44 protein-coding genes and 1 tRNA gene (2 of these 45 only partly in view) are annotated in these 57,671 nt (G+C 66.2%); 31 read left to right on the top strand and 14 right to left on the bottom strand.

Translation table 11 applies throughout. The annotated features are described in order from the left end of the window. A protein-coding gene (locus HMPREF3114_RS05300; protein ID WP_070489298.1) for a M61 family metallopeptidase crosses the window boundary here: on the top strand, nt 1–619 show its end. 1,265 nt of this gene lie to the left of the window's left edge; only the last 619 of its 1,884 coding nucleotides appear in the window; its start codon lies beyond the left edge, outside the window; it ends in the stop codon at nt 617–619. After that, on the top strand, nt 616–1,281 hold the full coding sequence (locus HMPREF3114_RS05295) for a lysoplasmalogenase (protein ID WP_070489296.1): 666 nt from the start codon (nt 616–618) through the stop codon (nt 1,279–1,281). Before HMPREF3114_RS05300 ends, HMPREF3114_RS05295 begins: the two co-directional genes overlap by 4 nt. A gap of 82 nt (nt 1,282–1,363) precedes the next feature. Here HMPREF3114_RS05295 and HMPREF3114_RS05290 read toward each other — a convergent pair whose 3' ends face one another. The 5 genes from HMPREF3114_RS05290 to HMPREF3114_RS05270 are packed head-to-tail and all read right to left on the bottom strand — an operon-like array spanning nt 1,364 to nt 7,372. After that, nucleotides 1,364–2,071: a hypothetical protein gene (locus HMPREF3114_RS05290; RefSeq protein WP_070489294.1), complete on the bottom strand. Its 708-nt coding sequence runs from the start codon at nt 2,069–2,071 to the stop codon at nt 1,364–1,366. Continuing rightward, a complete protein-coding gene (locus tag HMPREF3114_RS05285) occupies nt 2,068–3,024 on the bottom strand; it encodes a hypothetical protein (RefSeq protein ID WP_070489292.1) in 957 nt (318 codons plus the stop codon). The genes HMPREF3114_RS05290 and HMPREF3114_RS05285 overlap by 4 nt, the downstream gene beginning before the upstream one ends. A 45-nt stretch (nt 3,025–3,069) precedes the next feature. After that, nucleotides 3,070–5,868, bottom strand: a complete 2,799-nt coding sequence (locus HMPREF3114_RS05280) for a TonB-dependent receptor plug domain-containing protein (protein WP_070489290.1) — start codon at nt 5,866–5,868, stop codon at nt 3,070–3,072. An 11-nt stretch (nt 5,869–5,879) separates the two neighbouring features. Continuing rightward, nucleotides 5,880–6,848 (bottom strand): FecR family protein, encoded by a 969-nt coding sequence (locus HMPREF3114_RS05275; protein ID WP_070489288.1) that lies wholly within the window; start codon nt 6,846–6,848, stop codon nt 5,880–5,882. Beyond that, the gene (locus tag HMPREF3114_RS05270) at nt 6,845–7,372 is read right to left on the bottom strand and encodes an RNA polymerase sigma factor (protein ID WP_080352916.1); all 528 of its coding nucleotides are present in this window, start codon (nt 7,370–7,372) and stop codon (nt 6,845–6,847) included. The genes HMPREF3114_RS05275 and HMPREF3114_RS05270 overlap by 4 nt, the downstream gene beginning before the upstream one ends. Nucleotides 7,373–7,608: 236 nt before the next feature. Here HMPREF3114_RS05270 and HMPREF3114_RS05265 point away from each other — a divergent pair, with 236 nt between their 5' ends. The 4 genes from HMPREF3114_RS05265 (at nt 7,609) to HMPREF3114_RS05250 (ending at nt 12,129) form a co-directional block, all read left to right on the top strand. Beyond that, entirely contained in the window at nt 7,609–10,482 is a 2,874-nt protein-coding gene (locus tag HMPREF3114_RS05265; RefSeq protein WP_070489287.1) for an autotransporter outer membrane beta-barrel domain-containing protein, read from the top strand. 97 nt (nt 10,483–10,579) lie between these two features. Continuing rightward, complete coding sequence (locus HMPREF3114_RS05260; RefSeq protein ID WP_070489307.1) at nt 10,580–11,590, top strand: 2-hydroxyacid dehydrogenase; 1,011 nt, start codon at nt 10,580–10,582, stop codon at nt 11,588–11,590. A 51-nt stretch (nt 11,591–11,641) separates the two neighbouring features. Next, entirely contained in the window at nt 11,642–11,968 is a 327-nt protein-coding gene (locus tag HMPREF3114_RS05255; protein ID WP_070489285.1) for a hypothetical protein, read from the top strand. An 85-nt stretch (nt 11,969–12,053) separates the two neighbouring features. Then, nucleotides 12,054–12,129, top strand: a tRNA-Thr gene (locus tag HMPREF3114_RS05250). A 63-nt stretch (nt 12,130–12,192) separates the two neighbouring features. Here HMPREF3114_RS05250 and HMPREF3114_RS05245 read toward each other — a convergent pair. Together HMPREF3114_RS05245 and HMPREF3114_RS05240 are read right to left on the bottom strand one after the other, a co-directional pair. Further along, nucleotides 12,193–12,525, bottom strand: a complete 333-nt coding sequence (locus HMPREF3114_RS05245) for a hypothetical protein (RefSeq protein ID WP_070489283.1) — start codon at nt 12,523–12,525, stop codon at nt 12,193–12,195. Nucleotides 12,526–12,538: 13 nt separating this feature from the next. Next, on the bottom strand, nt 12,539–13,174 hold the full coding sequence (locus HMPREF3114_RS05240; protein WP_053498512.1) for a GyrI-like domain-containing protein: 636 nt from the start codon (nt 13,172–13,174) through the stop codon (nt 12,539–12,541). A 353-nt stretch (nt 13,175–13,527) separates the two neighbouring features. Between HMPREF3114_RS05240 and cyoA the strand changes: the two genes are divergently transcribed. The 4 genes from cyoA to cyoD are packed head-to-tail and all read left to right on the top strand — an operon-like array spanning nt 13,528 to nt 17,544. Beyond that, on the top strand, nt 13,528–14,568 hold the full coding sequence (gene cyoA / locus HMPREF3114_RS05235; protein WP_005415723.1) for a ubiquinol oxidase subunit II: 1,041 nt from the start codon (nt 13,528–13,530) through the stop codon (nt 14,566–14,568). Nucleotides 14,569–14,570: 2 nt separating this feature from the next. Further along, nucleotides 14,571–16,568 carry a cytochrome o ubiquinol oxidase subunit I gene (gene cyoB / locus HMPREF3114_RS05230; RefSeq protein ID WP_032954024.1) on the top strand — a complete coding sequence of 666 codons (1,998 nt, stop codon included), beginning with the start codon at nt 14,571–14,573 and terminating at the stop codon, nt 16,566–16,568. Further along, nucleotides 16,565–17,203 carry a cytochrome o ubiquinol oxidase subunit III gene (cyoC, locus tag HMPREF3114_RS05225; RefSeq protein WP_005408583.1) on the top strand — a complete coding sequence of 213 codons (639 nt, stop codon included), beginning with the start codon at nt 16,565–16,567 and terminating at the stop codon, nt 17,201–17,203. The genes cyoB and cyoC overlap by 4 nt, the downstream gene beginning before the upstream one ends. Then, nucleotides 17,203–17,544 carry a cytochrome o ubiquinol oxidase subunit IV gene (cyoD, locus tag HMPREF3114_RS05220; RefSeq protein WP_005415725.1) on the top strand — a complete coding sequence of 114 codons (342 nt, stop codon included), beginning with the start codon at nt 17,203–17,205 and terminating at the stop codon, nt 17,542–17,544. The genes cyoC and cyoD overlap by 1 nt, the downstream gene beginning before the upstream one ends. A 200-nt stretch (nt 17,545–17,744) precedes the next feature. On the opposite strand, the gene HMPREF3114_RS05215 is transcribed toward cyoD, so the two are convergent. Continuing rightward, a complete protein-coding gene (locus HMPREF3114_RS05215) occupies nt 17,745–19,802 on the bottom strand; it encodes a putative bifunctional diguanylate cyclase/phosphodiesterase (protein WP_053498507.1) in 2,058 nt (685 codons plus the stop codon). A 150-nt stretch (nt 19,803–19,952) separates the two neighbouring features. On the opposite strand from HMPREF3114_RS05215, the gene radA reads away from it, so the two are divergent. The 4 genes from radA (at nt 19,953) to HMPREF3114_RS05195 (ending at nt 26,205) form a co-directional block, all read left to right on the top strand. Further along, the gene (gene radA, locus HMPREF3114_RS05210) at nt 19,953–21,329 is read left to right on the top strand and encodes a DNA repair protein RadA (RefSeq protein ID WP_005408586.1); all 1,377 of its coding nucleotides are present in this window, start codon (nt 19,953–19,955) and stop codon (nt 21,327–21,329) included. Nucleotides 21,330–21,441: 112 nt separating this feature from the next. Next, complete coding sequence (locus HMPREF3114_RS05205) at nt 21,442–23,298, top strand: ATP-binding protein (RefSeq protein ID WP_053498505.1); 1,857 nt, start codon at nt 21,442–21,444, stop codon at nt 23,296–23,298. Nucleotides 23,299–23,347: 49 nt separating this feature from the next. After that, nucleotides 23,348–25,654, top strand: a complete 2,307-nt coding sequence (locus tag HMPREF3114_RS05200) for a tetratricopeptide repeat protein (protein WP_070489281.1) — start codon at nt 23,348–23,350, stop codon at nt 25,652–25,654. A gap of 92 nt (nt 25,655–25,746) precedes the next feature. After that, complete coding sequence (locus HMPREF3114_RS05195) at nt 25,747–26,205, top strand: YqhG/Tai3 family protein (RefSeq protein ID WP_070489279.1); 459 nt, start codon at nt 25,747–25,749, stop codon at nt 26,203–26,205. 41 nt (nt 26,206–26,246) lie between these two features. On the opposite strand, the gene ccsA is transcribed toward HMPREF3114_RS05195, so the two are convergent. Then, nucleotides 26,247–27,041, bottom strand: a complete 795-nt coding sequence (gene ccsA / locus HMPREF3114_RS05190; protein ID WP_005415730.1) for a cytochrome C assembly family protein — start codon at nt 27,039–27,041, stop codon at nt 26,247–26,249. Nucleotides 27,042–27,163: 122 nt separating this feature from the next. Here ccsA and ffh point away from each other — a divergent pair, with 122 nt between their 5' ends. The 10 genes from ffh to HMPREF3114_RS05140 all read left to right on the top strand — a co-directional run bounded on the left by ffh (nt 27,164) and on the right by HMPREF3114_RS05140 (nt 34,234). Beyond that, a complete protein-coding gene (gene ffh / locus HMPREF3114_RS05185; protein WP_005408591.1) occupies nt 27,164–28,540 on the top strand; it encodes a signal recognition particle protein in 1,377 nt (458 codons plus the stop codon). 152 nt (nt 28,541–28,692) lie between these two features. Continuing rightward, the gene (locus tag HMPREF3114_RS05180; protein WP_070489277.1) at nt 28,693–29,763 is read left to right on the top strand and encodes an NAD(P)H-dependent flavin oxidoreductase; all 1,071 of its coding nucleotides are present in this window, start codon (nt 28,693–28,695) and stop codon (nt 29,761–29,763) included. Beyond that, nucleotides 29,760–30,572 (top strand): aminotransferase class IV family protein, encoded by an 813-nt coding sequence (locus HMPREF3114_RS05175; RefSeq protein WP_070489275.1) that lies wholly within the window; start codon nt 29,760–29,762, stop codon nt 30,570–30,572. Before HMPREF3114_RS05180 ends, HMPREF3114_RS05175 begins: the two co-directional genes overlap by 4 nt. 99 nt (nt 30,573–30,671) lie before the next feature. Then, complete coding sequence (rpsP, locus tag HMPREF3114_RS05170) at nt 30,672–30,932, top strand: 30S ribosomal protein S16 (protein WP_005415733.1); 261 nt, start codon at nt 30,672–30,674, stop codon at nt 30,930–30,932. A gap of 44 nt (nt 30,933–30,976) precedes the next feature. Then, nucleotides 30,977–31,489 (top strand): ribosome maturation factor RimM, encoded by a 513-nt coding sequence (rimM, locus tag HMPREF3114_RS05165; RefSeq protein WP_005415734.1) that lies wholly within the window; start codon nt 30,977–30,979, stop codon nt 31,487–31,489. A gap of 8 nt (nt 31,490–31,497) precedes the next feature. Beyond that, on the top strand, nt 31,498–32,256 hold the full coding sequence (trmD, locus tag HMPREF3114_RS05160) for a tRNA (guanosine(37)-N1)-methyltransferase TrmD (RefSeq protein ID WP_005415735.1): 759 nt from the start codon (nt 31,498–31,500) through the stop codon (nt 32,254–32,256). A 154-nt stretch (nt 32,257–32,410) separates the two neighbouring features. Continuing rightward, nucleotides 32,411–32,812: a 50S ribosomal protein L19 gene (gene rplS / locus HMPREF3114_RS05155; protein ID WP_005415736.1), complete on the top strand. Its 402-nt coding sequence runs from the start codon at nt 32,411–32,413 to the stop codon at nt 32,810–32,812. A gap of 82 nt (nt 32,813–32,894) precedes the next feature. Continuing rightward, nucleotides 32,895–33,275, top strand: a complete 381-nt coding sequence (locus HMPREF3114_RS05150; protein ID WP_070489273.1) for a DUF6404 family protein — start codon at nt 32,895–32,897, stop codon at nt 33,273–33,275. Between the two features lie 78 nt (nt 33,276–33,353). After that, a complete protein-coding gene (locus HMPREF3114_RS05145; protein ID WP_070489271.1) occupies nt 33,354–33,788 on the top strand; it encodes a DUF1801 domain-containing protein in 435 nt (144 codons plus the stop codon). 38 nt (nt 33,789–33,826) lie between these two features. Beyond that, nucleotides 33,827–34,234, top strand: a complete 408-nt coding sequence (locus HMPREF3114_RS05140; RefSeq protein WP_070489269.1) for a DUF1801 domain-containing protein — start codon at nt 33,827–33,829, stop codon at nt 34,232–34,234. Nucleotides 34,235–34,316: 82 nt separating this feature from the next. On the opposite strand, the gene HMPREF3114_RS05135 is transcribed toward HMPREF3114_RS05140, so the two are convergent. Further along, nucleotides 34,317–35,777: an MATE family efflux transporter gene (locus tag HMPREF3114_RS05135; RefSeq protein WP_070489267.1), complete on the bottom strand. Its 1,461-nt coding sequence runs from the start codon at nt 35,775–35,777 to the stop codon at nt 34,317–34,319. Nucleotides 35,778–35,839: 62 nt separating this feature from the next. Here HMPREF3114_RS05135 and HMPREF3114_RS05130 point away from each other — a divergent pair, with 62 nt between their 5' ends. Continuing rightward, nucleotides 35,840–36,079, top strand: a complete 240-nt coding sequence (locus HMPREF3114_RS05130; RefSeq protein WP_005415741.1) for a hypothetical protein — start codon at nt 35,840–35,842, stop codon at nt 36,077–36,079. Between the two features lie 9 nt (nt 36,080–36,088). Then, on the top strand, nt 36,089–36,496 hold the full coding sequence (locus HMPREF3114_RS05125; RefSeq protein WP_005415742.1) for an RNA-binding S4 domain-containing protein: 408 nt from the start codon (nt 36,089–36,091) through the stop codon (nt 36,494–36,496). A gap of 38 nt (nt 36,497–36,534) precedes the next feature. Here HMPREF3114_RS05125 and HMPREF3114_RS05120 read toward each other — a convergent pair whose 3' ends face one another. From HMPREF3114_RS05120 to HMPREF3114_RS05105, 4 genes are all read right to left on the bottom strand, one after another. Further along, nucleotides 36,535–37,137, bottom strand: coding sequence for a DUF937 domain-containing protein (locus HMPREF3114_RS05120; protein ID WP_053498137.1), 603 nt, complete (start codon nt 37,135–37,137; stop codon nt 36,535–36,537). Between the two features lie 109 nt (nt 37,138–37,246). Continuing rightward, the gene (locus tag HMPREF3114_RS05115) at nt 37,247–38,758 is read right to left on the bottom strand and encodes a catalase (protein WP_187143565.1); all 1,512 of its coding nucleotides are present in this window, start codon (nt 38,756–38,758) and stop codon (nt 37,247–37,249) included. 321 nt (nt 38,759–39,079) lie between these two features. Further along, entirely contained in the window at nt 39,080–41,671 is a 2,592-nt protein-coding gene (mutS, locus tag HMPREF3114_RS05110) for a DNA mismatch repair protein MutS (RefSeq protein WP_005415745.1), read from the bottom strand. Nucleotides 41,672–41,804: 133 nt separating this feature from the next. After that, on the bottom strand, nt 41,805–42,197 hold the full coding sequence (locus HMPREF3114_RS05105) for a barstar family protein (protein ID WP_053498144.1): 393 nt from the start codon (nt 42,195–42,197) through the stop codon (nt 41,805–41,807). A 356-nt stretch (nt 42,198–42,553) separates the two neighbouring features. Between HMPREF3114_RS05105 and HMPREF3114_RS05100 the strand changes: the two genes are divergently transcribed. The 5 genes from HMPREF3114_RS05100 to HMPREF3114_RS05085 all read left to right on the top strand — a co-directional run. Continuing rightward, nucleotides 42,554–44,308, top strand: a complete 1,755-nt coding sequence (locus tag HMPREF3114_RS05100) for a ShlB/FhaC/HecB family hemolysin secretion/activation protein (protein WP_070489264.1) — start codon at nt 42,554–42,556, stop codon at nt 44,306–44,308. Nucleotides 44,309–44,329: 21 nt separating this feature from the next. Next, nucleotides 44,330–55,606, top strand: a complete 11,277-nt coding sequence (locus HMPREF3114_RS05095) for a hemagglutinin repeat-containing protein (protein ID WP_256337632.1) — start codon at nt 44,330–44,332, stop codon at nt 55,604–55,606. Further along, a complete protein-coding gene (locus HMPREF3114_RS05090) occupies nt 55,599–56,060 on the top strand; it encodes a hypothetical protein (protein WP_053498148.1) in 462 nt (153 codons plus the stop codon). Before HMPREF3114_RS05095 ends, HMPREF3114_RS05090 begins: the two co-directional genes overlap by 8 nt. Before the next feature lie 296 nt (nt 56,061–56,356). Continuing rightward, nucleotides 56,357–56,890: a hypothetical protein gene (locus HMPREF3114_RS20535; RefSeq protein WP_229766011.1), complete on the top strand. Its 534-nt coding sequence runs from the start codon at nt 56,357–56,359 to the stop codon at nt 56,888–56,890. Nucleotides 56,891–57,199: 309 nt separating this feature from the next. Beyond that, a protein-coding gene (locus tag HMPREF3114_RS05085) for a hypothetical protein (RefSeq protein WP_229766012.1) crosses the window boundary here: on the top strand, nt 57,200–57,671 show its 5' portion. It continues 236 nt past the right edge of the window; the window shows 472 of its 708 coding nt (coding positions 1–472); its start codon is at nt 57,200–57,202; its stop codon lies beyond the right edge, outside the window.

Raw genomic sequence — 57,671 nt, 5'->3', positions numbered from 1 at the left:
GCTGGAAGTGGAGGGCAAGCTGCGCGAACTGAGCGGCAACCGCCGCAGCCTGGACGACTTCGCGCGTGCGTTCTTCGGCGTCGGCAACGGCGACTGGGACGTCAACCCGTACACCTTCGACGACGTGGTGGCGACCTTGAACGGCATCGCGCCGTACGACTGGGCGACGTTCCTGCGCGGGCGCCTGGACGGCCATGGTTCGTTGACTGGTGGCCTGGAGCTGGCGGGCTGGAAGCTGGTCTACCGCGATACCCCGAACGACGCCTACAAGGCGCAGGAAAAGCGTGCCAAGGCCGCACTGCTGGCCTATTCGCTGGGCGCGACCGTGCTCGACAGCGGCGTGGTCGGCGACGTGATCTGGGACAGCCCGGCGTTCAACGCCGGTCTTGCACCCGGCATGAAGGTGATTGCGGTTGGCGGGCGCGAGTACAGCAGCCAGCGCTTGAAGGATGCGGTGGCGACGGCGGCCAAGGACAAGGCGCCGATCGTCTTGCTGGTGAAGCAGTTCGACCGCATCGAGACGATGAACATCGACTACCACGGTGGCCTGCAGTATCCGGTGCTGGAGCGTATCGCCGGCAAGCCTGACCGCCTGGCGGACCTGTGGAAGGCGCGATGAAACCGCGCGACCGCGATGGCGTGATCCTGTTGATGGCGATCCTCGCCATCGTCGGCGCGTTCTTTCACGGTGACGGGCGCTGGCTGCATTGGCTGGCCAAGCCGGCGACCACGCTGCTGATCGCTGCCATCGCCTGGCGGGTGCGTGATCCTGCGCAGCCGTCCTACCGGCGCGCGGTGCTGGCCGGCATGCTGCTGTCGTGCCTGGGTGACATCGCGCTGATGTTGCCGATGGACGCGTTCGTACCGGGGCTGGTGGCGTTCCTGCTGGCGCACCTCTGCTACATCGTCGCCTTCCGTGAGGGCCTGCGTGCCGGGCGTGGCCTGCTCGCCGCCAGCATCCTGCTCGGTGCGTTCGCTGTACTCAATGTGCTTGGGCTGTGGCCGTACCTGCCTGCACCGATGCGTATGCCGGTGCTGGCGTACGTGGTGGTGCTGGCCTCGATGGCGGTGTTGGCATTGGCACGCCAGTGGCACCGGCAACGGCCCGGTGCGGTGGAAGCCAGCAGTGCGCGCTGGGCGGCCGCCGGTGCGCTGCTGTTCGTGGCCAGCGATTCGCTGCTGGCCTGGGACCGCTTCGCCGGCGGCCTGCCACTGGCCAGCCTGCTGGTGCTGTCCACCTATTACGGTGCGCAGTACGCCATCGCCCGTTCGGTGAAATAGAAAAAGGGGACGGAGGGGATTAAGTCGCAGACTGCACCAAGGCACATGCGACTTAATCCCCTCCGTCCCCTTTTTGCGTTGACTATCGTCGGTTCGCGTGGCCGGAACGACCCTGTGCGTCGAACGAGAGTCGTGCGGACTGGCGATCGCCGGCGACCTCGTCCGGCAGCCACACCAGCCTGCCGCCCTTGCGCACGATCACATAGACGTGGCCGACGTCACCCGGCGTGCCCATCAACGCGTTGCGCTGTGCCTGCAGCGCCTGGGCCACGCGTGGCACCGCCTCGAAATCGATGTTGGCCAGCGCCGTGCTGCTGCGGCGCAGGGTGATGGTGGGCGCGAAGCGCTGCGGATCGACCGGCCCGCCCTTGCGCCACTGGCCGCGCTCGAAGTGGTAGCTGTCCACGTGCGTGGGTTGCTGCGGATCGACCAGGTCCAGATTGATGCGGCCGTCGTCGTAGAAGTGGATGCTGTGGAACACCATCAACCGGTGCCCGGCCAGGGCTGGCATCTGTTCCAGTGCCTGGCGGGCGGCCAGCAGGTAGTCCGCATCGAACAAGCGGTTGCTGCGTTCGGGCACCGGCATCGACCGCGGTTCGGGAATCGGTGCGGCCGAAGCAGGCCTCTCGCGCGGTGGGGGCGTGGTGATCGGCGTGGTTGCGCGGTCATCCTGCACCACATGGCCCATCGTTTCGCCGAGGGTCTGCAGTGCCCCGCCTGCCACGGCGACGCCGGCCAGCACCAGCAGTACCACGGAGAACACCAGCAGGGTCGAGGGTGGCTGCTTCATATACCCTCCAGGCGCACGCTGCCGCGATCTTCCGGGTCGTACAGCAGCGTGACCTGCTCGCGTGGAAGGTTGGCAAGCTCGATCAACGGGATGAAGCGGCGCACGCTCACCTGCTGTATGCCACCTTCGCGGTCGGTGTACTCCAGCTGGAACTCCACCTGCGGCTGCTCGTTGAGGTAGGTGCCGGTCTGGCGCAGCTTCAGCACCTTCGCATCCACGCCGATGCCGCGGTACTTCAGCGCGTCTCCGCGTGCATCGGCCTGCAGCAGGCGCCCCAGGACGCGCAGGCCCAGGGCGTAGCCGCACAACACCAGCGGGCACACCAGCAGTGGGTGGCCGAAGGACATGAACGTCCAGCCCAGGCCCTCGCTCTGCAGCCGATAGGCGAGCACGTAGGCGCTGGCAACCACGACGATGCCGATGACCGCGCCGGCGCCGCGGCGCCAGAGGCTGGCGACATCCAGTTCGGGCTGGGCGCCCTCCAGCACCACATTGGGGAACGCACCCGGCGTCCGGCTCAGGCGAACCTCGATGCGCTGGCCGGCCACGAAACGCTGCAGCTGCGGTTTGCTGTCCACCACCAGCATCTGTTCGTTGATCGGCGTGCCGGACAGGTTCTGGAAGCCAAGCTTCAGTCTCCACTGCGCGAAGCCGCGCACGTGCACGCCGGTCTGCTCGGCCTGTTCGATCAACGCATCACGCGGCTCACCGTCGGCCAGGATGGTGCGCACCCGATGCAGCGCGCGCGGCGGGCCCAGCAGCAGGTAGTGCAGGAAGGCGAGCAGCAGTGCAAGCCACGCGCCCAGCGACAGCGCGAGCAGCAGCAGGGCCAGCCATGGCGCGCTGCGGTCGGCCAGTGGCACCGGCCACGACGTGCCGAAGTAGAGGATGCAGGGGAAGGGCAACGCGAAGAACAGCAGGAACGCGCCCCAGAACCAGAGATAGGCCTTCATGGGGTGGTGGGGGACCGATGGAACAGGGCGCGTAGGGTACTACGCTCAGCGGATCTGCAGGGTCAGCAGGAAGTAGCGGCCAAGTGGATCGTCCAGCCCCGGCATCTGGCCGCCATTGCCGACCAGGTAGTTCACCGGTTGCGTGTCGAGCACGTTGTGCACGTCCAGCGCGGCGACCACGCGCGGCCCCAGCCGCCTTGCCAGGTGCAGGTTCCAGCGCAGCTGCCGCGGATTCATGCAATGGTTCTGCTCGCGCTGTTCCTCCGGGCATTCCGCACCGGGCAGCCAGGCACGCGTGCGCCCTACCTGGTTGCCGCGCAGGGCGATGTCCCAGTTGCTGTTCTGCCACTGCACATTGAGCACGGCGGCCATCGCTGGCGTGACATGGCCACGCAGGTCCACCGTCGCTTCGTGGCCACGCTCGCGGCGTAGTTCCTGCTGTTTCAAGGCATCGACGGAGAACAGCCACTGGCCGGTGCTGCCGGTGTCGATGTGGTACTCCCCGCGCAGAACAAGGTTGCGCGACGTGGTGCGGCCGATGTTGTCGAAGGACAGGCGCAGGTTGTGCAGGTTGCCGTCCTCGTCCAACTCCCACGTGCTTGAATTCCACACTGCGTCGGCCGGTTGCAGGGCCAGGATCTCGTTGCGCAGTTCGACGATGTTGTGGGTCAGCGACAGTGAAAACGCATCGGTCGGTGTCCAGGTCGCACCCAGGGAATGGCTGCGCGACCGCTCCGCTTTCAGCGCATCGTTCTCCACCACGTCCACGGTTACGCTGCAGCGTCCGTTGCCGTTGCTCTGCGCGCAGTTGGGCAGTGCGCTGGAGGCGGGTAGTTCGATCGCGCCGAAATAGCCCGGCGGCCGCCGTTGCTCGAACAGGCTGGGGGCCCGGTAGCCGCGCCCGGTGGCAAGCAGGAATGACCACCGCGGTGTCGGGCTCCAGCGTACGCCCACGCGGGGCGAGAAAGCCTGGTAATCGCCATCGCGGTCCCAGCGTGCTGCCAGGTCCATGCGCAGCGTGCGCGCCAATGGCAGGCCGAGTTCGGCGTAGGCACCGCCACTGCGGCGTGACAGGTGGCGTTGTTCCTGTGGAAGGCCCAGCGCCAGGTCGCCCTGGCTCAGCAGCGCGTCGGGATGCGAGGTCCAGCGTTCCTGGCGCAGGTCGATGCCGGTGGCCACTTGTGCAGCTCCGCCGGCCAATGGCATCAACTCGCGCTGCATGCCCCACCAGCCCTGCCACTGCTCGGTGCGCCCGCGGTTGCGGATCGACGGGAACAACTGTGCGGCGGTCTCTGCCGGCAACGAGGTGAAGCCGGGCAGGAAATCCAGCGTCTCGGCAGCGCGCAGCAGTGGTTGGGCGCGCACGGTGCCGGACGTCGTCAGGGTGACATCGCTGCGCTGTGCGCTGATGCCGGCATCCCAGCTGCGGCGGCCCTGGTCGCGGCCCATGCCGAAGGTGACGTCGGCATCGGTGGCACGTACATGCGGACGCACGTTGCCGGCTTCGCGCAGCACGCTGTTGAAGGTGAACCCATAAAGCCCGATGGCTACGGCGGTCGGGCCGAGGTCGAAGCGTTGCCGGTTGTGGCTGGCCCGCGCCTCGGCGTAGGCGTAGCGACCTTCGCCGCGCTCATGCCGATAGCGCAGGTAGGCCGAGGCGGTGTCCGAGGCCGGTTGCAGCGAACGCGGGCGTGCGCTGTCAAACCAGCAGGCACCATCGCGCCGTTTCAATGGCCCTTCGCAGCGCTTTGCCGGCCAGTAGCGTCCATCGCGGAACGCGCCGATCAGGTACTGCGAGGTTTCCGCATGCCATTCGCGGCGATCGCCGGCCACGTGGTCGATGCGATGCAGGTCGACGCCAGCGAACCAGCGGTCCCCTCCGTCGCGCACGCCACCGGTGGCCGCCTGCAGGCGATACTGGCCGGCGTCGCCGCGCCCGCTCAGGCCGGTCTGCAGCATGGCTTCAGGGCCATCGGCCTGGTCACGCAGGATGATGTTGACCACGCCGGACATCGCGTCGGCACCATAGATGGCCGACGCACCGCCACGCACCAGTTCGATGCGCTCGACGAAGCTGAGCGGGATGCCCCCCAGGTCGGTGAGCCCGCCCTGTTCCAGCGACACCATCGGATAGCGTGGCAGGCGCCGGCCATTGACCAGGAACAAGGTCGCACGCGGACCCATGCCGTCCAGGCTGGTGGTGGTGGCCGCACCCACCGGCAGGTACTGCGAATCGCCACTGCGCGAGGTGCTCATCGCCGGGTGGCCGTTCATGCCCGGCAAGTGCCGCAGCAGGTCGAACAGGCTGCCGTAACCGCTGCGCAGGATGTCATCGCGGTCGATGATGGTCACCGGCAGCGTGGTCTGCACGGAGGTGCGCGGCAGCCGGCTGCCGGTGACATGGATCGGCGCCAGCTCCACCTGCGGTGGCGTCTCGGGTACCTCGCCCGGCGACGGTACCGCGGGCATCGCACGCGTCGCGACCGGCGGGGGCGATGGCGGTGCTGGCCGGGTGCGGCGGACGACGAATCCACCGGCAGGCGTGCGCAGGATGGTCACTGGCATGCTGGCGACCAGTTCCTGCAGGGCTGCGGCCGCATCGCGTTGGCCATGGGTGCCGGCCGTGCGCAGGCCATCCAGTTCACGCGCATCGAACAGCAGGGCGATGCCACTCTGGCGCGCCCATTGCTGCAGGGCCGGTGCGAGTGGGCCTGAACCCACATGGACCTCCAGGGTGCCGGCCTGTTCGGCTGCATCGGCAGAGGGCAGCGCGGCGATGCTCAGCGCGAAGCAGAACAGGGTGCAGAGCAGCCCCTCCCGCAGCGCGCCCGGTACTGCCTTCACTGCAGGCCTCCTCAGTACGTGCGGCGCAGTTCCAGCGCGCCATCCGGTCGCGCCTGGCCAGCTACCGACCAGCCCAGTTCCAGCGCCGACAGCAGTTCCTGCGCATCGCCGGCACGGAAGGTGCCACTCACGGCCAGGCTGGCGATCTCGGGATCGGCGATCGCCAGCGGCGTGCGACCGTAGCGGTTCATGCGCTCGACCACGATCGACAGCGGCGTGGCATCGAACACCAGCTGTCCCTGCAGCCAGCCTTCGGCAGCGGCATTGGACGACAGCGCCGGGCCGGGCTGGAAGCGGCCCGATGGCAGCACCTGCAGCTGCTGGCCGGGTGCCAGGGTGTGCTGCGTCCCCCCATTGCTGACTTCCACCGCACCTTCCAGCAGTGCGACTTCGACCAGGCCGTCGTTCAGGCGCTCCACCTGGAAGGTGGTGCCGATGTCGCGGATGGTGCTGTCGCCGGCGCGCAGCTGCAGCGCCTTGCTCGACGGTGCGACCTGCAGCTGCACGCGGCCCCGTTCCAGCACCAGGTTGCGATGGCGCCAACCGAATCGGGCATGCAGCGTGGTGCCCGCATCCAGCGTGGCCACGCTGCCATCGGCCAGCGTCTGCTGCCGGGGCTGGTGGGAATCGTTGGCATAGCGCAGCGGCGTGGGGTTGCCGTCGATGGCGACCATCCAGCCGATACCGATGGCCAGGCAGACGCCTGCGGCGGCGGCCACTGCCGGCAGCCAGCGACGCTGTGCCGGCCGTGCCGCACGTGCTGCGGCGGTGCGCAGCCACGGGTCGGCGGCCAGTTCTTCGCCCCGCTGGAACAGGGTCTCGGCCTGGATCCAGGCGCTGACATGGGCCGGGTCCTCGGCCAGCCAGTCCTCGAACCTCTCTCGCTCGCCCGGCGTGCAGTCCGGAGCCTCCAGCCGCGCCACCCAGGCGCTGGCGCGTTCAAACAGCAGGGTGTCTTCCCTGGGGCTGGCGTGACTCATCCGTTGTCCCTGTCGTTGTGCAGCGGATCCGATCCGAGTTCCTGGCGCAGGCCCTGCAGGGCGCGGGCGATATGTTTTTCCACGGTCTTGGCGGTGATTCCACAGTGCCGCGCGATCTGCGTATAGCTCATGCCGGTGATCCGGTTGAGCAGGTACACCTCGCGCGCGCGCTCGGGCAGCTTGAACAGGGCCTGCCGCAGCAGGGACAGCATCTGCCCGGACTCGGCCTGGCGCAATGGATCGGGCGACGTGCTGGAGGGCTCGTCGCCGCCATCGTGTTCGGCAAGGGACAGGTGTGGCCGCGACTGCGACGAGCGGCCACGGTCTGCCAGGCGGTTGCGGGCGATACGATACAGCAGCAACCGCAGCTCGTCGGCACTGTGCGCGCGATAGCGGATCAGCCGCTCCATGCAGTCCTGCGCGATGTCCTCGGCATCCTCCGGCCCAACGCCGCGCGTGCGCAGGAAAGCGCACAACGGCGCGCGTTCTTCCCGTACGAACGCAATGAACGCGTCCGTCGGCACGGACAGGTCCGGCGCGCGATGGATCAGAGGAGAGGGGGTGGACAGGGCTGGCCTCGGGCGTCGGTGGCGGGTGCGTCTTCGAGTTTTACGCGACGATGACCGGATGGGGAAGAGTGTGCATGGCCCCTGATTTCATTGTGAATGCATTCATGTTTCGGGGGCTGGTGCGCTGGGGGAGTTTGCGCCGCCCGGACGTTGAACTCCTGACCCGTGTGTTGCGGGTGGAGAGAGAACGCATGAAACATTCGAAGTTGAGCCTGGCCCTGGCCGGGCTGATGGGCGTCACCGCCATGGCGGCGGTTGATGACGTCATGGCAATGAATTATCACGTGCGGGACGATCGCGTCTTCCTCAGCGGCGGCGTCACCGTTGCTGACGTGGTGGCGCTGCCCGCGCTGCTGGCCAAGGCACAGGCTGAAGGCCGTCCGATCCGCGAAGTCGTGCTGCGCACATCCAATGGTGGCGCGCTGATCGCCGGCGAGTGGCTGCAGGCGGTGATCCGCACCCAGGGCCTGGACACCATCGTGTCCGGCCACTGCATCTCGTCCTGCTCGATCATGCAGTCCGGTGGCGTCAACCGTTACCTCGGCGGCGATCTGCCACTGGTCGACTCGGTGCAGATCCACGCCGCCAGCAGTGGCGGCAAGATCACCTATGCGCCGTCAGCGCGCATGACCCAGATCTACACAGGCAACTACGGCGGCGGGATGGATGCGGGCCTGTTGCACAAGGCGATGTATGAAGTGGTTCAACCCAATGGCCTGCTGGTATTCCGCGACCCGGCGCGCACCACGGGTACGTCGGTCACCTTCGATCCGGATGGCAGCGGCAGCAAGCTGGAGTCGTTCCCGGGCCAGGACATCCGCGGCAACAACATCATCAACACGGCAGGCTATCGCGATCCGGGCGACACCCTCCGTGTCACCAGCAACGTCAGCGGCGACATCAACCCGGGCTACCTGCGCACCGCGCGCCAGCTGCAGGCCTTCGTCGACGACGATTTCGCGCGCTGGAATACCGACTGGGCCAGCACCTACATCAACGATGCGGTGAGCCTGTACAACGTCTCCACGCGGGGGGCGAACGGTATCGGCGCGCAGTCGTTGCAGCAGCTGCTCGCCGATCCCGACGTCCAGAATGAACTGCGCGGCCAGCTGCGGCTGGCCGATCTGGATGCCTCAACCCTGGCCAGTTCGGCGGGCGTGATCCGTGTCAGCAATGGCGCTACCTGGCGCACCGCCGCAACCACTGGCGCCGATTTCATTCTGGTGGACAACGGCACCATCGCACTGGAGGGTGGTGCGCTGCGCACCCCCGAGCTGCGCGTGATGCCGGGCAGCATCGTGGTCGGCCACGGTGATATCGCATCGGTCGGCACCGACAGCGATGCGCTGCTGGATGGCACCGGCCCGTCCTACCGCGAAGACGGCTTCAACCGCCTGCGCGTGTTCGGCACGTTGATGCCGCGTGGTGGCGATCTGGTGACCCACGGCTACGTCAACGTCATGCCCGGCGGGCAGGTGCTGTTCGATGTTACCGAAACCGGTGGTACCGGCAGTGGCCGCCTGCGCGTCGGCAGCTTCTACGATGGCGGCTCCGAGGAGGGCGCGCTGGTGATCGCGCAGGGCGCACATCTGGCGCTGAACGTGGCCCAGGGCTTCTATGCCGGCACCTACCGTCGCGACCTGGTGGAAGGACCGATCTACCAGGGGGGCTTCCAGGATGCCGTGCGGCTGGGCGATGCCGGCTACAGCGCCAGCGTCACGGCCGGTGAAGTGTTCCGCCCGCGCCACAATTCGCTGCTCAGCTTCAACGTCAACCAGACCGCCGACGGCCTGTGGCTGACCGCCAACCCGGGCTTCGATCAGCTGGGCCTGTTCGCCAACGGCACCTCCGGCGACGGCCTGGGGCGCGCGCTGGCCGCTGCAGCGGACCGCCAGGACAGCGGCCTGAAGTCGTTGCTCGGCGCGCTGCAGTTCACCGACCGCGATGTGATCGCACAGCAGGCTGGCGCCCTGCGCGGTGATGCGCATGCCAGCCTGCGCCTGGCCGACAATGCACTGATCGGCAGCATCGGCAACGTGGTGCAGCAGCACCAGGCAGCGATGCGCAGTGGCGGCGATGCAGACGGGTTGGCTTCGCAGGCGGCGCAGTCGGTGTCGGCGCAGCCGGGCATGCGCCATGGCAGCCTGTTCAACCAGCTGGCCATGCATCTGGTTGAACCGGCCGGCGAAGCTGCTGGCGACAGCGGCGTGGCGGGGCGCAGCCATGGCCTGTGGGCGCGCGGTTTCGCCAGCCATGGCCGCATCGACGCCGACGGTGGTGTGGCCGGCCTGAGCCACACTGTCGGCGGCATCGTGATCGGTGCCGATACCCGCGTGGCCGATGACCGCGTGACCCTCGGCGTGAGCGTGGCCGCCGCCGACATGTCGACCAAGGCCAGCGACGGCTCCGGCTTCAGTGGCGACGTACGCGCGCTGGATGTGGGCGGCTACCTGGATGCGACCTATTCGCGGGGCTACCTGTCGGCGGCCGTGCGCTACACCGACCTGCGGCATGACACCCGCCGCAGTGTCGGCGGCATTGATGGGCTGCAGCAGCCTCTGCGCGCGAAGTACAGCAACGATGCCATCTCGGCACGGGTGGAGCATGCGTTCTCCTTCACCACTGGAAAGGGTCTGGTGATCCAGCCGCTGCTGCCGGTGGTGGACTACGCACGGACCTCGGCCACCCGTTTCAATGAAGGGCAGGGCGCCGGTGCGCTGGTGGGCCGCAGCGGCAGCCTGGAGAGCATTCGGGTGGGTGCCGGCCTGCAGCTGTTCAAGACCTTCGAAGGCAACAACGGTGAGCGCATCACCCCGCGTGCCCGCGTGGTCTGGCAGAAGGAGCTGGGCGATTCGCAGGCGCGCTACAGCACCGGCTTTGCTGCGGCCCCGGACCTGGTGTTTGGTGCCAGCAGCCAGGCCGTGGGCGAGCAGGTGCTGGCCTGGAACGTCGGCGTGACCAGTCGCGCCAGCGAGCGCCTGTCGATCATGGCCGACTACGTGGGTGAGCGCCGCGACGGGCAGATCCAGAACGGCGTGATGCTGGGCCTGGGCTACCGGTTCTAAGGGGCACTCGGTCCCGGCGATATCCGTATCGCCGGGACCATCCCATCAGGGCAGGTGCTGCGGTATGGTCGGCAGGGAATTCCAGCCAGGCCTGTCCATGCAGATCGCCGTTTTCAGTGCCCGCCCCTACGATCGTCGCTTCCTCGACGAGGCCAACCAGCGCGATGCGACCGGGCAGGGCTTTGCATTCGTGTACTTCGATGCCGCGCTGGACGTGCATACCGCTGCGTTGGCACAGGACTGCGCCGCGGTATGCGTGTTCGTCAATGACCGCCTCGACGCGCCGGTTCTACACGCGTTGCATGCGCTGGGCGTACGCGCCATCCTGCTGCGCTGCGCCGGCTTCAACAATGTGGACCTGGCCACCGCGAAAGCGCTGGAGCTGTTCGTCGCACGGGTGCCGGCCTATTCCCCCGAAGCCGTGGCCGAGCACGCGCTGGCGCTGGTGATGACGCTCAACCGGCAGACCCATCGCGCCTACAATCGCGTGCGCGAGGGCAACTTCATGCTCGATGGCCTGCTCGGCCGCACTCTGCATGGGCGCACGGTCGGCATCGTCGGCACCGGCAAGATCGGCCTGGCCACCGCGCGCATCTTCCACGGCATGGGCTGCACCGTGCTGGGGCATGACCCGTATCCATCGCCGGCCTTCGCCGGCGTGGGCGACATGGTTGAGCTGGATGAACTGCTGGCGCGCGCCGACATCGTGTCGCTGCATTGCCCGCTGACGCCCGATACCCAGCACCTGATCAACGACGCCTCACTGGCGCGGATGAAGACCGGCGCGATGCTGGTCAACACCTCGCGCGGCGCGCTGGTCGATACCCATGCGGTGATCCGCGCGCTGAAGTCGCGGCGGCTGGGTCATCTGGCCATCGACGTCTACGAGCAGGAAAGCGCGCTGTTCTTCCAGGACCTGTCCGGCGAGATCATCGACGACGAGGCCTTCCAGCGCCTGATGACCTTCCCCAACGTGCTGGTGACCGGCCATCAGGGCTTCTTCACCGTAGAGGCGCTGCAGGAGATCTCGGCAATCACGCTGGGGAACCTGCGGGATTTCGCCGAGGGGCGGGTGTGTGCGAACCGGGTGGAGACATCGCTGAGATGATTGGAAGTCATGAGGGGTGTGCGTTTTCATACCTATCATTGAGGGGCGCAGATGAAACGCTTAGTCACCTTGAAAGTTGGGCTGCTGTTTTCATTGCTGATGGCGGGCGGCTGTGCAGCGAAGGAGCCCCGAGGTGAGAAGAGGTTGGAAGGGCTAGAAAGATGCGTGACGACAATCGAGACTTACGTCCAAGAGACGAGGGGATGGAAACGGGAGATGTATCGCATTGCGGAGGAGTCTTCCGGCACCGCAGATATTGGCTTCTCAGTCCAGCACGTCCATGACAGGGTTCTGCTGCCAGAAGGTGGACTGAAGTCATTTCATGTTGATCTCGACCAGCGATGTTCCAGGGTCATCCGTGAAAGCCACTATCAGTAGCTGGTAGCGGCTTGTTGGCCCATGAAGAGGGTAGATGCGCGGCCATTGACCGCATGTTGCTTGTAGTCCTACAATGCCCAGCTAGGCCGGAATAGCTCAGTTGGTAGAGCGGCGCATTCGTAATGCGTAGGTCGCAGGTTCGACTCCTGTTTCCGGCACCAGTTGCATGAAAAGCCCCGGCTCAGGTCGGGGCTTTTGTTTGGGCGTCTAGCAGCGGGATTCCATCAACGGCCTGCCATCCTCGCGTCACGCGCCAGCCACCACGCCAGCTGCCGGAGATAACCACCTGCTGCTCCCGCCGATGCGGCGATCAGCAGGCGTGCGAGCACTCTGATCCCGCGCGCGGCCCGCTCCCGCACCCAAGGCAGTACCGCCACCACCTGCGCACCCAGCAACAGCATCAGCACGTCCAGCCCCAGCGCATCCACCACCGGTAACAACGGCAGCAGATCCGGATTGCAGGCCAGCATGATCACCAGTGCAGCACCCAGCACGGCCATCAGGCGGCGCCCGGCGGGCAGGGTGGTCCAGCGCATCAGGCGGTTGTTCAGGCGCACGGCATTCCTCGTGTCATCTGCGGGAATCCTCATCAGGCCCGATCGGCCGCACCGGCTGCCGCAGCACGGTTTTCAACCGCGCTGCGTCGGTCCTGCGCGGGTCACTCAGGTAGATCTCATGATGGGGGCCGGCAAAGGTGTATCCCAGTGCGGGCATCACTTCGTCATGCAGCTGCGCCAGGACGGGTCCCTCGTCGTCGTAGGCGCCCACGTGCAAGGTCTGCAGGCTGGGGCCCTCGGCAAGGACTTCATGGCGGAGGCTGGGCGGCGCATCTCCCAGCTTCGCGCGCGCCTTTCCGATCGCCGCTTGCCACTGCGCAGGGCCGATGCCCTCGGGTGTGCGGATCATTACGGTCCAGGCCCACTCATCCTTGCGCCGTGCGACGAAGCTGGCTGGGTCCTCGGCACTCCAAAGCGCTTCCAGCGGTGGTACCACGTAGTCGCGCCCTTCGGCCTTCAGCGCGAACTTCAGTGCATAGCTCACCGAATACAGCCACTGCACGGCCTGCAGGTAGGCGGGGGCCGTGTTCGGGTCGCCGCGACCATCGACCATCACGTAGGGAATGGGCGGTACATCCACGCGTACGAACCTGCCGGCGGGCGGTTGATAGAGCGCCCGGTCACGCTTTTTGAAGTCGATCTTGTCCACGGGCCTTCCTCCTGCGCCGAGCATCCCACGCCAGGCTCCCGCCAGCACGCCTGAACAGGTTCAGGTGACTTTGCCGAACGAGGGCGGACTGCCGGCCAGCACCTGATGCCAGGATGCCGGCCGCGGGCGTCCTGCCCGCCGCGCCTGCGCGGTGCGACAACGTGTCGCAGCCAGAATCGGGCCTTTCCTGCGCTCGATCAATGTCAATGCCTTTCTTAAATGGTGGGTGACGGCCTAAAATTGAAAGGCTGACTCGACCCCACCTCCCTGCCTGTCTTCCGGACCGGTGGGACCGGCTTTGGCCGGAACAGGCAGGGACGGGGAACGGCATTCCCTCGCAATTGGATCGACCGATGATTCCGTTGAAAACCCTTGGGCGCTGGTTGCGCCCGGGCCTGCTGCTGTCGTTGCTGGTGATGCTCACCGGCTGCGATGCCGTGGCCATCCTCAGTCCGAAGGGCCAGATCGGCCAGGATGAGAAGACCCTGCTGATCACGGCCACCGTGCTCATGCTGCTGGTCGTCATCCCGGTCATCATCATGACCCTGACGTTCGCGTGGAAGTATCGCGCCTCCAACACCAAGGCCCGTTACGAGCCGAAGTGGTCCCACTCGACGGCGATCGAGGTGGTGGTGTGGTCCATTCCCTGCATGATCGTGCTGGTGCTGGCGGTCCTGACCTGGCGTTCGTCGCACGCACTGGACCCGTATCGTCCGCTGGATTCGGACGTCAAGCCGGTCACCATCGAGGCGATCTCGCTGGACTGGAAATGGCTGTTCATCTATCCGGAAGAGAAGGTGGCGGTCGTCAACGAAATCAAGTTCCCGGTCAACACGCCGCTGAACTTCAAGATCACGTCCGATTCGGTGATGAATGCCTTCTTCATCCCGCACCTGGGCAGCATGATCTACTCGATGGCTGCGATGGAGACCAAGCTCCACCTGATCGCCAACGAGACCGGTGAATTCCCGGGCATGTCCTCGCACTACAGCGGCGCGGGCTTCGCCAAGATGCACTTCACCGCCTACTCGGTCACCGATGCCGAGTACCGCCAGTGGCTGGACCAGGTCCGCGCCGGCGAGCAGACCCTGGACAAGGCCTCGTTCAAGGCCCTGGGTGAAGCGCGCAACGCCGAGTGGTATCCGGTCACTTACTTCGGCAAGACCGAAGAAGGCCTGTTCGACTGGGTCATCGCCAAGCACATGGGCGACAACAAGCATTACGGCATGAAGCACTCGCATGCCGGTGCCGCCGCTGCCGATGCCGCCACCCATGAAGCGCACGAGGGCCATGCCCCGAGTGACGCGCATGATTCCAAGGAATCGGGTGAAAACCTGGATGCCACCGAACACGAACACGCAGGCCATGCCGGCCACGCGGGTTCGGGAGAATGAACATGTTGGGAAAACTCTCTCTTGAGTCGATCCCCCACGATCCGATCGTGCTGACCACCCTGGTCGGCGCGGTTCTTGGTGGCCTGGGCGTCGTCGCCCTGATCACCAAGTTCAAGCTGTGGGGCTATCTGTGGAAGGAGTGGTTCACTTCGGTGGATCACAAGAAGATCGGCGTGATGTACCTCATCGTCGCCTTTGTCATGCTGCTGCGCGGTTTCTCCGACGCCATCATGATGCGTACCCAGCAGGCCATCGCCGTCGGTGGTTCCGAGGGTTACCTGCCGCCGCACCACTACGACCAGATCTTCACCGCCCACGGCGTGATCATGATCTTCTTCGTGGCGATGCCGCTGATCACCGGCCTGATGAACCTGGCCGTGCCGCTGCAGATCGGTGCGCGCGACGTCGCGTTCCCGTTCGTCAACTCGCTCAGCTTCTGGCTGTTCGTGTCCGGTGCGGTGCTGATCATGCTGTCGCTGTGGATCGGTGAGTTCGCTGCCACCGGCTGGCTGGCGTTCCCGCCGTTGTCGGGCATCGAATACAGTCCAAGCGTCGGCATGGACTATTACATCTGGGGTCTACAGGTGGCGGGTTTGGGTACCACGCTCAGTGGTATCAACTTCTTCATCACCATCCTCAAGATGCGCACCCCGAGCATGAAGCTGATGCAGATGCCGGTGTTCACCTGGACCGCCCTGGTGACCAACGTGCTGATCGTGGCCGCGTTCCCGGTGCTGACCATCACCCTGGTGCTGCTGACCCTGGACCGTTACCTGGGTACGCACTTCTTCACCAATGACGGTGGCGGCAACGCCATGCTGTACATCAACCTGATCTGGATCTGGGGTCACCCGGAGGTGTACATCCTGGTCCTGCCGGCGTTCGGTGTGTTCTCCGAAGTCATCGCGACCTTCTCGCGCAAGGCGCTGTTCGGCTACAAGGGCATGGTCTACGCCACCGCCTGCATCGGCGTGCTGTCGTTCATCGTGTGGCTGCACCACTTCTTCACCATGGGTTCGGGTGCCAACGTCAATGCCTTCTTCGGCATCACGACGATGATCATCTCGATCCCGACCGGCGTGAAGATCTTCAACTGGCTGTTCACCATGTTCCGCGGTCGCGTGCACTTCACCACCCCGGTGCTGTGGACCATCGGCTTCATGGTCACCTTCGTCATCGGCGGCATGACCGGCGTGATGCTGGCGATCCCGGCCATCGACTTCGTGCTGCACAACAGCCTGTTCCTGATCGCCCACTTCCACAACGTCATCATCGGCGGCGTGGTGTTCGGCATGTTCGCCGGCATCACCTACTGGTGGCCGAAGATGTTCGGCTTCCGCCTCAATGAGTTCTGGGGCAAGTGCGCGTTCTGGTGCTGGTTCATCGGCTTCTACGTGACCTTCATGCCGATGTACGTGCTGGGCTTCATGGGCATGACCCGTCGCCTGCAGAGCACGGTGAACCCGGCCTACGAGCCGTTGCTGCTGGTTGCCGCCTGCGGCGCGTTCATCGTCGGCGCCGGCATCCTGTGCCAGATCATCCAGGTGGCCGTGTCGATCCGCGATCGCAAGAAGACCGTCGACCTGACCGGCGATCCGTGGGATGCCCGTACGCTGGAGTGGGAAACCTCTTCGCCGCCGGCCTTCTACAACTTCGGCACGCTGCCGGAAGTCACCGAGCTGGACGATTTCTGGGAACGCAAGCAGCGGGGTGAAGCCTGGCCGAAGCCGGCCAAGTACACCGACATCCACATGCCGCGCAACACCGGCACGGGCGTTGTCATCGGTGCCTTCAGCCTGGTGTTCGGCTTCGCGATGATCTGGCACATCTGGTGGCTGGCCATCGTCGGCTTCGTCGGCATGATCGCCACGTTCATCTACCGCACCTTCGACCAGGACGTGGACTACTGGGTCCCGGCCGCCGAGGTGGAACGCATCGAGAACGAACACCGCAAGCACCTGGAAGCCCAGGGCCTGGTGAAGTCGGAGCTGAAGGCATGAGCACCAATACCTCGACCCTGAGCCACGGGCACGCCGCGCACGCGGCGGCCCATGGCCATGACGACCACGAGCACCACGATACCGGCGGCAACACCGTCTTCGGTTTCTGGGTGTACCTGATGAGCGACTGCCTCATCTTCGCCTCGCTGTTCGCCACCTACGTGGTGCTGGCGGGCGGTACCGATGGTGGTCCCACCGCGAAGGACCTGTTCGAGCTGCCGTTCGTGGCGTGGGAAACCGCGCTGCTGCTGACCTCGTCGCTGACCTTCGGCCTGGGCATGATTGCCATGCACCGCAAGCAGATGGGCCAGATGTACCTGTGGCTGGGCATCACCTGGCTGCTGGGCTTCGGCTTCATGTGCATGGAAGTGTGGGAGTTCCAGCACCTGATCCATCAGGGCTACGGTCCGGACCGCAGTGCCTTCCTGTCGGCATTCTTCGCCCTGGTCGGTACCCACGGCCTGCACGTCAGCGCCGGCCTGCTGTGGCTGCTGGTGATGTTCGTGCAGCTGAAGAAGTACGGCCTGACCCCGACCAACAAGACCCGCATGGCGTGCCTGAGCCTGTTCTGGCACTTCCTGGACCTGATCTGGATCGGCGTGTTCTCCGTCGTCTACCTCAATGGAGCGCTGTAATGGCACATGACAACCATGCACACGACCACGGCACCGGCGGCGAAAGCCACGGCAGCGTGAAGTCGTACCTGATCGGCTTCGTGCTGGCGGTGGTGCTGACCGTCATCCCGTTCTGGATGGTGATGTCGGGCGATTTCTCGCGCACCGTCAACGGTGTGGTGATCGCAGTCACCGCGGTGCTGCAGATGCTGGTCCACCTGGTGTTCTTCCTGCACCTGGATCGTTCTTCGGAAAGTCGCTGGAACGTCAACGCTGCGGCCTTCACCGTCGTGGTGATCGGCATCATCGTGATCGGCACCCTGTGGGTCATGCACAACATGAACGTGCACATGATGCACTGACGTCCTCGCGACGTTGCCACGCAGAAAGGCCGCCCTCGGGCGGCCTTTCTGTTGGCGGATGGATGGGGTCGGATCCCTGTCCGCAGGGCAGGGCTCTGACCCCGGGGCCCGGGTAGATCCACGCCATGCGTGGATGGAGTTGCGTGGATGGGGTCAGAGCCCATGCCGCAGGCAAGGGCTCTGACCCCGAAACCGGGGCCTCACCCCACCCGGCGCAGGAACTCTTCGGCCTCCATCGGCCGGCCCAGATGGTAGCCCTGCAGCTGGTCGCAGCCGAGCTCGCTCAGGTACTCGCGCTGCGCCTGGGTCTCCACGCCCTCGGCCACCACCTGCAGCTGCAGGGTGCGGCCCAGCGCGATGATTGACGAGACAATGGCGGCGTCCTCGTCATTGCGTTCCAGGTCGTGCACGAACGCACGGTCGATCTTCAGTTCGGTGGCTGGCATCCGCTTGAGGTAGAGCAGGCTGGAATAGCCGGTACCGAAATCATCGATGGCGATGTGCACGCCCATTGCGGTCAGGTCGCTGAGGATCGCCAAGCTGGCATCGACGTCCTTCATCGCCGTGGTCTCGGTGATCTCCAGGGTCAGCCGTGCCGGTTCGATCCGGTGCCGCTCCAGCACCTCGCGCACGCTGTCCAGCAGTGCCGGCGAGGCGAACTGCAACGGCGATAGATTCACCGCCATTGTCCATTCCGCATGCCCGGCATCGTGCCATGCCCGCAGTTGCGCGCAGGCCTGGTCCAGTACCCAGTCACCGATCGGCAGGATCAGGCCGCTGCGTTCGGCGATCGGAATGAACACATCCGGCGCCAGCAGCCCCAGCTCCGGGTGCTGCCAGCGCAGCAGCGCCTCGGCGCCGGTGGCCGGTGCGCCCGCGGCCGGAAATTTGGGCTGGTAATGCAGGATCAGTTCGTTGCGGGCGATGGCCTTGCGCAGGTCCTGCAGCAGGCGCAGCTGGCGATTGGCACTGAGCTGCATCGAGGGGGTGAAGAAGGTATAGCCGTTCCGCCCGGTCTCCTTGGTGTGGTACATCGCCGCATCGGCGTGCGCCATCAGCTCGCGCTCGTTGCTGGCGTCATCCGGATACAGGGCGATGCCCAGGCTGGCGCTGACCTGCAGTTCGGCCGCATCCAGCGTGAACGGCTCACCGGCGGCGGCAATGATGCGCTCGGCCACCACTACCGCATCGTCGGGAATATCGATGGCCAGCACGATCACGAACTCGTCGCCGCCGAGGCGGGCGAACGTGTCCTGCGGGCGCAGCAGGCCGCCGATGCGCTGCGCCACCGCCACCAGCAGGCGGTCGCCAAGCTGGTGGCCATAGGCATCATTGACCGCCTTGAAGCCATCCAGGTCGCAGAACATCACCGCCACCGCATGATTGCGGCGCCGCGCCTTCTCGATGGCCTGCTCGATGCGGTCCTGCAGCAGCATGCGGTTAGGCAGCTGGGTCAAGGGATCATGCAGTGCCGCCTGGATCAGCTTGTCGTTGGCGTGCGCCAGCGAATCGGCCAGCAGCCCGGTGCGCACGCGCATCTGCCGGTCGAACAGCGAGGCCACGAGGGCGATGCCCAGCGTGGCCACGGTGGTGACGATCACCAGCACCGCGAGCCAGCGCGTGTCGATGCCGCCACTGCCGACGGCGCCACAGATGCTGCCTTCGGGGAAGCGCGCCGCCGCCATGCCGGTGTAATGCATGCCGACGATGGCCAGGCCCATCACCAGCGATGCGAGCACGCGCAGGAGCAGGGTGTGGCGCTGCTCGGCGCGCAGGCGGAAGGCGATCCACAGGGCGGCGCCAGCGGCACCGATGGCCACCGCGATGGAGGCGGCAAACCAGCCCGGGTGGTAGTCGATGCCGGGCTGCATGCGCATCGCAGCCATGCCCAGGTAGTGCATGGCTGCGATGCCCAGGCCCATCAGCACGGCACCGGCCAGCAGCCGACGCCACGGCAGGGTGGGGCGCGACACCAGCCACAGCGCATAGGCGGAGGCGCCGATCGAGACCGCCAGCGAGTACAGGGTGATGCCGAGGTCGTAGCCCAGCGGAATCGGCAGGTCGAAGGCAAGCATGCCGATGAAGTGCATCGACCAGATGCCCAGGCCCATCGCCGCCGCACCCCCCGCCAGCCACCAGCGGGCCACGCGGCCCTCGGCGGTGGCCAGGCGCCCGGCCATGTCCAGCGCCGTGTACGAAGCAAGAATGGCCACCAGCAGGGAGATGATGACCAGGCTCTGACTGTAACTGCCAGTCATGTTGAATCCAGTGGGGGAGGAAGGGGGCGCCCGCAAGGCGCACGCCCGCGACCCCTATCGGCGCGGGTGGGCAGGACTTGAGCGGTCGCAGCAGCTGCGACCGGGCTCGGCTATCCTGCCACGCCTGTTCCCGTTGCTGGAAATCATCCGATGGCCAAAGCCCGCACCGCCTACGTCTGCAATGAATGCGGCGCCGAATTCAGCAAATGGCAGGGCCAGTGCACGGAGTGCAACGCCTGGAACTCGCTGTCTGAAATCGTGCTGGAGAGCGCGGCGGCGGCCAAGGCACCGGCGTCGCGGCGGGCGGGCTGGGCCGGCAAGATCGATCCGCCGAAGATCACCGCGCTGAAGGACGTGGAGCAGACCGAGCATCGCCGGGTCTCCACTGGCATCGGCGAGTTCGACCGCGTGCTGGGTGGTGGCCTGGTCGAAGGCGCGGTGGTGCTGGTGGGCGGCGACCCGGGTATCGGCAAGTCGACGCTGCTGCTGCAGGCGGTGGCGAAGATGGCGGCCGAACTGCCGGTGCTGTACGTCACCGGTGAAGAGTCGCTGGCCCAGGTGGCCGGCCGCGCGCACCGCCTGGAGCTGCCACTGGACGGGGTCAACGCGCTGGCCGAGACCGGGGTCGAGTCGATCCTGCAGCATGCCTCCAGGGCTGGGCCGCGGCTGATCGTGGCCGATTCGGTGCAGACCCTGTGGACCGAGAGCCTGACCGCTGCGCCGGGTTCGGTCAGCCAGGTCCGCGAGAGTGCGGCGCGGCTGGTGCGGTTCGCCAAGGAGACCGGTACTGCCGTGTTCCTGGTCGGCCACGTGACCAAGGAGGGTGGCATCGCCGGCCCGCGCGTGCTGGAACACATGGTCGACGCGGTGCTGTACTTCGAGGGCGAGAGCGGCAGCCGCTTCCGCCTGTTGCGCGCGTTCAAGAACCGCTTCGGTGCGGTCAACGAGCTGGGTGTGTTCGCGATGGGCGACAAGGGCCTGAAGGAGGTCTCCAACCCCTCGGCGATCTTCCTCTCCGGCGGCAGCACCCACCAACCGGGCAGCTGCGTGATGGTCACCCGCGAGGGCACACGGCCGCTGCTGGTGGAGGTACAGGCGCTGGTCGATGCATCGCCGCTGTCGAACCCGCGCCGTGTCGCGGTCGGCCTGGAGCAGAACCGCCTGGCGATGCTGCTGGCGGTGCTGCATCGCCATGGCGGCGTACTGGTCGGCGACCAGGACGTGTTCGTCAATGTGGTCGGTGGCATCCGCGTGCAGGAGACTGCCGCCGATCTGCCGGTGCTGCTGGCGGTGTTGTCGTCGCTGCAGGATCGGCCGCTGGCGGAGAAGACCATCGCCTTCGGTGAAGTGGGCCTGTCCGGCGAGATCCGCCCGGTGCCCAATGGCGAAGACCGCCTGCGCGAGGCCGCCACCCATGGCTTCAAGCGCGCCATCGTGCCCAAGGCCAATGCGCCCAAGGGCGGTTCGGTGAAAGGCATGGAGGTGATCGCGGTGGAACGCCTGTCCGAGGCCATCGACGCGGCGTGAGGCCGGCTCTACAAACGTCAATCACGGCAACGGTCAGCTTCCTTGTGCTAGTTTTTCCCGCTCGACGAAGACGCCCTCTGGCGTCTTTCCGTGCCCAGGAGTAAACGATTACATGCAGGACACCGCACTCACCGCCCCCAACGCCGAGATCCGTCGCGCCGGGGTCGATCTCAATGGACTGATGACGGTGCTGGGCAAGCACCTGTATTCCACCCCGGTGGTGGCGCTGCGTGAGCTGGTGCAGAACGCGCATGACTCGATCATCCGCCGCCGCATCGAGCAGCCCGGTGTTGACGTGCCTTCGCGCATTTCGGTGCAGGTTGATGCCGGTGCCGGCGTGCTGCGCATCACCGATACTGGGGCCGGCCTGACCCGCCAGGAGATCCACGATTACCTGGCCACCGTCGGCGTCGGCTACACCCGTGGCCTGCGCCAGGGCGGTGAGGACGATGAAGGGCTGATCGGCATGTTCGGCCTCGGCTTCCTGTCGGCCTTCGTGCTGGCGCGCCGGGTCAGTGTGCGAACCACCTCGTACCAGGCGCCGGATCTGGGCCATCTGTACGTGTCCAGCAACGCCGAGCAATACACCGTCAGCGAAGTGCCTGCACGCGCGGTCGGCACCGAGGTGGAGCTGGAGCTGCATCCGGACTTTCTGCCGCTGGCCAACGAGGCGCGCCTGCATGAGGTGCTGGGCCGCTACTGCGCGTTGCTGTCCGAGCCGATCTTCATCGGTGCTGCGGGCGAGGCGCTCAATCCCGAGCCGCCGCCGTGGCGCGGCCAGGGGGATGTCGCCGTGCATCCGGTGCAGGCGCGTCGGCAGGCGCTGCAGTTCGCAGCGCGGTTCGAGCACGATTTCGAACCGATCGTCACCGTGCCGCTGCGCGCCGATGGCAACAGCGATGCCACTGGCCTGCTGTGGGTGCAGGATGGCGCCACCTATGGCACCAGCGACAACCGCAACCTGTCGGTGTTCGTGCGTGGGATGCTGCTGGATGACGACGCGCGCGACCTGTTGCCGCCGTGGGCCGGATTCATCGGCGGAGTGATCGAATCCTCGCGGTTGACGCCCACCGCCAGCCGCGAAGACCTGCAGCGCGATGACCAGTACCGCGCGGTGCAGCATGCACTGCTGGAGGCGCTGATCGACGGCCTGGCCGACGTTGCGAAGCAGCAACCGGAAGCCTGGCGGCGCGTGCTGACCCGCCACAACGAGGCCCTGCTGGGTGCGGCACTGTGCGATGAGCGCCTGTTCGAACTGCTGATGGAGCATGTGCGGGTACCGACCTCGCAGGGCGACCTGCCGGCCAGTGCGCTGCCGGCGCGCGGTGCCGTGCATGTCATCCTCGACAACGGCGGCGGCTTTGAAGAGATGCTGTTCCGCGCGATGGGCGTACCGGTTGCGCATGGCCATCGCTACGCGGTGGTGCCGTTCCTGCGGCGCTGGGCCCAGGCCAAGGGCCTGCGCCTGGTCGAGCTCGGCACCGAGCAGGGCAACCGCGCACTGTTCCGCAGTGATGACAGCCTCGACGAGGCGCAGCTGGCGTGGCTGCGCGAACAGCTGGGCGACGGCGAGCAGCTGCTGCCCGCACGTTTCAGCCCGGAGGCGCTGCCGGTGGTGGTGGTGCCCGACCGCGAGGCCGAGCTGAAGCAGCGGCTGGAAGACGACGAGAACGACAAGCGCGTCTCGATGGCCGCGCTGCGCCTGGCGCGCCAGTTCACCGCGCGCATCGAATCACGCGCACCCTCGCGGCTGTACCTCAACCTCGACAACCCGGCGGTGCAGGCACTGCTGCGCGCCCAGCGCGAGGGCCACCCACAGGCCGAGGCCGCAGCCCGCCTGCTGCGCTCGCTGAAAGTCATCGTCGCCGCGCAGGGCCGCCCGCTGGCACGCGCGACCGCTACGCCGGGCCCGGATCTCAATGGTGCTTTCACCGATATCGCCGGTGCCCTGCAGCAGATGCTGCGCTGAGCACCGCACCCTCTCATCCAGCCTTCGCTAGACAGGAGCAATTATCCCCATGGACATCTGGAACTGGGTCGAAAAGCTGCAGGGTGACCTGCGCCAGGCCGGCCAGGCGCAGAACGCGCACCTGCTGAACCGTCTCGCCGACGAGGTCAGTGAACTGCAGATCGACCGCGTCGATGCCCTGCTGCCCGAAGCACGCGCCCTGGGCAAGGCGCTGGACAACCCTTGGGTTGACGTCTATGTCGGCCACTGGGCGCTGCGCAACCGCGTCGGCAACCGCGTGGAAGGCGAGAGCGCACTCGGCGAAGCCGTAGCGCTGTTCGAGCGCGCGCACCGCGAGGACACCCTGGAATGCCCGCAGTCGATCTGCGTGACCCAGGACCTGGCCGCCTGCTACGGCAACATCGATGGCCCGGGCTGGGTGCCCGAGCGCATCGAGGTCTGCGACGAAACCCTTGGCCGCATCGATCCGAGCTGGGCCTGTTTCCAGTGCCTGAGCTGCGAGAAGGCCGATGCGCTGCTCGATGATGGCCGTGGCCAGGAGGCGCTGGATTACCTGCAGGTGCAGGCCGATGCCGTGGAAGCCTGTGGCAAGGAAGTGTTCGACAGCTTCCCCGAGATGCAGATCAAGATCCTGCTCGCTGTCGGCCGCGCCGACGAGGCACTGGCGCTGATCGAGAAGCGCGAGGCCGAAGTGGCAGCCTCCGGGGAGTACGAACCGGCCAACTGCACGGTGCCGCGTCGCTTGTCCAAGGCCTGGGCGCTGGCCCAGCTGGGCCGCGACGAAGAGGCGCTGCAGCAGCTGGTGCCGTGGAGCGAGCTGACCCCGAACTACTGGCGGCTGTGGGCAAACACCGCCGCAGCACTGTGCCAGCGTGATCCCGCGCGCAATACGTGGGATCTGGGCACGCGCTTCAACACCATCATCGAGCACTTCGCACGGGTCGGTTCGCACCGCCTGCTGATCGAAGTCGCGGCGCTGAGCCTGGAGCTGGCGCTGCAGCGTGGCGCGCGCTGGGTCGCACTGCGGCAGCTGGAACTGGCCCGCACCCATCTGGCGCAGCTGCGCCAGGATCGGGGTGCTGCGGCGCTGGTGGCCGGCCTGGCCGCGCGCATCGAGGCATTGCCGGACGTCGCGCCGCTGCCGGTGCCGGCGGGCGAGCTGCTGGCATGGCTGGACGCGCAGGGCGAACAGAACCAGTCGCGCGATCCCGAGCGCGAAGCGCAGTGGTTGCTGCAGGCGCATGCCGAGCTGCCCGATGACGAGGCGCTTGCCGAGATGGCTGCCTCCGCGCTGAATGCCTGCGGCGCGCAGGCCGAGGCGCGGTCGCTGCTGTGGCGGTTCGTACGCGGCCATACCCAGCACGATGGCCCCGCGGCCTACACGCTGATGCGCTGGCTGGCCGAACAGGGCGACGACGACGGACTGCGCCAGCTGGCCGATCTCTATCGCGGCAGCGTGCCGGTGTTCGCGCACTGGTGCGAGGTGCAGCGTGCACGCCGCGTGTCCGACTGGCCGGCGCTGGAGCAGGCGGCCCGATCGCTTCTGGAGCTGTCTCCGGGCTCGCACGGCGCGCGCGGCACGCTGGCGCGCATGTACATGGAAACCGGCCGTTTCAGCGAGGCCCAGGCCTGTTATGCACAGCTGGTGGAGCTGCTGGAGGAGCCCAATGCCGCGCATTGGGACCACATGAGTGCAGCCAGCGCGGCGCGCGACTGGGACGCGGTGCGCCGCTCGGCGGCGGCGATCGGCATGGAATTGTCCAGCCAGGATGGCGTGGTCGAGGAGCCGTGGGGCTGGGTGATCATCCGCAGCGAAGAGAACGGCGAACCGATGGAGTACTACGCCCGTCGCAGCGGTCCGGTGACCGCGCGCATCGTCGAGAACGCGCCGTCCAACCGCGCCCAGCAGGTGGGTGACTGGGTGGTGTTCGATGCCGCGCTGGTGCATCCGGCCCCGGAGGAGGAGGAAGCACGCGAGCATTTCATCCCGACCTATGCGCAGGTGCATGTACTGGAGCGCGGCGGTTTCGCCCGCAGCTGGATGATCGATGGCGCGCACCCGGGCGAAGAGGCCTGGAATGCCTTCGTCGAGGCGGCCGAAGCACAGGGCTGGAAGGTGTGGTCACACAGCCGGCCGGACTACACCGTCACCGACCCCGATGTGGAAGAGGGTACGCTGCCCGGCCTGCTGTTCACCGTGGCCCAGCCGCAGGACCACGCACCGCTGGCACTGCACCGCTTCCTGCAGCAGCACACCGCGACGTGGCCGCATCCGCATTGCTGGCTGCGCCTGGCTGAAGCCTGTGACCAGGATCGCCAGCCGCATCTGGACGTGATCGAGCGTTACGGGTTGTAGGCCGGATATCGGGTAGTGCCGGCCGCTGGCCGGCAGCACCGGGAGATCCTGTATTGCCGGCCAGCGGCCGGCACTACCTCAGGGAAAAATACATGCGAAAGACAGGGATGTTGATGATCGCCGGGCTGCTGCTGGCCCCTGCCGTGCAGGCGTCACCCGCCTGCCAGGAACCAGAGGCGGTGGCCCGCGCCTTCTACCAGGCAACGACGGGCGATGGTGATCTGCTGGAGCCACCCCCGGCGCTGGTCAGCCCTGCCTTCGGCAAGGCACTGCGTGGAGAGCGCGCCTGCCAGCAGCGCGAAGAGGGCATCTGCACCATCGATTCGGATCCGTGGCTGGATGCGCAGGACGGTGACATCGAAACCCCGGTGCGCTACAGCTGGAAGGAGGCTTCGGCCTCCGCCGGCCAGGTCGAGATGCGCTATTCGGTGTGGAAGAAGGCCTACCTGACCCGCCTGCCGATGGTGCGCCACGGGCAGGGATGCTGGCAGGTTGATGACATCGTCACCAACAGTGGTCGTTCGGTGCGGAAGATCCTGGCCCAGCCTTGACGGTAGCGCCGGTGGGTGCCGACCGTTGGTCGGCACACCGCCTATCGCGAATGCCCGAACACCAGTTCGATCACGAACTGGCTGCCGAAGAAGGCCAGCAGCAGCAACAGCATCGCCGCCAGCGTCCAGTGCACCGCCTTCATGCCGCGCCAGCCGTAGCGCCGGCGGCCGATCAGCAGCACGCCGAACACGATCCACGACAGCACGCTCAGCACGGTCTTGTGCACCAGCTTCTGCGCCAGCAGGTCGTCGACGAACAGCACCCCGGTGACCAGGGTGAGGGTCAGCAGCGCGAAGCCGACGGTGATCACCCGGAACAGCAGTGATTCCAGGTCGGCCAGCGGCGGTAGCGCGCGCAGCCAAGGCCGGAACTCGCGGCGGCGCAGTGCGCGTTCCTGCAGCCACAGCATGATCGCCAGCAGCGCGGCGATGCTCAGCGTGGCGTAGGCCAGCAGGGCCAGCCAGGCGTGGCTGGCCAGGCGCCAGCCCAGCACCTTGCTCGGTTCGTGGCCGTAACCGTGGTAGGCCAGCAGCAGCACGGCGGCCAGCGGGAACACCACCACGCCCAGCGCCGACATCCGCCCGCGCGCGCCGACCAGCGAAGTCAGCCAGGCCATGCCCAGGCCGACCAGCGACAGTGCGGCGAAGAAGTGCATGTCCGGCCCGCCGTTGGTGCGCATCGCCACCATCACGTGGTAGCCGCCGTGCAGCAGCATGGCGGGCAGGGCCGGCCATAGCCAGATGGGGGAGCCGGTCGTCTCATCGCGGCCAAGCGCGCGCACCAGCAGGGCACTGGCAGCCAGGTAGAGCAGGACGGCGATGAGAACGATTGTCATCGTTGCAGTTTCGCATACCCCCGTGATGCTGGCGACGGCCCCGTGGCCGCAGTCCGGGGAGACAGCCAGACCCGTTATACTGTCTGCCTTATTGTCCCCCGCTTTCAGACAGGTTGCGCCGCATGTTCGAGTCCCTGACCCAGCGCCTTTCCGGCACCATCGAGCGCCTGCGTGGCCGCGGCCGCCTGACCGAGGAGAACATCCGCGAGGCGACCCGCGAAGTGCGCATCGCGCTGCTCGAAGCCGACGTTGCGCTGCCGGTGGTGCAGGCCCTGATCGAGCGCATCAAGGTGCGCGCGGTTGGCCAGGAAGTGCTGAAGTCGCTGACCCCGGGCCAGGCGCTGATCAAGGTCGTGCGCGACGAGCTGACTGCGGTGATGGGCGCTGAAGCCAGCGACCTGAACCTCAATGTGCCCGCTCCGGCCATCATCCTGATGGCGGGCCTGCAGGGCGCCGGCAAGACCACCACCGTGGGCAAGCTGGCCAAGCACCTGAAGGAAAAGCGCAAGAAGAAGGTGATGGTGGTCTCGGCCGACGTCTACCGTCCGGCCGCGATCGAGCAGCTGAAAACCCTGGCCGAGCAGGTGGGCGTGCTGTTCTTCCCGTCCAGCGCCGACCAGAAGCCGGAAGCCATCGTCCGCGCCGCCATCGACGATGCACGCAAGTCGTTCGTCGACGTGCTGCTGGTCGATACCGCCGGCCGCCTGGCCATCGACGAAGCGATGATGGCCGAGATCAAGGCCCTGCACGCTGCGGTGAATCCGGCCGAAACGCTGTTCGTGGTCGACGCCATGACCGGCCAGGACGCGGCCAATACCGCCAAGGCCTTCGGCGATGCCCTGCCGCTGACCGGCGTGGTGCTGACCAAGACCGACGGTGACGCCCGCGGCGGCGCCGCGCTGAGCGTGCGCTACATCACCGGCAAGCCGATCAAGTTCGTCGGTGTCAGTGAAAAGCCGGAAGGCCTGGACGTGTTCCACCCGGACCGTATCGCCAGCCGCATCCTCGACATGGGCGACGTGCTGTCGCTGGTCGAGCAGGTCGAGCAGCAGGTCGACAAGGACAAGGCCGCCAAGCTGGCCGAGAAGGTCGCCAAGGGCAAGAAATTCGACCTGAACGACATGCGTGACCAGCTCGAGCAGATGCAGAACATGGGCGGCATCGGCGGCCTGATGGACAAGCTGCCGGGCCTGGGCAACATCCCCGACCATCTGAAGCAGCAGGTCAGCCAGGGCAAGGAAGTGCCGCGCATGATCGCCATCATCAGCTCGATGACCAAGAAGGAACGGCGCAATCCGAACCTGCTCAACGGCTCGCGCCGCGCGCGCATCGCCAAGGGCTCGGGCGTGACGCCGGCCGACGTCAACAAGCTGATGAAGCAGTACATGCAGATGGAAAAGATGATGAGCAAGATGGCCGGCGGTGGCATGAAGGGCATGTTGCGCAGCATGAAGGGCATGATGGGCGCCATGGGCGGCCGTGGCATGCCGTTCCGTTGATGACGGCCCCGTCCGCAATCTGATGTAGCGCCCGGGCCCACGCTCGGGCGGCGCCGCGAAGGCGGCGCAACGGGCCGCCGGGCAAGCTCGACGCCAGCCCCGTCCAGCGCGCACCATGGGGGCCTGTCCGAAACGATAGGCTTCCCACGCAGATGTCCGCTGTCACTTCCCGCGCCGAGGCGTTCTGCCGGCGCTTTGGCGTTTCCGTTCCGATCCTGCTGGCACCGATGGCTGGTGCCTGCCCGGTACCGTTGTCGGCTGCGCTGGCCAACGCCGGCAGCATGGGCGCAATGGGCGCGGTGCTGTCGTCGTCGGCCGATATCGGTCGCTGGATGGATGACTTCCGCGCAGCCTCCAGCGGTCCGGCGCAGGTGAACCTGTGGGTGCCGGACCCTGTACCGGCCCGTGACGTTGCCGCCGAGGCCGCCAGCCGCGCCTTCCTGGCGCAATGGGGCCCGGAGGTGCCGGCCAGCGCCGCCGAGGCCACGCCGGCCGACTTCGAGGAACAGTTTGCCGCACTGCTGGCGGCGCGTCCTGCGGTGGCCTCGACCATCATGGGCGTGCTGTTGCCGCGCCACGTGCAGCAGTTGAAGGATGCAGGCATTGCCTGGATCGCGTGCGCGACCACCTTGTCCGAGGCGCGCGCGGCACAGGACGCCGGTGCCGATGCGGTGGTGGCGCAGGGCGCGGAGGCCGGCGGCCATCGTGGTTCCTTCGATCCGGCGATGGCCGAGCGCCAGCTGGTCGGCCTGTTCGCGCTGCTGCCGCGCCTGGCCGATCACCTGCAGATTCCGGTGATTGCCGCCGGCGGCATCGCCGATGGCCGTGGTATCGCTGCCGCACTCGCCTTGGGCGCCAGTGCGGTGCAGATCGGCACCGCCTTCCTGCGCACGCCGGAAGCGGCGATCGCTTCGGCGTGGGCCGATGGGCTGGCCGCCAGCGAACCGGAAGACACCTGGCCGACCCGCGCCTTCAGTGGTCGCCTGGGCCGTGGCCTGGCGACGCCCTATGTGCGCGCCGCTGCCACAGAAGGCGCCCCCGCGCCGCGTCCATACCCGGTGCAGCGCGGCCTGACCGCCCCGATGCGCAGGCAAGCGGCACAGGAAAATCGTCTGGCGGCGATGCAGGCCTGGGCCGGGCAGTCAGCATGGATGGCGCCGGCACAGCCGGCCGCCGACGTGCTGCGCGGCATGTGGGAACAGGCGCAGGCATTGCTGCGATGACGCTGACCTGCAACGGCCTGCCGGCACAGGTGGAAGACCTGCTGCCGGCGCTGGTGAACTATGGCCACTTCACTTCGCTGCAGGTGCGTGGTAGTGCAGTGCAGGGGCTAGGCCTGCATCTGGCGCGGCTGTCACAGGCTACGCGCGAACTGTTCGGCAGCGAACTGGACACGGTGCAGGTGCAGGCGTGGATGGCGCAGGCATTGCAGCAGTCAGGGCAGGCCGATGCCTCGCTGCGGGTGACCGTGTACTCGCGCCGTTTTGATTTCCGCAATCCGCTGGCGGCGGTGCCGGTGGACGTCCTGGTGGCGGTGTCCGCGCCGATGACGCTGACCGCCTCCAAGCGTGTGCGCAGCGTGGCCTGGCAGCGCGAGATGCCGCAGATCAAGCATGTGGGCACCTTCGGCCTGTTCGCCGAGCGTCGCGCGGCGATGGCGGAAGGATTCGACGATGCGCTGTTTGTCACCGCCGATGGCGACGTGAGTGAAGGCAGCACCTGGAACCTGGCCGTGCACGATGGTGAACGGCTGCTCTGGCCGCAGGCGCCGGCCCTGCGCGGGACTGCCGAGGCACTGCTGAAGCAGCATTGGCCGGGGCCTCAGGCCACTCAGCCGCTGCGGCTGGCCGATCTGGCCGGCGTGAAGGCGGCTTTTGCCTGCAACGCCAGCGGGTTGTGGGCGCTGGAGGCCATTGACGGGCATGCCCTGGCCGGCTCCCAGGCGCTGGCTGAACAGGGCAGGGCGGTGCTGGCGGCGGTGGCCTGGGACAAATTGGGGTCAGATCCCTTTTGCGCCGCAAAGGGGATCTGACCCCGGGAGTTCATCCCCGGGGTTGGCCCGGCCGCGATCTGCCGCTATAATCGCCCGCTTACCTCGCCATCCTGGCGACTGGGCAATAGGAAAAACACCATGGTCAAGATTCGACTGACCCGCGGCGGCGCCAAGAAGCGTCCGTTCTACCACATCATCGTCACCGACGTGCGCAGCGCGCGCGACGGCCGCAACATCGAGCGCGTTGGCTTCTACAACCCGGTCGCCCAGGGCGCCGAGAAGCGCATCGAGCTGGACCTGGCCCGCGTTGACCATTGGGTCAAGAACGGCGCCCAGCCGACCGACAAGGTCCGCAACCTGATCAAGGAAGCGACCAAGTCCCAGGCCGCTGCGGCCTGATCCTGACGGGCCACGCTTCGGCGTGGCCCTCTTGGTTGAAGCAGATGAAAGATATCGAGCGCCGCATCCTGCTGGGCAGGGTAGTCGGCGCTTTTGGTGTGCGCGGCGAGATCAAGCTCGAGTCCTGGACCGAGCCACGTTCCGCCATTTTCCGTTACCAGCCGTGGATCGTGCGCAGCCCGTCCGGCGTGGAAACCACGGTTGAAGGTGTGCGCGGCCGCGACAGCGGCAAGCACCTGGTCGCCCGTTTCCCGGGCGTCGAGGACCGCGACGTGGTCGAAGCGATGCGCGGCACCGAAATCTACGTGGCCCGCAGTGCATTGCCGCCACCGAAGCCCGATGAGTATTACTGGGTGGACCTGGAAGGCCTGGATGTGAAGACCACCGAGGGCGTCGCCCTGGGCCAGGTCTCGCACCTGTTCAGCACCGGCGCCAATGACGTGGTTGTGGTCCGGGGTGACCGCGAGCGGATGATTCCGTTCGTGCAGCCCGACTTCGTCAAATCGGTCGATTTCGAGGCCAACCTGATCGTGGTCGACTGGGATCCCGAGTTCTGAGTGTGAGCATGCGTTTCGACGTCATCACCCTGTTTCCCGAGTTCCTCGCCCAGTCCGCTGGGTTGGGCGTGGTCGGGCGTGCACAGGAGAAGGGGCTGTTCAGCCTGCATGGCTGGAATCCCCGTGATTACGCCGAAGGCAACTACCGCCGCGTGGACGACCGTCCGTTCGGCGGCGGTCCGGGCATGGTGATGCTGATCGAGCCGCTGCAGGCCTGCCTGCAGGCGATCCGAGAGGCCGATCCCACCCCGGCGCGGGTGATCTACCTCAGTCCGCAGGGCGCGCCGTTGACCCAGGCCAAGGTGCGGGAACTGGCGGCGCTGCCGCGCATGGTCCTGCTCTGTGGCCGCTACGAGGGCATCGACGAGCGTTTCCTGGAGGCCAATGTCGACGAGGAAATCTCCCTCGGCGACTACGTGCTGTCCGGGGGCGAGCTGGGCGCGGCGGTGATCATCGACGCCGTGGCCCGCCTGCAGGACGGTGCCCTGAACGATGCGGAGTCGGCGGCGCAGGACAGCTTCGAGGGCGACCTCGGCCTGCTCGACTGCCCGCATTACAGCCAGCCGGCCCAGCACCCGCTGGGGGACGTGCCGGAGGTGCTGCGCTCGGGCAACCACGCGGCCATCGCCGCCTGGCGCCGCCAGCAGTCGCTGCTCCGGACCGCCCAGCGGCGCCCGGACCTGCTGGATGAACAGGCACTGGGCAAGGCCGACCGCAAACTGCTGGAGCAGGGCCGCCAGGCCCGGAACCAGAAGGCCAGCCCCTAGCGCAGGGCTGGCTTTATCGGCTATCATGGCCAATTCCCGCCAGCCCCGGTTGGCGCGCGCAGTACCCAAAACAAACGTGCAGCACAGTCCGGTGACTGCATGAGCCCACGTTGTCGATACGACACGCCCACCCGAACAAGAATCGGTGTAACCCATGAGCAAGCTGAACAAGTCCATCGTCGCGGAATTCGAATCCGCCCAGATCACCCGCGAACTGCCGAAGTTCAGCCAGGGCGACACCGTTGTCGTCAATGTGAAGGTGAAGGAAGGCAGCCGCGAGCGCGTGCAGGCCTACGAAGGCGTCGTCATCGCCACCAAGAATGCCGGCCTGAACTCCTCGTTCACCGTCCGCAAGATCTCGCACGGCTACGGCGTCGAGCGCGTTTTCCAGACCCACAGCGCCATCATCGACTCGGTCGAAGTGAAGCGTCGTGGTAAGGTCCGCGCCGGCAAGCTGTACTACCTGCGTGGCCTGGAAGGCAAGGCTGCCCGCATCAAGGAAGACCTGGCTGCCGCTGCTGCCGCCAAGGCTGCCCGTCTGGCCGACAAGGCCTGATAAACAACTTCGGTTGTTGCCGCGACGGCCACCTTCGGGTGGCCGTTTGCGTTTCCGGCATCGCATCGGCCACGATCAGCTGATGAGCGACATCAACCCGCGCTATCCCGCCGTGATCCAGTCGGCACTGCGCTTTCTCGACGGCAAGGGGCTGGCGCGCGTGCAGTCGGCGCCGCTGCTGCACCGCCTGCTATGGCGCCTGGGCATTGCCCTGCCGCCACCGATCCTGGCCGGCTTCGGCACCAATGCGCTGGTGCAGGGCCTGCTGTTCGGGGTGTTCTGGACCGCGCTGATGTGGCTGATGCTGTGGCAGGGCAGCGAGCGCCCGCTGGCGCTGTTGCTGGTGGCCGGCCTGTCGGCTGGCGTGCTGTTCGGTATCGTGATGGCAGCGCTGATGCGCTCGCTGCGCCGCCACCGCAAGCTGCCGGACTGGCGCCGGTTCCGCGCACGGCAGGCGGGCTGAGCCGATGGCGCACTGCGCCGTGACCACCGGGCGGGCCCGCGCTAGGCTGCAGCTTCATCCCGATGGACGTAGCGTGCGATGCCTGCCAAGCGAACCGCACCTTCCACTGCGCCCACGCTGCTGTCCGGTGGCAACCCGCAGATCGCCAAGGGCGAGGGCGATGCGCCGGTGCAGGCATACATCGCCGCCATGCCGGACTGGAAACGTCCGATCGGCGCGCGACTGGATGCATTGATCGAGCAGGCCGTACCTGGGGTGCACAAGGCGGTGAAGTGGAACTCGCCGATGTATGCGGTTGCGCCGGGCGAAGGGTGGTTTCTCGGCTTCCATTGCTTCACCCGCTACATCAAGGTGGCGTTCTTCCGTGGCGCGGCACTGGCGCCAGTGCCGCCCGAGCCGTCCAGGAGCGCCGATACGCGTTACCTGCACATCCCGCAGGACGGCCTGCTGGATGAGGCACAGTTCCTCGACTGGGTGCGCCAGGCCGCCGCGTTGCCCGGCGAGCGCATGTAACCCCGACCTTCTCATTCCTTTCCCGACGAGAGCTCCTGATGGCCACGCATGCCCCCAACCCGGCCGATGCCGGAACACCGGCCACCGAGTTGATCGATGCACGCATCGCCGAGTTGGCAGATTGGCGCGGTGAAACACTGGCACGCGTGCGTGCGTTGATCCATGAAGCGCTGCCCGACGTGCAGGAAACCCGGAAATGGCGGGGTACACCGGTGTGGGAGCACAACGGCATCCTGTGCACCGGCGAGACCTACAAGCAGGCAGTGAAGCTGACCTTCGCCAACGGTGCGGCGCTGGCCGATCCAAAGGGGCTGTTCAACGCAAGCCTGGACGGCAACACGCGGCGTGCGATCGACATCCATGAAGGCGCGATGCCGGATGCCGCTGCGTTCAAGGCGCTGCTGCGCGCGGCGGCGACGTTCAACGCGGCGAAGAAGAAGCGCTGACCGTCTTCTGTAGAGCCGAGCCCATGCTCGGCTGACAGGCCTGTGCGGACCAACGGTCCGCACCCACCTCAACGTGGCGGCACTACCGCTCCAGTGCCGCATCCGGGTCGGCCACCGGCGACGGTGGGCAGGCGGGAATCTCAGAGGGCGTGGCCAGTTCTTCGGCATGCGAGGGCTTGCCCATCATCTTCGCCTTGCGCCAGCCACCCCAGCGGTAATACGCCAGCGACAGCAGCATCGACACCAGCGAGCTGACCGGGAAGCTCCACCAGATCGCATCGGCGCCCCAGTACGGCTGCAGCAGTTCGGCGAACGGCACGCGCACGCCCCACAGCGAGCCGGCCAGGATCAGCAGCGGCGGAATCACCGCGCCGGTGGAGCGCACCACGCCGGAGATCACGAAGCTGACGCCGAAGAACAGGAACGAGCCGATCACTACGTGGTTGAGGTGGCGCGCGATCTCCAGCGCCTGGCTGGCCGGTGGCAGGAACAGCGCCAGCAGCTGGCGATCGAACACCACCAGCGGCAGGATCAACGCGCCGGTCAGCAGGAAGTTGAACAGCACGCCTTGGCGCGCGGTGCCGCGCACGCGGTCCCAGCGCTGCGCCCCCACGTTCTGTGCGGCCATCGAAGAGCACGCTGCACCGATCGCCATCGCTGGCATCTGCAGGTAGTTCCACAGTTGCAGGGCAGCGCCGTAGCCCGCGCCGGTGTCGGTCCCGTACTGGTTGACCATGGTCATCAGCAGGATCACCGACAGCGAGATCAGCACCATCTGCAGGCCCATCGGCACGCCCTTGACCACCAGCGCCTTGAGGATGGTCATGTCGAGCTTGAACAGGCGCATGTCGGCGCGGCCCAGCCACAGGGTGTGGCGCTTGTGCCGCATGTACAGCAGCAGGCCGGCCAGCGACAGCGTCTGCGCGACCAGCGTGGCCCACGCCGAGCCGGCGATACCCAGCGCAGGGAACGGCCCCACGCCGAAGATCAGTACCGGGTTCAGCACGATGTCCAGCGCCACCGACACCATCAGGAAACGGAATGGCGTGCGCGAATCACCGGCACCGCGCAGCGCGGCGGTGAGGAAGGCGAACGCGTACAGCGTCGGCATCGCCAGGAAGATGATCTGCAGGTAGGCCTCCGCCAATGGCAGCGAAGCAGCCGGCGTGCCCATCGCCGCCAGCAGCGGATGGGCCATGAACCAGCCGGCGAGGGCGATGATCACCGACAGGCCGATGAAGAAGGTGGCGCTGGTGCCGACCACGCGCCGCGCCTGCGCGATGTCGCGCGCGCCGATCGCCTGGCCGATCAGGATGGTGGAGGCCATGCCGAAACCGAACACCGAGCCGATCAGGAAGAACATGATGTTGTTGGCGTTCGCGGTGGCGGTCAGTGCCGCCTCGCCGAGGAAGCGCCCGACCCAGACCGCGTTTACCGAGCCGTTCAGCGACTGCGCGATGTTGCCCGCCAGGATCGGCAGGGAGAACAACAGGAGATTGCGCCCGATCGGGCCGGAGGTCAGGTCAAGCGGTGCCTTGGCCATGGAGTGGTGATCGAATCCCGGGAGGCGCACACTAGCACCAAGCCGGTTTGCGGGATGTGGCAATGCATCAACGACTGCAGGTGGAGCGGAGGCTGGCGCTGGCCTTGATCAGCGTCGGATTGGCCGCATGTTCGATGGACGACCGGCTGGGTGATACCCAGATCCGGCCAACCGACCGTCCCGAGTGTCTGGTCGGCAGCCAGCGCCAGGACCTGGCCTCAGGAGTGCGGCCACTGATCGGCGGCACCGGCTGCCGGGCCGACCCGGACAACCCGCGTCCCCTCAACAAGCCACTGGAGTAGCCTGCCCCCATGCCCGAGCTTTCCCCGCTGTCACCCAGTGTCCGCCTGGACATCTGGTTGTGGGCGGCCCGTTTCTTCAAGACCCGCAGCCTGGCCAAGCAGGCGATCGAGACCGGCAAGGTCAGCGTTGCCGGGCAGCGTCCGAAATCCTCACGCGCGGTGCGCGTGGGCGAGCAGCTTCAGGTCGACCGTGGTGAAGAGCATTTCGAGGTCCAGGTGCTCGGCCTGAGCGATCAGCGCGGGCCCGCAGCGACAGCGCAGCAGCTGTATGCCGAGAGCGAGGCCTCCAAGGCGCGTCGTGCCGAACAGCGTGCGCTGCGCATCGCCGCGCGCGATGGGTTCCAGCCGCCGGAGCACAAGCCGGACAAGCGCGCGCGCCGGTTGATCCGCGCGCTGGGCGATATTGACGCGCTGTAAATGATGCGGCGCCGGACCAGGTCCGGCGCCCGCAGGCGTCAGCGCTTGCCGCCGAGCAGGCTGCCGCCGATCTTCAGCAGATCGCCCACACCGAGCTGGCCGTCACCGTCCTGGTCCAGCAGGCTGCCGAGCAGGCCACCGGCAGGACCACCCTGTTGCTGCACGTGCTGCTTTTCCTGGCCAAGCGCCTGGCTGAGCGAGCCGGCATCGGCCTGGCCGCCACCGAGACGCTGGGCGAGGAAGGCCATCACGATCGGTGCGAGGATCTGCAGCAACTGGCTGGTGCGGCCGCTGTCCAGCTGGGTAGCCTGCGCCAGCCCGCTTTCGACCTTCTGCTGGCTGCCGCCGAAGATGTGGCCGAGGATGCCGGCGCCATCGCTGGCGGCACCACCGCCACCGCCGCCCAGTACCGAGCCGAGCACGCTGCCCAGGTCCAGGCCGCTGTGGTTGTTCTGCAGTGCGCCGAGCAGCGCCTGTGCGCCCTGTGGCTGCGAGGCGTTGTTGCCCAGTGCGCCCATCAGCACCGGCAGTGCGGCGCTGATCGCACCGGAGGCCTGGGTATTGCTGATGCCGAGCTGCTGGGAGACCTGCTGCAGCGGCGCGCCCTGCAGTTTGGCGAGAAGTTCATCGGTCAGGCTCATCTGCGGATTCCTTGATTGGGGTGAGGCGTGCAGAAGGTACGACGCGGACCGTTAAAACGGCGACGCCGCCTCACGGGGGAGGCGGCGTGCCGTACACGGGGCAGGGCGATCAGAGCTCGATGTCTTCCGCGCCCGGGGTCGCGGCAGGGAAGTCCGCTTCCGGTTGCGCCGGCTTGAACGGATCCGATGGCTGGCTGGCCAGCGCCTTGAGGGCTGCGGCGACGCCGGCACCGTAGGCCGGGTCGGCCTTGCTGCAGTTGTCGATGTGGCGCTGCTTGATGAAGTCCGGTGCATCACCCAGGGCGCGGGCGGTGTTGGCGAACAGGCGGTCCTTCTGTGCCTGGTTGTAGCTGCGGAACAGCGCACCGGGCTGGCTGAAGTAGTCGGCGTCGTCCTCACGGAAGTTCCAGAAGTCGGCGTCGCCGCGGATCTTCATCGGCGGTTCGCGGTACTGCGGCTGTTCCTGCCACTGGCCATAGCTGTTCGGTTCGTAATGCGGCAGGCCGCCGTAGTTGCCATCCACGCGCATTGCACCATCGCGGTGATTGCTGTGCACCGGGCAGCGTGCGGCGTTCACCGGAATCTGGTGGTGGTTCACGCCCAGCCGGTAGCGCTGCGCATCGGAATAGGCGAACAGGCGTGCCTGCAGCATCTTGTCCGGCGACGGGCCGATGCCCGGCACCAGGTTGCTCGGTGCGAACGCCGACTGCTCCACGTCCTGGTACCAGTTGACCGGGTTGCGGTTCAGTTCGAACTGGCCCACTTCGATCAGCGGGTAGTCGCTCTTCGGCCATACCTTGGTCAGGTCGAACGGATGGATGCGGTAGGTTTCCGCCTCCAGCTCCGGCATGACCTGGATGAACAGCTTCCACTTCGGGAAGTCGCCCTTCTCGATCGCGTCGAACAGGTCGCGGCCGTGGCTTTCGCGGTCATGGCCGACCAGGATCTGCGCCTGCGCGTCGGTCAGCGATTCGATGCCCTGCTGGCTGACAAAGTGGAACTTGACCCAGAAGCGCTCGCTGTCGGCGTTGGTGAAGCTGTAGGTGTGCGAGCCGAAACCATGCATGTGGCGGAAGCTGCGCGGAATGCCGCGGTCGCTCATCACCACGGTCACTTGCAGCAGGGCTTCGGGCAGCAGCGTCCAGAAGTCCCAGTTGTTGCGCGCGCTGCGCAGGTTGGTGTGCGGGTCGCGCTTGACCGCTTTGTTGAGGTCGGCGAACTTGCGCGGGTCGCGCAGGAAGAACACCGGCGTGTTGTTGCCGACCAGGTCCCAGTTGCCTTCTTCGGTGTAGAACTTCAGTGCGAAGCCGCGGATGTCACGCTCGGCGTCGGCGGCACCACGCTCGCCGGCCACCGTGGTGAAGCGCGCGAACATCTCGGTCTGCTTGCCCACCTTCTCGAACAGTTTGGCGCGGGTGTACTTGCTGATGTCGTGGGTGACGGTGAAGGTACCGAACGCACCCGATCCCTTGGCATGCATGCGGCGCTCGGGAATGATCTCGCGGTTGAGGTTGGCCAGCTTTTCCAGCAGCCACACGTCTTCCATCAGCAGCGGGCCGCGCGGGCCAGCGGTCTTGCTGTTCTGGTTGTCCACCACCGGTGCGCCGAAGGTCGTGGTCATCGGCGTGACCGGATCGTCGCCGTGCTTCTGCTTCGGCGTCGTGCTCAGCTCACGCTGCTGCTGGGCGCCTTCTGCCGGCGACGGAGCGGTGTGATACGGGCACTTGGGACTGTTGTTATCGGACTGGCTCATGGCTGGCTCCTGCGGGTGAAGACGGGGTGGAACATCTTCACTCGACTTTAGCTAGGGCCAGATGAAATGAATAATCGAATGATCCGTTCAGATTGATAGATTCTGTCAATTGAAACGCAGAATCGGATTTGCAGAGACTTTCAAGAGGCCTCCTGCATGGCAGCCGGAGGCCGTCTCTATGCGTTGCAGTTACAGCAGCGCTTTCAACCGGTACAGGGCTTCCAGCGCCTGCTTGGGCGTCAGTTCGTCCGGGTCGATCGCCGCCAGCGCTTCCTGCGCCTTGCTGGCCGGGGCGCTGAACAGGCCGAACTGCTGCGGCGCATCCAATGCCTGCGGCGCCAGCTCGGCGGCATGGCTTTCACCGCCGCGCTGCTCCAGCTCGGCCAGGCGCCGCCGTGCCTGCGCCACGGTAGTGCGCGGCAGGCCGGCCAGTGCGGCCACCTGCAGGCCGAAGCTGCGGTTGGCCGGACCGTCCTTCACCGCGTGCATGAACACCAGCGCTTCACCGTGCTCGACGGCATCCAGGTGCACGTTGGCAATGCCGCTGCGGCCGCCCTCGTGTTGTTCGTCGGCCAGCGCGGTCAGCTCGAAGTAGTGGGTCGCGAACAGCGTATAGCAGCGGTTCTGGTAGGCCAGGTGACGTGCGACCGCATCGGCCAGCGCCAGGCCGTCGTAGGTGGAGGTGCCGCGGCCGATCTCGTCCATCAGCACCAGCGAATGGGCGGTGGCGTGATGCAGGATGTAGCTGGTCTCGGCCATCTCGACCATGAAGGTCGACTGCCCGCGGGCGAGGTCGTCACCGGCGCCGATGCGGGTCAGGATGCGGTCGATCGGACCGATAACCGCACGGCTGGCCGGCACGAAGCTGCCGATGTGGGCCAGCAGCACGATCAGCGCGTTCTGCCGCATGTAGGTCGATTTACCGCCCATGTTCGGGCCGGTGATGACCAGCATGCGACGGTCGGGATGCAGGTCCAGGTCGTTCGGTTCGAACGGCTGCTCACGCACCGCTTCGACCACCGGATGGCGGCCACGCTCGATCTTCAGGCACGGTGCCGTTTCCAGTTCCGGCCGCGACCAGTCCAGCGCCTGCGCGCGCTCGGCGAAGGCGGCCAGCACGTCCAGTTCGCTCAGCGCAGCGGCGCACTGCTTCAACGGTTCCAGCTGTTCGCCGAGGGTGTCCAGCAGCTGCTCGTACAGGTATTTCTCGCGCGACAACGAACGGTCCCGCGCGGACAGCACCTTGTCTTCGAACGCCTTCAGTTCTTCGGTGATGTAGCGCTCGGCATTGGTCAGCGTCTGGCGGCGGGTGTAGTGCACCGGCGCACGGTCGGACTGGCCCTTGCTGATCTCGATGTAGTAGCCGTGCACGCGGTTGTAGCCCACCTTCAGGGTGGGAATGCCGCTGCTTTCGCGTTCGCGCTGTTCCAGATCGACCAGGAACTGGTCAGCATGGGTGGACAGGCGGCGCAGCTCGTCCAGCTCTTCATCGAAGCCGTCGGCCAGCACGCCGCCGTCGCTCAGCTTCAGTGGCGGCATTTCGGCAATGGCGCTGGCCAGCAGCTGCGCGCACGCGTCATGCTCGCCCAGCGCGGCGTGCAGGGCCTGCAGGCGCGGCGAGTCCAGTGGCGCCAGCACCTCGCGCACGGCGGGCAGCAGCCCCAGGCCATCACGCAGGGTGGAAAAATCGCGCGGGCGCGCCGAGCGCAGCGCGACGCGGGTGAGGATGCGTTCCAGGTCGCCCAGGCGGCGGAACTGTTCGCGGATGTCGGCGTCGCTGCCGCGATCGATCAGGGTTTCCACCGCATGGTGGCGCTGCACCAGCACCTCGCGCAGGCGCAGCGGGCGGTGCAGCCAGCGCCGCAGCAGGCGGCCGCCCATCGGCGTCACCGTGCTGTCGAGCACGCCCAGCAGGGTATTGCGGGTATCGCCGTCGACGCGCGTATCCAGTTCCAGGTGGCGGCGGGTGGCGGCGTTCATCGCGATCGCCTCGCCAGCGGTTTCCATGGCGATCGAGGTCAGGTGCGGCAGCCGCTGCTTCTGGGTTTCCTCGACATAGCCGAGCAGGGCACCTGCGGCAGCGGTCGCACGTGGCTTGTCATCGATGCCGAAGCCGCTCAGGTCATGCAGCTTGAAGAAGTTCAGCAGCTGGCGGCGGCCACTGTCGGCATCGAACAACCAGGGGGCGCGGCGGCGCACGCCGGTGCGCTGGCGCAGGAATTCCGGCCAGTTTTCTTCGTCGGGCACCAGTAGCTCGGCCGGCTCCAGTCGGGCCAGTTCGGCTTCCAGCGCATCGTCGGTTTCCACTTCGTTGACCAGGAAGCGGCCACCGGCCAGGTCGGCCCAGGCCAGGCCGTAGCCCTGCTTCGTGCGCGACAGCGCCATCAGCAGGGTGTCACGGCGCTCGTCCAGCAGAGCTTCGTCGGTGACGGTTCCGGGGGTGACGATGCGCACCACCTTGCGTTCGACCAGGCCCTTGGCCAGCGCCGGGTCACCGATCTGCTCGCAGATCGCCACTGACTCGCCCAGCGCCACCAGCCGTGCCAGGTAGCCCTCGTAGGCATGCACCGGCACGCCGGCCATCGGAATCGGTGCGCCGCCGGAGCTGCCACGCTGGGTCAGGGTGATGTCGAGCAGGCGCGCGGCCTTGCGCGCATCGTCGTAGAACAGCTCGTAGAAGTCGCCCATGCGGAAGAACAGCAGCAGGTCCGGGTACTCGGACTTGGCTGCGAAGAATTGCTTCATCAGCGGGGTGTGTTCGGCGGACTTGTCTTTGGACATGGGACTCGTGGATCTGGGCATCCGGCCACGCCGGAGGGCGGCCGCAGCGGAGCGGGTACAGGGCCGTCCATGGTAACTGCTGGGGCGCAGGGCTGCCGCCACCGGTGGCAGGCCGGTACGGCACGTAAAGGAGTCAGGCCGGGACCAGCGTGATCTGCCGGTGGCTGGTGAAAATCTCCATGACGATCTCGAAGTAGGTCGGGCCTTCGCCCCGTTGCAGGGCCTGCAGCTGGTGGGCAATGGCCTGTGTGTTGAAGCTGCCCGGTGTGTCCAGCTTTGCCTGCAGCCATTGGCGGGTGGTCTCCATGCCCAGGGCCGTGCGGCTGTGGGCAATATCGCGCCAGATCAGCGTGGCCTGCGCCTGGCCGGCCAACGCGCCATAACTGCCATGCAGCAGGTCGTCCAGCGCATCCAGGCTTGGCCCGAGCTGCCACGCCTCGCCAGCCATGAACACGCGGTTGATCTCCGCGTACAGGCTGGCGATGTCATCGATGGCGGCGCCTTCAATCTGTAGGACGATGGTCATGCGCCGACTGTAGCGTGACCCGCGCGCAGGGTGTGTGCGGCTGAACGGATTCGCTTTGCGGGCGTGGGCCGTGCACCGCATACTTCGCGGCTGCACTTCGCTGCACGGCTGTCGTGCAGCCGCATGTGCCGCTTTGCAGGCACGAGGCGAACGCTCGTTCCGCAACCTGCCAACGCTTTGCCGCGAGCCCTTGCACCGGGCTGACGCGCGCCCTGCGGAAATTCATTCTTCAGAAACTCCCGCGCCGGCCGATCTGTACTGCGGCATTGCGCCTGTCGCGCGATGCCGTGGCTGTCCATGGTGGCACAGCCTCGGTTCACGTTCCTGCAGCACCGCGGCTGGCAGGACGATTTCGAATGGAACGTAGCGTGGAAACAGGGAAGAAGCACCCGGGGCCGAGGCTCCATCGTGGTTGGTCATTGATGCTCGCCGTTGCCGCATGGCCGGCGACCGCCCAGCAGGCCGGTGATCCCGCCGCGCAGGAACTGCTGCGGCAGCAGGAGCGCGAACGCGTGCTGCGCGAGCAGCAGGAACAACGCCCCGACGTCCGCCTGGAGCGGGACGCGCAGAAGGAGGGCGACCGCCTGCCGGCGCAGGAGCACCCGTGCGTACGCATCGATCGCATCGTGCTGGAAGGCGAAGACAGCCAGCGCTTCGGCTGGGCACTGGCGGCGGCCGACCCGACGGACGATCCGGCCACTGGCCGTTGCCTGGGAACCGAAGGCATCAACGTGGTGATGAAGCGTGTGCAGAACGCGATCATCGCCCGTGGCTATGTCACCACGCGCGTGCTGTCGGCACCGCAGGACCTCAACCAGGGCACGCTGGCGTTGTCGGTGGTGCCGGGCCGGTTCCGCGAGGCCGCGTTCTCCGATCCGCAGGGACGGCATCCGGCCCTCGCCAATGCACTACCGATCCGCAGTGGCGGCCTGCTCAACCTGCGTGACATCGAGCAGGGTCTGGAGAACCTGCAGCGCGTGCCCACCGTCAGCGCCGACATCAAGATCGCGCCGGCCGACGGCGAGGGCGCGGCGCCGGGCCAGAGCGACCTGCAGATCGACTGGAAGCAGCGTTCACCGGTACGCGCCAGCGTTACCCTGGACGATGCCGGAAGCCGCGGCACCGGCAAGCTGCAGGCCAACGCGACGCTGTCGCTGGACAATCCGCTGGGCCTGAACGAGCTGTTCTACGTCAGTGCGGGCCGTGGCGTGTTCAACGGCCGAGGCAAGGACACCAACAGCTGGACCGCGCACTACGACGTGCCCTACGGGTATTGGCTGTTCGGTGCCACCGCCAGCGCTTACGACTACAGCCAGAACGTGGTTGGTGCCTTTGAAAGCTATGACTACAGCGGCCGCAGCCAAAACGCCGAAGCGCGGGTGGACCGGCTGTTGCTGCGCAATGCCAAGGTCAAGTTCAGCGCCTACGCGCGCGGCTGGCAGCGAGAGTCGAAGAACTACATCGACGATACCGAGATCGAAGTACAGCGTCGCCGCACCGCGGGCTGGGAACTGGGCCTGACCCACAAGCAGTTCATCGGCACTGCCACGCTCGATGCCAGCGTGGCCTACCGGCGTGGCACGGGCGCCTTCCACGCACTGCGTTCGCCGGAAGAGATGGCGCAGTTGTGGGACCCGACGTTGCCGCTGGAAGGCACCTCGCGGATGAAGCTGATCACTGCCGACGCGCAGTTCAGCGTGCCGTTCCAGCTGGGCAGGCAGCGCCTGCGCTACACCGCCGCATGGCGGGCGCAGTGGAACCGCACGCCACTCTCGCCGCAGGACCGCTTCGCCATCGGTGGCCGCTATACCGTGCGCGGTTTCGACGGTGAAAGCTCGCTCAGCGGCGAGCGTGGCTGGTCGCTGCGCAACGATCTTTCGCTCGGTATCGGTGGCGGCCAGGAGTTCTACGTGGCTGCCGACTACGGCCGCATCGGCGGCCCATCCGCGCAGTGGCAGTCCGGCCATGACCTGGCCGGCATGGCACTGGGCCTGCGCGGCGGCTGGCAGCAGCTTTCCTGGGATGGCTTCGTGGGTTCGGCGCTGCGCAAACCCGCCCATTTCCCCACCGACTACACCACATTCGGCTTCAGCCTGGCCTGGCGCTACTGATCTGCCACAAGGACACGTGACATGAACACTATCTATCGTCTGGTTTTCAACCGCGCGCTGCGCGTCTGGCAGGTGGCTTCGGAGCTGGTGAAGGGCGGCGGTGGCCTGGTCGGCCATGTGCCGGGCCGGCAGAGCGCTGCGCTGTCGCCGCTGGGCTTCGCACTGATGTGCTCACTGGGCTGGGTCAGCCTGGCAACGCCTGCGCTGGCGCAGTCCGATGCGCGCATCATTTCCGATCCGAATGCGCCGGGCCGTGAACGGCCGACGATGGTGACGGCACCCAATGGCGTGCCGATGGTGAACATCACCACGCCGTCGGCGGCGGGTGTGTCGCGCAACCGCTATTCGCAGTTCGACGTGGGCCGCGATGGCGTCATCCTCAACAACGCCCGCGGCCAGGTGCAGACGCAGCTGGGCGGCTGGGTGCAGGGCAACCCGTGGCTCGCCACCGGCAGTGCACGGGTCATCCTCAATGAAGTGAATGGTCCGGCCAGCCGGCTCAACGGCTATGTGGAAGTGGCCGGGCAGCGCGCCGAAGTGATCATTGCCAACCCGGCCGGGATCCAGGTCAATGGCGGCGGTTTCCTCAATGCCAGCCGGGTGACCCTGACCACCGGCACGCCGATGTTCACGGGTGCAGGCGCACTTGAGGGCTATCGGGTCACCGGTGGCGCGATCCAGATCGATGGCGATGGCCTGGACACCAGCCGTGCCGATTACACCGACCTGATCACCCGTTCGTTGCAGGTCAACGCCGGCATCTGGGCCAACCAGTTGCAGGCGACGCTGGGCAACAACGTGGTCAGTGCCGACCACAGCCAGGCCAGCGCGACCGCGGCCAGCGGCGAGGCACCGGCCTTCGCGCTGGACGTTGGCGCGCTGGGCGGCATGTTCGCCAACAAGATCTGGCTGGTGGGCAACGAGCACGGCGTGGGCGTGCGCAATGCCGGCAGCATTGGCGCACAGGCCGGCGAGCTGGTGGTGACGGTGGATGGCCGGCTGGAAAACACCGGCGCCCTGCAGTCGCGGCAGAACGTGCGCGTGCAGGCCGGTGGCGATCTTGCCAATGGCGGCACCATCGCGGCCACGCGCGAAGTTGCGATCACCGCCGGTGGCACGCTGGACAACAGCAACGGCACGCTCAATGCACAGCGCCTGCAGCTGCAGGCGCAGGGGTTGCGCAACCATGGCGGCGCCATTGAACAGACCGGTGTGCAAGGGCTGGCACTCAAGGCCGACGCAGCCAGCAACCGTAGCAATGGCCTGTTGGGTGCACTGGATGCCATGGCATCAGGTGGTAACGGGAGCAGCGCTGGCAGCGGCGCGTCGCCCGGCAATGGCGGTGGAACACCGGGAACCGGCACGCCGGGAACGCCGGGAACCGGAGGCGGCAATGGCGGCTCGGCGGGTACGCCGACGTCCCCGGAGCTGCCCCTGGCCGAGGGCCTGATCGCCATCGCCGGTACGCTGGACAACGACGGCGGCAGCATCAGCAACGGCGGCTCGGTGTCACTGGCCGCACGCAACGGTCTCGACAACAGCGGCGGTCGCCTGGGAGTGAGCGCGCTGCAGGCCGGGGGGGAGCTGCGCAATGACGGCGGCATGCTGCAGGTGCATGGCGATGCCGCGTTGCAGGTGGGCCTGTTGTCGAACCAGAAGGGTGCGCTGAGCGTGGCCGGCGACCTGTCGCTGGATGCGCAGGCGCTGGACAACCGCGGTGGTGAACTGCGCCACGCCGGCAAGGCGGCATCGTCGTGGACGGTGCAGGGCCTGTTCAACAACGACGGTGGCCTGCTGGCCACCAATGCCACGCGGCTTGCATTGCGCGCAGGCCAGGTCGGCAATGCGGGAGGCCGCATCGAACATGCCGGTGGCGGTGGTCTCGCGTTGGATACGGGCGACTGGGCCGGCAGCGGTGGGCGACTGAGTACCCTGGGCCGCCTGCAATGGTCGGTCGGCAACGCCGATCTGCGCAACGGTTCGCTCAGTGCGGCCGGGTTCGAGATCCTGGCCGCGACGCTGGACAACCGGGGCGGCAGCCTGCTGTCGCTGGGTAGCGGGGCCAGTTCGGTGAAGGCCACGACGCTGGACAACAGTGCCCGCGGCACGTTGGCCGGCAACGGCGATCTGGCACTGGTCGCGACCACGCTGGACAGCAGCAACGGCCTGGTTCAGCAGGCTGGCACCGGCATCCTGAGCGTGCAGGCCGATACGTTGCGTGGCAGCGAAGGGCGTCTGCTCAGCAACGGCGCGCTGGTGCTGTCCGGCGGCGAGCTGGACGTGAGTGGTGGCACGACATCGGCGCAGAGTGTGCAGATCCACGCCGGGGCACTGCGCAACCGCCAGGGCCAGATCGTCTCGCAGGGTGTCTCGGCGCTGGCGCTGGACGTGCGCCATGCGTTCGACAATCAGGGCGGCCAGATCGTCGGCAACGGCGGCCTGCGCATCGACGCCGGTCGCATCGACAACCAGAAGGGCACGCTGCAGTCGGCCGGCACGCAGGGCGTGGCGCTGACGGTGCGCGACACGCTGGATAACAGCGGCGGCGGCATCTCCGGCAATGGCCAGGTGCAGCTGCAGGTTGGCAGCCTGGTCAACCAGGGCGGCAAGGTGCTGGCGGCAGGCAGCGGCGCGCTGCAGGTGCAGGCCCGAGAGCGCTTGGACAACAGCAACGGCGGCCGCCTGGCCGGTACCGGTGATCTGCGGCTGCAGGCGGCAAGCCTGGACAACCGCAGCGGTGCAATCGAACACGCCGGCGGCGGTACGTTGCAGATCCGCGCCGACAGCCTGCAGGGTGCGGGCGGCCGCATCCTCAGCCAGTCGGCGCTGGAACTTGAGGGAGGCGACCTGCTGCTGGGGGCCGGCAGCACTACCCAGGCAGAGCGCATTGCCATCGATGCGCAGCGCTTGGACAACACCGGTGGCAACCTCAGCGCGACCGGCAGCGACGCGCTGCGGCTGCACGTGGCGCAGGGCGTGGACAACAGCGGCGGCACGATCGCTGGCAACGGGGCACTGGATGTGCAGGCCGGTGAACTGATCAACCGCAAGGGCACGCTCAGCGGTGCCGGAACGGCTGACAGCACGCTGCAGATCGTCGCTGCGCTGGACAACCACGAAGGCACGATCGCCAGCAATGCCAATCGCCTGACGGTCACTTCCGCACGGCTGGACAACAGTGGCGGCAGCATCCGCCAGGCCGGCAACCAGGGCCTGGACATCACCACCGGCCGCCTGGACGGCAGCAAGGGCACGCTGGTCTCCTCGGCCACGCTGACCCTGCGTGCTGGCGACGTGGATCATCGTGACGCGACGCTGGGCGCCGATCGCCTCGACCTTGAGGCCACTACGCTCGACAACGCCGGTGGCCGCATCATCGCCAGCGGCGAAGGCGCCAGTCGCATCAAGGCCACGACGCTGGGCAATGCCGGTGGCACGCTGGCCAGCAATGGCGACCTGGCCCTGCTGGCACAGACGCTCGACAACAGTGCAGGCAGGATCCAGCACGCCGGCAGCGGCCAGCTGCAGGTCTCGGCGAAGACCCTGCTGGGCAACGGCGGCAGCGTGCTCAGCAATGGCAGCTTCGCGCTGGATGGCGCCAACCTCGATCTGACCGCGGCAACCACCTCGGCGCGCCGCGTCGACATCACCGCCGATACCCTGACCACCGCCGGTGGCACGCTCATCGCAACCGGTGAAGACGCGCTGCGCCTGCGCGTACAGGGTGTGCTGGACAATCGTGGTGGCACGCTGGCGGGCAATGGCGTGCTGGATCTCACCGCGCAGCAGCTGATCAATGCACAGGGCACGCTGCAGGGTGCAGGCAGCGGTCACTCCACGCTGGCGATCGGCCAGGCGCTGGACAACCAGAAGGGCCGCATCCTGCTGGGCGGTGCCGGCACGGTCACCGCAGCCAGCCTGAGCAACCTGGGCGGTACCGTGCATGCGGGCGGCAGCGCGCTGGTGCTGGGCGTTGACGGTCGTCTCGACAATGGCGAGCAGGGGCTGCTGTCCAGCACCGGCACGATGACCCTGGGCGCCGGCAGTCTCGACAACCGCCACGGCACCCTGGTCGCTGGCAAGGACCTGAGCGCGACCACGGCGGCAGGCGTGGACAACAGCGACGGCGCGATGCAGGCCGGCGAACGGCTGCAGTTGCAGGGCAACGGCCTGCTCAACCAGCGCGGCACGCTGCTGGGCGGCCAGCTGGACATCGATACCCGCGGCCAGCGGCTGGACAACCGCGCCGGCACGCTGGGCACGCAGAAGGGCGATCTGAGCGTTCGCAGTGGCGCGATGGACAACCAGGGCGGTCGCGTGCAGTCGGCGGCCGACCTGGCCATCAACACGGCCGGGCAGGACATCGACAACCGCGCCACCGCCGGCAGCGGTGGATTGCTGGCGGCCGGAAAGCTGCAGCTGGATGGTGGCGTGCTGGACAACCGTGGCGGCGCAGTCAATGCACAAGGCGATGCGCGCTTGCTGCTGGCCCGCGTCGACAACAGTTCCGGTGGAACACTTGCCAGCGCCGCGAATCTGTCGCTGCAGACGGCGAGCCTGGCCAATGCCAGTGGTCGCGTGCAGGCCGGGCGCAACCTCGACCTGACCCTGGACGGGCACCTGGACAACGCCGACGGCGCGATCGCGGCCGGCCAGCTGCTGACCCTCACGGCCGCCAGCGTGGACAACCGCAACACCCGTGGCGGCGACGGCACGCGTGGCTTGCAGGCGGGCCAGCTGCAGTTCGGTGCACAGTGGCTGGACAACAGCCAGGGCCAGGTCGTCACTGATGGCGGTGCGCGGCTGCAGATCAACGGCCAGCTGCAGAACACCGGCGGCGTGATCAGCACCGGCGGCAACCTGGACAGCCAGGCGGACAACGTCGCCAACAGCGGCGGCCTGCTGCGCGCCGATGGCAGCCAGACCCTGGTCGCACGTGCGCTCAGCGAAGACGGCCAGGTGCATGCGCAGCGTGACCTCGGCCTCACCCTGCAGCAGGGCATGCGCCAACGTGGCGAATGGATCGCCAACGGCACCCTGTCGCTGAACCTGTCCGGCGACCTCGACAACCAGGGTGTGGTGCGCGGTGGCAACCTCGACCTCAACGCCCAGAACATCACCAATGCGGCCTCGGGTGAGATATCCAGCCAGGGCACGACCCACCTCAATGCCCGTGGCCAGCTGACCAACCGGGGCCTGATCGATGGCGCGCTGACCCACCTGGAGGCCGGCGAAATCGACAATCTTGGCACCGGGCGCATCTATGGTGATCGCGTGGCGATCTCCACCGGCGTGCTGAAGAATCGCGCCGAAGAGGCCGGTGGTGCCACCCGCGTCGGCACCGTGGCTGCACGCGAGCGCCTGGACCTGGGCGTGCGCGAGCTGCAGAACACCGGCAAGGGCCTGATCTACAGCGGCGGTGATGCTGCCATCGGCGGCACGCTGAGTGCCGATCGCATCGCCAGCGGCATTGCCGGGCGGATCGACAACATCAGCTCGGTCATCGATGTGAGCGGCAACCTGTCCATCGATGCGCAGGAGGTCAACAACATCCGCGAGAACGTGGTCGTTTCGCAGACCAGGACCGTGATGGATCCGGTGCGGCTGGATCGCCCGGCATGGTGGCGCAACGGCAAGAACGGCACCGAGGACATCCGCAGTACCAGCCATTACTCCGCGCACGAGGTGTACTACCTCGACCCGGCCGACATCCTCGAAGACACGCCGCACATCACGCCTGATGGCTTCACCGTGCATCGCGCGGTGGTGCGCCTGAGCTCGAAGACCAGTGCCTACTTCTTCGGGCGCGGTGGCCTGTATGCAGGCCTGGGCGAACGCGCGCGCCTGAACGTGCAGGATGGCACGGTGGTGATGTACTACGTCGGCCGGCAGGACAACCAGGTCAATCCGGACCAGGTGCGCGTCGGCGCGGATGACCCGTTCGCCGAGCTGAGCACCCTGCATCCCGATGCGCCGCCATTCCGCTATGTCGACGACAAGCTGACCTATTCCAGCAACTACGGAACCTGCACCACCAACTGCGTGCAGTTGTGGACCTACAAGGACTACAACGATCCGGATCATACGCTGACCAATCCGCGCGGCTCGGGTGGCAACAATGTCAGCAGCAACGAGCAGTACCGCATTGCCACCCGGACGGTGACCGAAGATGTGCTCGGCGCCGGAGTAGGCGCCGATGCGGTGATCCGCTCCGGCGGGGCGATGCGCATCGGCACGGACAACCTGAAGAACCACTACGGCAGCATCGCCGCAGGGGGCAACCTGAGCATCGTGGGGCTGACCGCAACGGCGAAGGTGGAGAATCTGGCGCAGACGCTGTTCCGCACCCATGAATTCAACAACGTGGGCCACACCTACAGCAATGAACGGGTCACTTGGAGCAATGAGACGATCTCCGAGGAGATCGGCAGGATCGGTGGCAGCATCACCAGTGGAGGCACGCTGGTCATCGACGTCGGTGACCTGAGCAACCTCAACCAGGGGCGAAACGCACCGAACGTGCAGAACGGTTCTGCCATGGCCAACCTCAACGTGCAGGGTCCCAAAGCGCTGCCGGATGGGCCGGGCCACGGCGGTGCGCAGGGGCCGGGCCAGTCCACCGGCACCGGTGCCGAACGCGCGCTGGCGCAGGCGGCCGATGCCGCCGGTACCCAGCAAGGGAGCAGCGTCGGCGGCGTGAGCGGCAACACCGGCACGTCCGGGCCGCGCGTGGTCGCGGCCAGTGGCGGATCGCCGGACCGCATCGCGATGGGCGCACCGGACACGCGCGCGCCGAGCGCCAGCCTGTTCAACGTCAATCCCAACGGTGGCCACTACCTGGTCGAGACCGATCCGCGCTTTACCGACCACAAGACCTGGCTGAGCTCGGACCACCTGCTGGGCCAGATGGGCTACTCGCCCGATACCGTGCAGAAGCGGCTGGGTGATGGCTACTACGAGCAGAAGCTGGTGCGCGAGCAGATCGGCCAGCTGACCGGTCGCCGCTTCCTGGACGGCTACGCCAGTGACGAGGCGCAGTACCGCGCGCTGCTGGAGGCCGGTGCCACGGTGGCCAGCGAATGGGGCCTTCGCCCCGGCGTGGCGCTGACCGAAGCGCAGATGGCACAGCTGACCAGCGACATCGTCTGGCTGGTCGAGCAGACCGTCACCCTGGCCGATGGCAGCACCACCACCGCGCTGGTGCCGCAGGTCTACCTGCGCCTGCGCCCGGGCGACCTCGACGGCAACGGCGCACTGCTGGCAGGCGCCAATGTCGATATCAAACTGGGCAATGGCCTGGTCAACACCGGCAACATCGCCGGGCGCAAGCTGGTGACCATCGATGCCGGCAACATCGAGCATCTGGGCGGCAGCATTTCCGGCCAGTACGTCGGGCTGTCGTCGGACAAGGACATCCGTGTTGTGGGTGCCGCCGTGACGGCCACCGATGCGCTGTCGGTCAAGGCTGCGGGAAATGTCACGGTGGCCTCCACGGTGGAGACACAGCAGGGCGGTGGCACCTACCGGTACGAGACCAACCGCATTGATCGGTTTGCTGGTCTGTATGTAACCAATCCCAGTGGCGACGGCATGCTGTCGGTGGTGGCCGGTGGTGACATCAGCCTGCAGGCCGCACAGATCCGCAACGCCGGCGCCGACGGCCTGACCCAGCTGGCCGCAGGCGGCACTCTGGATGTTGGCGCGATTGCGCTGGAGGAGCGCCGCGACGCCACCTTCGATGAACGCAACCACCAGCGCAGCGCCAAGACGACACACGCTGCCACATCGGTGCAGGGCGCTGGCGATGTGGTGCTGGCCGCTGGCAAGGACATCAACCTTGCTGCAGCGCAGATCAATGCTGGTGGTGGCCTGGCATTGCAGGCCGGCGGTGACATCAACAGCCAGGCGCTGGTGGACAGTGAGAGCCGGGATTTTGCCAATGCAGGCAAGCGCAGCTCGCTGCAGGTCGGCCAGCGTGATGAGACCGTGCGCGGCAGCCAGTTGTCTGCTGACGGCGGAATCGCACTCAGTGCAGGCCGCGATGTGAACCTGGTAGCCGCAGAGGTACGAAGCGAACAGGACGCGATCAGTATTGGTGCCGGCCGTGATGTGAATCTGACATCCGCGCAGGAAGAGCACACCTGGGAGCAAGACACCCAGCGCAAGAGGCGTGGGCTAACGTCCACTACGCGTACCGCAACGCACGATGCAACCCAAGACATCTTGGCCGTTGGCACGGTTTTGTCGGCTGAGCGGATCAGCATCGGCGCAGGTCGTGACATCACAGCCGAGGGCGCCAAGATTGCGTCCACTGGCGATGTAGTGATGGCTGCCAAAGGCAATCTCAGTATTGTTGCTGCGGAGTCCAGTCATTCCGAACAGCACAGTAGCGATCGCAAGAAGTCCGGGCTACTTGGGGGGATGAATGGCAGTTTCGGGGTTACCTTCGGCAGCCGAAGCAGCGGCAACAGCAGTTCCCTGACCGAGACGATCGCGGAAGGAAGCATCGTCGGCAGCGCGCTGGGCAGCGTGACGCTGACTGCGGGCGAAACGCTGCACATCGGGGGCTCCGATGTGCTCTCCAGGAACGGAATGACGTTGCTTGGCAAGAATGTGCGTATCGATTCAGCAGAACAGCACTCGGAGTACAACGACAGGAACTACTTCAGGCAGTCCGGTCTGAATGTTGCCGTGGGCGGTGCGACCGTTGATACCATTCAAAGTGCACGCGCCGTGTACGCCTTCGCCAAGCGCGCAGACGAGGTCGAGGACGATCGCCTCAAGGCGCTCTATGCGTACAAGGCGGCGCAGGGTGCAATCGCGGTGGCCCAGGCTGCGGGGCAGCAGTCGGGCGATGGCGGTGGCGGCGCCGGATTGAACGTCCGGGTGACCGCAGGAACCCAGCGATCCCAGTCGGAAACGACGATGGAGCAGACGACCCATCGTGGCAGCACATTGCACAGTGATGGCGATGTGGTGATCGCAGCCACGGGCGGTGATCTGACCGTGGTGGGCAGTAACGTGTCGGGTCGCAACGTAGATCTTGCGGCGGCCAAGGATCTGATGATCCGAAGCAGCGAGGATCGCTATGCCCAGAACAGCAGAAACCAGTCCCAGGGTGGAGAGATCGGTGTTGCGATCAGTGGAAGCAGCGGCGGCGGTGCAGCGATCGGTGTCTATGTTGGCGCCAATGCCGCGCGTGGCAAGGCCGACGGGAACGGCACCGTCCACAACGAAAGCATCATCAAGGCCGGGGATCGCCTTACGTTTGCGAGTGGAGGAGACACGACTTTGCAGGGCGCACAGCTGGTTGCCAACCAAGTTGTCGGTCAGGTGGCGGGCAATCTGACGGTGCGCACAGAGCAGGACACGGATAGATACAAGAGCCAGCAGCTTGCGGCGAAAGGTGAAGCCACGATTGGCTATGGCTTCGAGGGTAGTGCCAGCGGCAGTGCCGCCATGATCGACAGTGACTACCGTAGCGTCCGAGAGCAGACGGGAATCGCCGCCGGCGACGGGGGCTTCCAGTTGCAGGTGGGGGGCAACACGCATCTGGTCGGGGCCGTCATCGCAAGCACCGCGGATCCCTCGAAGAATCTGCTGTCTACGGGCAGCTTGACGGTTGAGGATCTCAAGAACCGGGCGGAGTTCCTTTCCGCCTCGATCAGTGGCGGTACCAGTGGCGGCGGGAGCCCTTCAGACGGGTTCAACTTCAACCCCTCGGTGATGCCGGGCCTGCCAACGGGTGACAGCAAGAGCTCCACCACGCGAAGCGGCGTGGCCGACGGCACGATCGACATTCGAAATGGAAACAACAGCACGCTGGCAGACCTGCAGCGCGGCGTAACTGGTTTGGACAACGCCAATGGATTTGCGCCCATCTTCGACGAGAAGAAGGTTCAGGAGCGGCAGGAACTCACGCAGATCCTGGGGGAGATCGGTTTCAAGGCCGTTGGCAATCTGGCCTCCAAGAAGAGTGCCCAGGCCAAGGTGGATCTGGAAGTTGCGCGCGCCAATGGTGATGCCGAGGCCGAGGCCGACGCGCTGCGGCGGATTAGCGAGTGGGGTGAAAGCGGGCGCAACAAGGTCTTGCTGCATGGCCTGACTGGCGCTGCCGTTGCGGCATTGAGTGGCGGCGATATTGGCGGCGCCGCTGCGGGTGCCACCGGTGCCGCGCTGGCCAAGGAGGCGATGACACGCTTCCTTACCGGTCAGGGCATGGATCCGCGAAGTGGTGAGTTCAACAGCTTGATCGAACTGGCCAGTGCTGCGTTGGGCGGGGTCGTGGGTGGTACCGATGGTGCGGGCACTGCGCTGCTGGGAGATCAGTTCAATCGACAGTTGCATCCTGATGAGATCAATTTCCTGGCCGCAAAGGCAAAGGACTTCGCCAATCTGCTGTTCGGATGCGGGGAAAGCTGTAGTACCGATCAGGTCAAGGTGGCGCGGGGGCGTCTGTTGCGCGAGGCCTACGCACGTGTAGATGCCATATACGGCTCGTACGAGTCAGACTTTGCTGCGTCAAGCTTCATTGGCTCAAACCCAATGACGTTCGTTGGTCCCGATGGTCAGCAGCACGAAGGATTCATTGAACTGGACAATGGCCGCCGCAATGACCACAGCCTGTACAAGGATATGCTTGGCACCCGACGAGCGGAATTCAATCTGCTGACGGAAGCACTGCTGGACGGTGGGAAAACCGAAGCGGCGTTAAGGTTGGACTACAATCGGCAGCTCGCTGAGCTCGCCACGAGTGCACGTGGCCGCGATGGAGTGATGATCCTCGAAACTTTCAGTGGAGAAATCGGGGGGTGGGGCTCAGTAGTAAAAAATGTACTGAAGGGGGATGGCGAGTCTGCAAGCCTTGCAGCTGCGCCTCTTCTTATTTTCACCAAGGTGCCGGGGGCCAAGGTTGCAGCGGAAGTAGCGGAGACATTGGCGGCGCAGGTGATAAGAGGCTCTACAGCCTCAGTTGAGAAGATAGCTGGGGTTAGTGCAGGCCAAATTCGTATCGTGCTCGGATCGGCCCAAGCGCCCTACAAGGGCTCGACTGTGATCGGCCATGCTCTATCCAAGCACGCCGGCCGAAACCCTGCTGTTTGGGGCAAAATGACGGGTTCGATGAAGTCATGGAATGAACAGGCGATGAAACATCTACGCGAGGTTGCGCGAGGGCCGGGTGAGTTCAAGCCTGTGAAAAATGACGCCGGGATCACATTCCTTGAGAAAAGGCTTCCGGACGGTAGAGGTGTTAGGTTGAACATGGACGGGCGGTTCAAGGGGTTTATTGATGAGTGACTCATTTGAGATTGTTATGGAGGTCGTTCCGTGGGTTCACGTGTCCACGGTGCTGGAATCGATCGGTCGCATGGCTGATTCCGTCTCGTGGTCTGAGCTGGATGGCGAGCCGATAGCGGTTGGCGACTGGCTTGCAGGAAGTGTCGATGAATTCCCGTGCAGTTCTTGCATGATTCAGGAGATCAATGGTTTTAGGTTGGAATCATCCGTCTATATTCCTACGTTGCTGATTCGCGTCTTTAGATTCGAAGGGACGGTAAATATAGATTTCTCATTCGAGATGGATTGGTCGGATGTTGTCGTGGCCATGCCCATGCTCCATAGGCATTTCCAACAATTGAAGTTACTGAGTGGAGCGCGCACTGTGTTTGGAGGGATGGAGCCTGCGCAGGATCGGGATACGAGATTTTTCACAGATGATGAGCGCGGCCCTTTAGGGGGCTCTATTGCGTGATCCCGGGAGGAAGTCGCGGCTCCGTGAGGGTTGGGGGATGATCTCTAAGGGGATTTCAGTCGCTGGTGTCCACAGTGAGTGTGATTCATGCGTGTCTGCGGCCGGCGGCGAGCTCGATAGATAGGATATGCAATACCCCTGGTCTAGAGCAGGTCGAGCTTCTTCGGAGGGCTTGGCGGTCGACCAGGGAAGAGTTGGATTCTGATCTGTGCCTGTAGTTCCTGATTGCAGCTCCTGCAGAAATTGTATGGGTTCTTGATAATGGTGAGCTTCGTTGGACGTGAAGGAACATCGATGTGAATTCCATTGAGTGGGATGCGCCGATTGTTCCTGGCGTATCCATGGCAGCCATACCTCTGCATGCGTCATGCGGTGATCTGGACGCGGCTATTTCTGCATATCTGATCGACGCGGATGCTCAGTTGTACAGGTTTAAGGACGGGCCTGATCTTCGTCTGGAAAGGTATGGCCCTGACGAGCATGGAAACGGCGGACTCCTGTTCTCCCTGCCTGGCGGTGATCGCGCTGGTGATATGGCTGCGCTCTCTATTACGATCGGCGACTGGGGTGTGCGGGCGATCAAGGTTTATGCATTGGCGGTGCCTTGGGATGTCGTTGCACGTAAGTCCTATTGTGGACTTGCAACAGGTTCAATCGGCATTGGAAGTCTGGTTTCAGATTTTCTTGGCTTCACCGAGTTGCATTTCGATGAAGCAGAGGAGTGGTTCTGTAGCGGAGGTCAGTACGGTGCCCTCGAAATTTCCGGTAGGGGTGTGCCGCTCGAGGACGAGCCGGAGCAGGTCGTGACTGCAATCTGCGTTGTGGCTTGAGGGTGTTTCTGGTCGTTGCATTGAGTTCGTGAAAAGCCGCGTTTGAATGCAGGCAAGCGCACCTCAATGGCCGGGATGCTACGGGGGAATCGGTCTTGAGTGATTTCGTGTCGAGTTTGGATAGAAGATAATGAGAGTAAGGGTTGAACCCACCTTCGGCAGCGCCGGAGGCGAAGCAGCACAGCGCACAGATACAGCCTCCAATGGGCTGAGCGAAAAGGATGCACTGGCGATCGTGGTAGGAGACAGGTTCTCCACCTATCTCCGCCACTGGAGGCTGTACGAAGCAAGCAGCAGGGCGCCAAGGCGATGGAACTGGCCGGCATTCCTGTTCTCGTCACTCTGGTTCTTCTTCCGGCGCATGCATGCGTGGGAAGCGCTCTGGTTCATCCTTTCGCCGTTGATGATGACCGCCTTCGTGCTGATGGGCTGCCATGGTTGTCGTTGCTCTCTTTCCTGGTGTTTCGCGTACTTGCAGGAATCCTGGCGAATCCGTTGTACCTGGCGCATTGCCGAAGCATTGTCCGCAAGGTTGATGCCGAGCATCGCGGGGCACATCGGAGGCACCTTGAGCTGCAGAAGGCTGGCGGCGTCAGCTACACCGCTCTGGTGATCGCCTTGGCGGTAACGGCCTCACAGAACACCCTGATCAAACTGATCGTTGGTTCGATATCAGAGCCAACGCCCACGCAGTCTGCTCTGCACGTGGCGGCGAGCCCGCCGGATCTGCCGGACCCGCAGATAGAGGAAGCGGAGCGTGTCGCGTATCAGGAGCAAATGC

It is taken from the genome of Stenotrophomonas sp. HMSC10F07, from assembly GCF_001807895.1.
Lineage (GTDB): Bacteria > Pseudomonadota > Gammaproteobacteria > Xanthomonadales > Xanthomonadaceae > Stenotrophomonas > Stenotrophomonas sepilia.
Note: the sequence above shows the minus strand (reverse complement) of the source record. Positions and strands in the feature narration are given on the sequence as shown.

Bases quoted from the DNA above. Each gene is read 5' to 3' on its own strand.
- HMPREF3114_RS05295 (WP_070489296.1), top strand. From the start codon at position 616: ATGAAACCGCGCGACCGCGATGGCGTGATCCTGTTGATGGCGATCCTC.
- HMPREF3114_RS05290 (WP_070489294.1), bottom strand. From the start codon at position 2,071: ATGAAGCAGCCACCCTCGACCCTGCTGGTGTTCTCCGTGGTACTGCTG.
- HMPREF3114_RS05285 (WP_070489292.1), bottom strand. From the start codon at position 3,024: ATGAAGGCCTATCTCTGGTTCTGGGGCGCGTTCCTGCTGTTCTTCGCG.
- HMPREF3114_RS05275 (WP_070489288.1), bottom strand. From the start codon at position 6,848: ATGAGTCACGCCAGCCCCAGGGAAGACACCCTGCTGTTTGAACGCGCC.
- HMPREF3114_RS05265 (WP_070489287.1), top strand. From the start codon at position 7,609: ATGAAACATTCGAAGTTGAGCCTGGCCCTGGCCGGGCTGATGGGCGTC.
- HMPREF3114_RS05260 (WP_070489307.1), top strand. From the start codon at position 10,580: ATGCAGATCGCCGTTTTCAGTGCCCGCCCCTACGATCGTCGCTTCCTC.
- HMPREF3114_RS05255 (WP_070489285.1), top strand. From the start codon at position 11,642: ATGAAACGCTTAGTCACCTTGAAAGTTGGGCTGCTGTTTTCATTGCTG.
- cyoA (WP_005415723.1), top strand. From the start codon at position 13,528: ATGATTCCGTTGAAAACCCTTGGGCGCTGGTTGCGCCCGGGCCTGCTG.
- cyoB (WP_032954024.1), top strand. From the start codon at position 14,571: ATGTTGGGAAAACTCTCTCTTGAGTCGATCCCCCACGATCCGATCGTG.
- cyoC (WP_005408583.1), top strand. From the start codon at position 16,565: ATGAGCACCAATACCTCGACCCTGAGCCACGGGCACGCCGCGCACGCG.
- cyoD (WP_005415725.1), top strand. From the start codon at position 17,203: ATGGCACATGACAACCATGCACACGACCACGGCACCGGCGGCGAAAGC.
- HMPREF3114_RS05215 (WP_053498507.1), bottom strand. From the start codon at position 19,802: ATGACTGGCAGTTACAGTCAGAGCCTGGTCATCATCTCCCTGCTGGTG.
- radA (WP_005408586.1), top strand. From the start codon at position 19,953: ATGGCCAAAGCCCGCACCGCCTACGTCTGCAATGAATGCGGCGCCGAA.
- HMPREF3114_RS05205 (WP_053498505.1), top strand. From the start codon at position 21,442: ATGCAGGACACCGCACTCACCGCCCCCAACGCCGAGATCCGTCGCGCC.
- HMPREF3114_RS05200 (WP_070489281.1), top strand. From the start codon at position 23,348: ATGGACATCTGGAACTGGGTCGAAAAGCTGCAGGGTGACCTGCGCCAG.
- HMPREF3114_RS05195 (WP_070489279.1), top strand. From the start codon at position 25,747: ATGCGAAAGACAGGGATGTTGATGATCGCCGGGCTGCTGCTGGCCCCT.
- ccsA (WP_005415730.1), bottom strand. From the start codon at position 27,041: ATGACAATCGTTCTCATCGCCGTCCTGCTCTACCTGGCTGCCAGTGCC.
- ffh (WP_005408591.1), top strand. From the start codon at position 27,164: ATGTTCGAGTCCCTGACCCAGCGCCTTTCCGGCACCATCGAGCGCCTG.
- HMPREF3114_RS05180 (WP_070489277.1), top strand. From the start codon at position 28,693: ATGTCCGCTGTCACTTCCCGCGCCGAGGCGTTCTGCCGGCGCTTTGGC.
- HMPREF3114_RS05175 (WP_070489275.1), top strand. From the start codon at position 29,760: ATGACGCTGACCTGCAACGGCCTGCCGGCACAGGTGGAAGACCTGCTG.
- rpsP (WP_005415733.1), top strand. From the start codon at position 30,672: ATGGTCAAGATTCGACTGACCCGCGGCGGCGCCAAGAAGCGTCCGTTC.
- rimM (WP_005415734.1), top strand. From the start codon at position 30,977: ATGAAAGATATCGAGCGCCGCATCCTGCTGGGCAGGGTAGTCGGCGCT.
- trmD (WP_005415735.1), top strand. From the start codon at position 31,498: ATGCGTTTCGACGTCATCACCCTGTTTCCCGAGTTCCTCGCCCAGTCC.
- rplS (WP_005415736.1), top strand. From the start codon at position 32,411: ATGAGCAAGCTGAACAAGTCCATCGTCGCGGAATTCGAATCCGCCCAG.
- HMPREF3114_RS05150 (WP_070489273.1), top strand. From the start codon at position 32,895: ATGAGCGACATCAACCCGCGCTATCCCGCCGTGATCCAGTCGGCACTG.
- HMPREF3114_RS05145 (WP_070489271.1), top strand. From the start codon at position 33,354: ATGCCTGCCAAGCGAACCGCACCTTCCACTGCGCCCACGCTGCTGTCC.
- HMPREF3114_RS05140 (WP_070489269.1), top strand. From the start codon at position 33,827: ATGGCCACGCATGCCCCCAACCCGGCCGATGCCGGAACACCGGCCACC.
- HMPREF3114_RS05135 (WP_070489267.1), bottom strand. From the start codon at position 35,777: ATGGCCAAGGCACCGCTTGACCTGACCTCCGGCCCGATCGGGCGCAAT.
- HMPREF3114_RS05130 (WP_005415741.1), top strand. From the start codon at position 35,840: ATGCATCAACGACTGCAGGTGGAGCGGAGGCTGGCGCTGGCCTTGATC.
- HMPREF3114_RS05125 (WP_005415742.1), top strand. From the start codon at position 36,089: ATGCCCGAGCTTTCCCCGCTGTCACCCAGTGTCCGCCTGGACATCTGG.
- HMPREF3114_RS05120 (WP_053498137.1), bottom strand. From the start codon at position 37,137: ATGAGCCTGACCGATGAACTTCTCGCCAAACTGCAGGGCGCGCCGCTG.
- HMPREF3114_RS05115 (WP_187143565.1), bottom strand. From the start codon at position 38,758: ATGACCACGACCTTCGGCGCACCGGTGGTGGACAACCAGAACAGCAAG.
- mutS (WP_005415745.1), bottom strand. From the start codon at position 41,671: ATGTCCAAAGACAAGTCCGCCGAACACACCCCGCTGATGAAGCAATTC.
- HMPREF3114_RS05105 (WP_053498144.1), bottom strand. From the start codon at position 42,197: ATGACCATCGTCCTACAGATTGAAGGCGCCGCCATCGATGACATCGCC.
- HMPREF3114_RS05100 (WP_070489264.1), top strand. From the start codon at position 42,554: ATGGAACGTAGCGTGGAAACAGGGAAGAAGCACCCGGGGCCGAGGCTC.
- HMPREF3114_RS05095 (WP_256337632.1), top strand. From the start codon at position 44,330: ATGAACACTATCTATCGTCTGGTTTTCAACCGCGCGCTGCGCGTCTGG.
- HMPREF3114_RS05090 (WP_053498148.1), top strand. From the start codon at position 55,599: ATGAGTGACTCATTTGAGATTGTTATGGAGGTCGTTCCGTGGGTTCAC.